This window comes from Pseudomonas sp. FG13, assembly GCF_057809755.1.
Genome location: NZ_JBMDKO010000030.1, coordinates 1 through 56,485 on the forward strand (window position 1 = coordinate 1; position 56,485 = coordinate 56,485).

General features: G+C 61.4%; 57 protein-coding genes (1 of these 57 cut by a window edge). 20 read left to right on the forward strand and 37 right to left on the reverse strand.

Translation table 11 applies throughout. The features are described from left to right. On the forward strand, window positions 1–293 hold a 293-nt coding region (locus ACODTO_RS20765), incomplete at its 5' end, for an OprD family outer membrane porin (RefSeq protein WP_175386815.1). Between the two features lie 330 nt (window positions 294–623). On the opposite strand, the gene pcaC is transcribed toward ACODTO_RS20765, so the two are convergent. The 11 genes from pcaC to pcaR all read right to left on the reverse strand — a co-directional run bounded on the left by pcaC (window position 624) and on the right by pcaR (window position 11,509). Beyond that, entirely contained in the window at window positions 624–1,016 is a 393-nt protein-coding gene (pcaC, locus tag ACODTO_RS20770) for a 4-carboxymuconolactone decarboxylase (protein ID WP_041021408.1), read from the reverse strand. Between the two features lie 10 nt (window positions 1,017–1,026). Beyond that, window positions 1,027–1,827 (reverse strand): 3-oxoadipate enol-lactonase, encoded by an 801-nt coding sequence (pcaD, locus tag ACODTO_RS20775; RefSeq protein WP_139647668.1) that lies wholly within the window; start codon window positions 1,825–1,827, stop codon window positions 1,027–1,029. Window positions 1,828–1,839: 12 nt separating this feature from the next. Continuing rightward, entirely contained in the window at window positions 1,840–3,204 is a 1,365-nt protein-coding gene (locus ACODTO_RS20780; protein ID WP_139647666.1) for a 3-carboxy-cis,cis-muconate cycloisomerase, read from the reverse strand. Between the two features lie 58 nt (window positions 3,205–3,262). After that, window positions 3,263–4,558: an MFS family transporter gene (locus ACODTO_RS20785; protein WP_489106988.1), complete on the reverse strand. Its 1,296-nt coding sequence runs from the start codon at window positions 4,556–4,558 to the stop codon at window positions 3,263–3,265. A 186-nt stretch (window positions 4,559–4,744) separates the two neighbouring features. Then, on the reverse strand, window positions 4,745–5,311 hold the full coding sequence (gene pcaG / locus ACODTO_RS20790) for a protocatechuate 3,4-dioxygenase subunit alpha (RefSeq protein WP_489106989.1): 567 nt from the start codon (window positions 5,309–5,311) through the stop codon (window positions 4,745–4,747). Between the two features lies 1 nt (window position 5,312). Continuing rightward, the gene (pcaH, locus tag ACODTO_RS20795) at window positions 5,313–6,017 is read right to left on the reverse strand and encodes a protocatechuate 3,4-dioxygenase subunit beta (RefSeq protein WP_489106990.1); all 705 of its coding nucleotides are present in this window, start codon (window positions 6,015–6,017) and stop codon (window positions 5,313–5,315) included. Between the two features lie 38 nt (window positions 6,018–6,055). Further along, the gene (gene pcaF / locus ACODTO_RS20800) at window positions 6,056–7,261 is read right to left on the reverse strand and encodes a 3-oxoadipyl-CoA thiolase (RefSeq protein WP_489107000.1); all 1,206 of its coding nucleotides are present in this window, start codon (window positions 7,259–7,261) and stop codon (window positions 6,056–6,058) included. Continuing rightward, complete coding sequence (locus ACODTO_RS20805; protein WP_175386820.1) at window positions 7,258–8,037, reverse strand: CoA-transferase subunit beta; 780 nt, start codon at window positions 8,035–8,037, stop codon at window positions 7,258–7,260. Before ACODTO_RS20805 ends, pcaF begins: the two co-directional genes overlap by 4 nt. Then, window positions 8,034–8,894 carry a CoA transferase subunit A gene (locus ACODTO_RS20810; protein WP_139647657.1) on the reverse strand — a complete coding sequence of 287 codons (861 nt, stop codon included), beginning with the start codon at window positions 8,892–8,894 and terminating at the stop codon, window positions 8,034–8,036. The genes ACODTO_RS20805 and ACODTO_RS20810 overlap by 4 nt, the downstream gene beginning before the upstream one ends. Before the next feature lie 289 nt (window positions 8,895–9,183). Continuing rightward, window positions 9,184–10,530: a 4-hydroxybenzoate transporter PcaK gene (pcaK, locus tag ACODTO_RS20815; protein ID WP_139647655.1), complete on the reverse strand. Its 1,347-nt coding sequence runs from the start codon at window positions 10,528–10,530 to the stop codon at window positions 9,184–9,186. Between the two features lie 136 nt (window positions 10,531–10,666). After that, window positions 10,667–11,509: a pca regulon transcriptional regulator PcaR gene (gene pcaR, locus ACODTO_RS20820; protein ID WP_024780244.1), complete on the reverse strand. Its 843-nt coding sequence runs from the start codon at window positions 11,507–11,509 to the stop codon at window positions 10,667–10,669. 560 nt (window positions 11,510–12,069) lie between these two features. Between pcaR and ACODTO_RS20825 the strand changes: the two genes are divergently transcribed. Both ACODTO_RS20825 and ACODTO_RS20830 read left to right on the forward strand, forming a co-directional pair. Then, the gene (locus tag ACODTO_RS20825; RefSeq protein WP_080686273.1) at window positions 12,070–12,270 is read left to right on the forward strand and encodes a hypothetical protein; all 201 of its coding nucleotides are present in this window, start codon (window positions 12,070–12,072) and stop codon (window positions 12,268–12,270) included. A gap of 355 nt (window positions 12,271–12,625) precedes the next feature. Then, window positions 12,626–14,101, forward strand: a complete 1,476-nt coding sequence (locus ACODTO_RS20830; RefSeq protein ID WP_139647652.1) for an inorganic phosphate transporter — start codon at window positions 12,626–12,628, stop codon at window positions 14,099–14,101. 302 nt (window positions 14,102–14,403) lie between these two features. On the opposite strand, the gene ccoM is transcribed toward ACODTO_RS20830, so the two are convergent. From ccoM to ACODTO_RS20845, 3 genes are all read right to left on the reverse strand, one after another. Continuing rightward, window positions 14,404–14,520, reverse strand: a complete 117-nt coding sequence (gene ccoM, locus ACODTO_RS20835) for a cytochrome c oxidase subunit CcoM (RefSeq protein ID WP_047701837.1) — start codon at window positions 14,518–14,520, stop codon at window positions 14,404–14,406. A gap of 144 nt (window positions 14,521–14,664) precedes the next feature. Continuing rightward, entirely contained in the window at window positions 14,665–14,826 is a 162-nt protein-coding gene (locus tag ACODTO_RS20840) for a hypothetical protein (protein ID WP_175363744.1), read from the reverse strand. A 95-nt stretch (window positions 14,827–14,921) separates the two neighbouring features. After that, window positions 14,922–15,263: an aspartate-semialdehyde dehydrogenase gene (locus ACODTO_RS20845; protein ID WP_139647650.1), complete on the reverse strand. Its 342-nt coding sequence runs from the start codon at window positions 15,261–15,263 to the stop codon at window positions 14,922–14,924. A gap of 247 nt (window positions 15,264–15,510) precedes the next feature. Here ACODTO_RS20845 and rapA point away from each other — a divergent pair, with 247 nt between their 5' ends. Further along, window positions 15,511–18,357, forward strand: coding sequence for an RNA polymerase-associated protein RapA (rapA, locus tag ACODTO_RS20850; RefSeq protein WP_489106991.1), 2,847 nt, complete (start codon window positions 15,511–15,513; stop codon window positions 18,355–18,357). 416 nt (window positions 18,358–18,773) lie between these two features. On the opposite strand, the gene ACODTO_RS20855 is transcribed toward rapA, so the two are convergent. From ACODTO_RS20855 to ACODTO_RS20865, 3 genes are all read right to left on the reverse strand, one after another. Next, window positions 18,774–19,655, reverse strand: coding sequence for an ATPase (locus tag ACODTO_RS20855; protein WP_139647646.1), 882 nt, complete (start codon window positions 19,653–19,655; stop codon window positions 18,774–18,776). 107 nt (window positions 19,656–19,762) lie between these two features. After that, window positions 19,763–20,746, reverse strand: a complete 984-nt coding sequence (locus tag ACODTO_RS20860) for an NAD-dependent epimerase/dehydratase family protein (RefSeq protein ID WP_489106992.1) — start codon at window positions 20,744–20,746, stop codon at window positions 19,763–19,765. Between the two features lie 78 nt (window positions 20,747–20,824). Further along, the gene (locus ACODTO_RS20865; protein WP_489107001.1) at window positions 20,825–21,730 is read right to left on the reverse strand and encodes a LysR family transcriptional regulator ArgP; all 906 of its coding nucleotides are present in this window, start codon (window positions 21,728–21,730) and stop codon (window positions 20,825–20,827) included. Between the two features lie 84 nt (window positions 21,731–21,814). Here ACODTO_RS20865 and ACODTO_RS20870 point away from each other — a divergent pair, with 84 nt between their 5' ends. The 5 genes from ACODTO_RS20870 to ACODTO_RS20890 all read left to right on the forward strand — a co-directional run bounded on the left by ACODTO_RS20870 (window position 21,815) and on the right by ACODTO_RS20890 (window position 27,505). Beyond that, window positions 21,815–22,216 (forward strand): ACT domain-containing protein, encoded by a 402-nt coding sequence (locus ACODTO_RS20870; RefSeq protein ID WP_139647640.1) that lies wholly within the window; start codon window positions 21,815–21,817, stop codon window positions 22,214–22,216. A 5-nt stretch (window positions 22,217–22,221) separates the two neighbouring features. Then, complete coding sequence (locus tag ACODTO_RS20875; protein WP_139647686.1) at window positions 22,222–22,824, forward strand: LysE/ArgO family amino acid transporter; 603 nt, start codon at window positions 22,222–22,224, stop codon at window positions 22,822–22,824. Window positions 22,825–22,998: 174 nt separating this feature from the next. Beyond that, window positions 22,999–23,595, forward strand: a complete 597-nt coding sequence (locus ACODTO_RS20880; protein ID WP_024781210.1) for a superoxide dismutase — start codon at window positions 22,999–23,001, stop codon at window positions 23,593–23,595. A gap of 309 nt (window positions 23,596–23,904) precedes the next feature. Next, window positions 23,905–25,956, forward strand: a complete 2,052-nt coding sequence (locus tag ACODTO_RS20885) for a putative bifunctional diguanylate cyclase/phosphodiesterase (RefSeq protein ID WP_175363749.1) — start codon at window positions 23,905–23,907, stop codon at window positions 25,954–25,956. A 205-nt stretch (window positions 25,957–26,161) separates the two neighbouring features. Further along, on the forward strand, window positions 26,162–27,505 hold the full coding sequence (locus ACODTO_RS20890) for an imelysin family protein (protein WP_139647636.1): 1,344 nt from the start codon (window positions 26,162–26,164) through the stop codon (window positions 27,503–27,505). Window positions 27,506–27,580: 75 nt separating this feature from the next. On the opposite strand, the gene ACODTO_RS20895 is transcribed toward ACODTO_RS20890, so the two are convergent. From ACODTO_RS20895 to ACODTO_RS20910, 4 genes are all read right to left on the reverse strand, one after another. After that, complete coding sequence (locus ACODTO_RS20895; RefSeq protein ID WP_139647634.1) at window positions 27,581–28,822, reverse strand: RNA polymerase sigma factor; 1,242 nt, start codon at window positions 28,820–28,822, stop codon at window positions 27,581–27,583. After that, window positions 28,822–29,298: an SRPBCC family protein gene (locus ACODTO_RS20900; RefSeq protein WP_489106993.1), complete on the reverse strand. Its 477-nt coding sequence runs from the start codon at window positions 29,296–29,298 to the stop codon at window positions 28,822–28,824. The genes ACODTO_RS20895 and ACODTO_RS20900 overlap by 1 nt, the downstream gene beginning before the upstream one ends. A gap of 27 nt (window positions 29,299–29,325) precedes the next feature. Then, entirely contained in the window at window positions 29,326–29,670 is a 345-nt protein-coding gene (locus ACODTO_RS20905) for a YciI family protein (RefSeq protein ID WP_041023844.1), read from the reverse strand. A gap of 67 nt (window positions 29,671–29,737) precedes the next feature. Next, a complete protein-coding gene (locus ACODTO_RS20910; RefSeq protein WP_175386823.1) occupies window positions 29,738–30,172 on the reverse strand; it encodes a YybH family protein in 435 nt (144 codons plus the stop codon). Window positions 30,173–30,312: 140 nt separating this feature from the next. Here ACODTO_RS20910 and ACODTO_RS20915 point away from each other — a divergent pair, with 140 nt between their 5' ends. Then, on the forward strand, window positions 30,313–30,822 hold the full coding sequence (locus ACODTO_RS20915; RefSeq protein ID WP_139647632.1) for a GNAT family N-acetyltransferase: 510 nt from the start codon (window positions 30,313–30,315) through the stop codon (window positions 30,820–30,822). Window positions 30,823–30,852: 30 nt separating this feature from the next. Here the strand turns inward: ACODTO_RS20915 and ACODTO_RS20920 are convergent, their stop codons facing one another. Together ACODTO_RS20920 and ACODTO_RS20925 are read right to left on the reverse strand one after the other, a co-directional pair. Continuing rightward, window positions 30,853–31,338 (reverse strand): GyrI-like domain-containing protein, encoded by a 486-nt coding sequence (locus ACODTO_RS20920; RefSeq protein ID WP_139647631.1) that lies wholly within the window; start codon window positions 31,336–31,338, stop codon window positions 30,853–30,855. A gap of 79 nt (window positions 31,339–31,417) precedes the next feature. Then, window positions 31,418–32,080 (reverse strand): LysE family translocator, encoded by a 663-nt coding sequence (locus ACODTO_RS20925; RefSeq protein ID WP_139647629.1) that lies wholly within the window; start codon window positions 32,078–32,080, stop codon window positions 31,418–31,420. Between the two features lie 197 nt (window positions 32,081–32,277). Between ACODTO_RS20925 and alaC the strand changes: the two genes are divergently transcribed. Then, window positions 32,278–33,495 (forward strand): alanine transaminase, encoded by a 1,218-nt coding sequence (gene alaC, locus ACODTO_RS20930; protein WP_175363754.1) that lies wholly within the window; start codon window positions 32,278–32,280, stop codon window positions 33,493–33,495. A 117-nt stretch (window positions 33,496–33,612) separates the two neighbouring features. Here the strand turns inward: alaC and ACODTO_RS20935 are convergent, their stop codons facing one another. Together ACODTO_RS20935 and ACODTO_RS20940 are read right to left on the reverse strand one after the other, a co-directional pair. Beyond that, window positions 33,613–34,965, reverse strand: coding sequence for a GntP family permease (locus ACODTO_RS20935; RefSeq protein WP_041023850.1), 1,353 nt, complete (start codon window positions 34,963–34,965; stop codon window positions 33,613–33,615). Window positions 34,966–35,057: 92 nt separating this feature from the next. After that, a complete protein-coding gene (locus ACODTO_RS20940) occupies window positions 35,058–35,591 on the reverse strand; it encodes a gluconokinase (RefSeq protein ID WP_139647627.1) in 534 nt (177 codons plus the stop codon). A gap of 214 nt (window positions 35,592–35,805) precedes the next feature. Here ACODTO_RS20940 and gntR point away from each other — a divergent pair, with 214 nt between their 5' ends. From gntR to ACODTO_RS20955, 3 genes are all read left to right on the forward strand, one after another. Next, window positions 35,806–36,837: an HTH-type transcriptional regulator GntR gene (gntR, locus tag ACODTO_RS20945; RefSeq protein WP_139647625.1), complete on the forward strand. Its 1,032-nt coding sequence runs from the start codon at window positions 35,806–35,808 to the stop codon at window positions 36,835–36,837. Between the two features lie 166 nt (window positions 36,838–37,003). After that, a complete protein-coding gene (locus tag ACODTO_RS20950) occupies window positions 37,004–37,558 on the forward strand; it encodes a hypothetical protein (RefSeq protein ID WP_489106994.1) in 555 nt (184 codons plus the stop codon). Between the two features lie 124 nt (window positions 37,559–37,682). Continuing rightward, window positions 37,683–38,105 carry a GNAT family N-acetyltransferase gene (locus tag ACODTO_RS20955; RefSeq protein WP_175363758.1) on the forward strand — a complete coding sequence of 141 codons (423 nt, stop codon included), beginning with the start codon at window positions 37,683–37,685 and terminating at the stop codon, window positions 38,103–38,105. 113 nt (window positions 38,106–38,218) lie between these two features. Here the strand turns inward: ACODTO_RS20955 and def are convergent, their stop codons facing one another. Next, window positions 38,219–38,758 carry a peptide deformylase gene (gene def / locus ACODTO_RS20960; RefSeq protein WP_139647618.1) on the reverse strand — a complete coding sequence of 180 codons (540 nt, stop codon included), beginning with the start codon at window positions 38,756–38,758 and terminating at the stop codon, window positions 38,219–38,221. Further along, complete coding sequence (locus ACODTO_RS20965; RefSeq protein ID WP_139647616.1) at window positions 38,755–39,714, reverse strand: YihY/virulence factor BrkB family protein; 960 nt, start codon at window positions 39,712–39,714, stop codon at window positions 38,755–38,757. Before ACODTO_RS20965 ends, def begins: the two co-directional genes overlap by 4 nt. 236 nt (window positions 39,715–39,950) lie before the next feature. Here ACODTO_RS20965 and ACODTO_RS20970 point away from each other — a divergent pair, with 236 nt between their 5' ends. Continuing rightward, the gene (locus ACODTO_RS20970; protein WP_139647614.1) at window positions 39,951–40,328 is read left to right on the forward strand and encodes a hypothetical protein; all 378 of its coding nucleotides are present in this window, start codon (window positions 39,951–39,953) and stop codon (window positions 40,326–40,328) included. A gap of 201 nt (window positions 40,329–40,529) precedes the next feature. Here ACODTO_RS20970 and fadD1 read toward each other — a convergent pair whose 3' ends face one another. Both fadD1 and fadD2 read right to left on the reverse strand, forming a co-directional pair. Then, window positions 40,530–42,221, reverse strand: coding sequence for a long-chain-fatty-acid--CoA ligase FadD1 (gene fadD1 / locus ACODTO_RS20975; RefSeq protein WP_139647612.1), 1,692 nt, complete (start codon window positions 42,219–42,221; stop codon window positions 40,530–40,532). Window positions 42,222–42,607: 386 nt separating this feature from the next. Beyond that, entirely contained in the window at window positions 42,608–44,296 is a 1,689-nt protein-coding gene (gene fadD2 / locus ACODTO_RS20980; protein ID WP_489106995.1) for a long-chain-fatty-acid--CoA ligase FadD2, read from the reverse strand. Between the two features lie 224 nt (window positions 44,297–44,520). Here fadD2 and ACODTO_RS20985 point away from each other — a divergent pair, with 224 nt between their 5' ends. Both ACODTO_RS20985 and ACODTO_RS20990 read left to right on the forward strand, forming a co-directional pair. After that, on the forward strand, window positions 44,521–45,465 hold the full coding sequence (locus ACODTO_RS20985; RefSeq protein ID WP_489106996.1) for an alpha/beta hydrolase: 945 nt from the start codon (window positions 44,521–44,523) through the stop codon (window positions 45,463–45,465). A 44-nt stretch (window positions 45,466–45,509) separates the two neighbouring features. Then, the gene (locus tag ACODTO_RS20990; protein WP_041023860.1) at window positions 45,510–45,980 is read left to right on the forward strand and encodes a MaoC family dehydratase; all 471 of its coding nucleotides are present in this window, start codon (window positions 45,510–45,512) and stop codon (window positions 45,978–45,980) included. Window positions 45,981–46,107: 127 nt separating this feature from the next. Here ACODTO_RS20990 and ACODTO_RS20995 read toward each other — a convergent pair whose 3' ends face one another. The 4 genes from ACODTO_RS20995 to ACODTO_RS21010 form a co-directional block, all read right to left on the reverse strand. Beyond that, window positions 46,108–46,971, reverse strand: coding sequence for an efflux RND transporter periplasmic adaptor subunit (locus tag ACODTO_RS20995; RefSeq protein ID WP_041023861.1), 864 nt, complete (start codon window positions 46,969–46,971; stop codon window positions 46,108–46,110). Between the two features lie 10 nt (window positions 46,972–46,981). Continuing rightward, the gene (locus ACODTO_RS21000) at window positions 46,982–47,188 is read right to left on the reverse strand and encodes a DUF1656 domain-containing protein (protein WP_024781186.1); all 207 of its coding nucleotides are present in this window, start codon (window positions 47,186–47,188) and stop codon (window positions 46,982–46,984) included. After that, entirely contained in the window at window positions 47,175–49,175 is a 2,001-nt protein-coding gene (locus ACODTO_RS21005) for an FUSC family protein (RefSeq protein WP_489106997.1), read from the reverse strand. Before ACODTO_RS21005 ends, ACODTO_RS21000 begins: the two co-directional genes overlap by 14 nt. A 232-nt stretch (window positions 49,176–49,407) precedes the next feature. Next, window positions 49,408–49,872: a ferritin-like domain-containing protein gene (locus ACODTO_RS21010; RefSeq protein WP_139647602.1), complete on the reverse strand. Its 465-nt coding sequence runs from the start codon at window positions 49,870–49,872 to the stop codon at window positions 49,408–49,410. Between the two features lie 205 nt (window positions 49,873–50,077). Here ACODTO_RS21010 and ACODTO_RS21015 point away from each other — a divergent pair, with 205 nt between their 5' ends. Further along, window positions 50,078–50,314 (forward strand): DUF3820 family protein, encoded by a 237-nt coding sequence (locus ACODTO_RS21015; protein WP_024781183.1) that lies wholly within the window; start codon window positions 50,078–50,080, stop codon window positions 50,312–50,314. Between the two features lie 12 nt (window positions 50,315–50,326). Next, window positions 50,327–51,514, forward strand: coding sequence for an aminotransferase class V-fold PLP-dependent enzyme (locus ACODTO_RS21020; RefSeq protein ID WP_139647601.1), 1,188 nt, complete (start codon window positions 50,327–50,329; stop codon window positions 51,512–51,514). A gap of 278 nt (window positions 51,515–51,792) precedes the next feature. Here ACODTO_RS21020 and ACODTO_RS21025 read toward each other — a convergent pair whose 3' ends face one another. The 3 genes from ACODTO_RS21025 to zwf are packed head-to-tail and all read right to left on the reverse strand — an operon-like array spanning window position 51,793 to window position 54,645. Further along, window positions 51,793–52,458: a bifunctional 4-hydroxy-2-oxoglutarate aldolase/2-dehydro-3-deoxy-phosphogluconate aldolase gene (locus tag ACODTO_RS21025; protein ID WP_024781181.1), complete on the reverse strand. Its 666-nt coding sequence runs from the start codon at window positions 52,456–52,458 to the stop codon at window positions 51,793–51,795. A gap of 17 nt (window positions 52,459–52,475) precedes the next feature. Continuing rightward, a complete protein-coding gene (pgl, locus tag ACODTO_RS21030; protein WP_139647599.1) occupies window positions 52,476–53,189 on the reverse strand; it encodes a 6-phosphogluconolactonase in 714 nt (237 codons plus the stop codon). After that, window positions 53,176–54,645 carry a glucose-6-phosphate dehydrogenase gene (gene zwf / locus ACODTO_RS21035; protein ID WP_139647597.1) on the reverse strand — a complete coding sequence of 490 codons (1,470 nt, stop codon included), beginning with the start codon at window positions 54,643–54,645 and terminating at the stop codon, window positions 53,176–53,178. Before zwf ends, pgl begins: the two co-directional genes overlap by 14 nt. Before the next feature lie 196 nt (window positions 54,646–54,841). On the opposite strand from zwf, the gene ACODTO_RS21040 reads away from it, so the two are divergent. Beyond that, window positions 54,842–55,702, forward strand: a complete 861-nt coding sequence (locus ACODTO_RS21040) for a MurR/RpiR family transcriptional regulator (protein ID WP_171057240.1) — start codon at window positions 54,842–54,844, stop codon at window positions 55,700–55,702. A 131-nt stretch (window positions 55,703–55,833) separates the two neighbouring features. Here the strand turns inward: ACODTO_RS21040 and ACODTO_RS21045 are convergent, their stop codons facing one another. Next, window positions 55,834–56,485, reverse strand: partial view of a D-hexose-6-phosphate mutarotase gene (locus ACODTO_RS21045; RefSeq protein WP_139647595.1) — the 3' portion only. 203 nt of this gene lie beyond the right edge of the window; only the last 652 of its 855 coding nucleotides appear in the window; its start codon lies off the right edge, out of view; the stop codon is at window positions 55,834–55,836.

A 56,485-nucleotide genomic window follows, 5' to 3' on the forward strand; every position in this document is an offset into this window, starting at 1 on the left:
ACAACGCCAAGGAAAAATCCTGGCAAGTGCGCCACGACTTCAACTTCGCCGCCGTTGGCGTGCCGGGCCTGACCCTGATGAACCGCTACATCAGCGGTGACAACGTGCACACCGCCACGGTGGACGACGGCAAGGAATGGGGTCGTGAAAGCGAACTGGCGTACACCGTGCAGAGCGGTGCGTTGAAGAACCTCAATGTGAAATGGCGCAACTCGACGCTGCGGCGGGACTTCAGCACCAACGAGTTCGATGAGAACCGGTTGATTGTCAGCTATCCGATGAGTTTGTTGTAAGGCGGCTGGGGTGGGTCTGTCGTTCAGGTGGCGGCTGACCCACCGCTATCGCGAGCAGGCTCGCTCCCACAGAGGATGTGCGGTGTACGCAGAATCTGAACGCGACGCCAAACCACTGTGGGAGCCGAGCTTGCTCGCGATGGCGGCGGTACATCCAACCTCTATGCAAGCTGACCCACCGCTATCGCGAGCAGGCTCGCTCCCACAGGGGATTTGCGGTGTACGCAGAATCTGCATACTGCACTGAACCACTGTGGGAGCGAGCCTGCTCGCGATGGCGGTGGCACATTCAACATCTTCATCGACTGCCCCACCGGGATTACGATGAGCCTACTCTCGGGACTCGACGCCCAACTCGTCCCACACCGACTCGGCCAGGTGGAACGTGGCGTTGGCGGCAGGAATGCCGCAGTAGATGGCGCTCTGCATGATCACTTCCTTGATCTCGCCACGGCTCACGCCATTGTTGGCCGCGGCGCGCAGGTGTAGCTTGAGCTCTTCGTTGCGGTTCATGCCGATCAGCATGGCGATGGTGATCAGGCTGCGGGTGTGGCGCGGCAGGCCCGGACGGGTCCAGATGTCGCCCCAGGCGTGACGGGTGATCATCTCCTGGAATTCGCTGTTGAATTCGGTCAAAGCATTGAGGCTGCGATCCACATGGGCATCGCCCAGCACCGCGCGGCGGACTTGCATGCCTTCGTCGTAGCGTTGTTTCTCGTCCACAAAAAACTCCTCAGGCGCGACTGGAATCAAGCAGGAAATCCAGCACCCGCTCGCTGAACGCAGCGCCGGCCTGGACGTTGGACAGGTGCGCGGCATGGAACTCGGCATACTGCGCCCCGCTGACCCGCTCCTGGATAAAATGCCCGCCCGACGGCGGCGTCACTGCATCTTCGATACCGGCCACCACCAACAGCGGCACACGGATAGAGGACAATTGATCGCGAAAATCGGCATCGCGCACCGCGGCGCAGTTGGCGGCATACCCCTGGGGCGAGGTGGCGGCGAGCATGTCGGTGATTTTCCTCGCCGTGTCCGGGTTGGCCTGGGCGAATTCAGGGGTGAACCAGCGGGCAATCGAGGCATCGCGCAGCGCCACCATGGCCGCCTTGCCGTCACGCAGCACGGTTTCGATGCGCGGGTTCCACATCGACGGATCACCGATCTTGGCCGCAGTGTTGCACACCACCAACTTGTGCAGTCGCTCGCCGGCATTGATGCCCAGCCATTGGCCGATCAGACCGCCCATGGACAGCCCGCAGAAGTGCACCTTGTCGATGTCCAGCGCGTCGAGCATCGCCAGCACATCGCGGCCCAATTGCTCGATGCTGTAGGGGCCTTCGGTGACCAGCGACTGGCCGTGACCACGGGTGTCGAAACGCAGCACGCGAAAGTGCTCGCTGAACGCCGCGATCTGCTCGTCCCACATGTGCAGGTCGGTGCCCAGGGAGTTGGACAACACCAGCACCGGCGCGTCTGGCCGGCCGTCAAAGCAATAGTTCAGTTCGCCGTCGGCGAGTTTGACGAATCCCACAACAATCTCCTTTCAGGCCTTCAAAGCCAGGTGTTCGGCCACTGCCCGGGCGACCCAGGTCTGGGCCTGGCCGAGGTAATGGGCGGGGTTGAGCAAATGATCGAGTTCGGCAGCAGACAGGTGCGCGCAAACCTGGGATTCGTCTCCCAGCACGTCGCGCAGGTGACGTTGTTCGGCCACGGCACGCTTGCAGCACTGCTCCAGCAGATGGTGCGCGGTGTCCCGTCCGACACGCTGGGCCAGGACGATGCTCACCGCTTCGGCCAGCACCAGGCCCTGGGTCAGTTCGAGGTTGCGGGCCATGCGCGCCGCATCCACCTCCAGCCCTTCGGCCAGCAGCCGCGCCTGTTGCAGGGCGCCGGACACCAGGCAGCAGATTTCCGGCAGGGTTTCCCATTCGGCATGCCAGAGGCCCAGGCTGCGCTCATGCTCCTGGGGCATCGCACTGAACAACGTCGACAACAAGCCAGGCACCCGTGTCGCCGCGCCGATCAGTACCGCCGCGCCCACCGGGTTGCGCTTGTGGGGCATGGTCGACGAACCGCCCTTGCCCGGTGCCGACGGCTCGAACGCTTCGCCGGCCTCGGTCTGCATCAACAGGCTGACGTCGCGGCCAAGCTTGCCCAGGCTGCCGGCGATCAGGCCCAGCACCGAGCCGAACTCCACCAACCGGTCGCGCTGAGTGTGCCAGGGCTGTTCCGGCAGACCCAGTCGCAGCTCGGCGGCCAGGGCTTCGGCGACCGGCAGCGCCTGTTCACCCAATGCGGCGAGCGTTCCGGAAGCACCGCCGAATTGCAGCACCAGCAAGCGCGGCTTGAGCTCCGACAGACGTTGGCGGCTGCGGCTGATCGCGCCCAGCCATCCGGCGATTTTCATGCCCAGGGTCACCGGTGTCGCATGCTGCAGCCAGGTGCGCCCGGCCAACGGCGTGGCGGCGTAGCGCTCGGCTTGTCGGGCAAGGATGGCGGCCAGTTGCGCCAGCTCGCCTTCGATCAGTTCCAGCGCCTGGCGCAGTTGCAAGACCAGGCCACTGTCCATCACGTCCTGGCTGGTGGCCCCCAGGTGCACGTACCGCTCGGCCTCGGCGTGCTCGCTGGCAATGCGTTTGCCCAAGGCCTTGACCAGCGGGATCGCCGAATTGCCGGCACTGGCAATCGCTTCGCCCAAAGCCGAAAAGTCGTACAACTGGGCGTGACAGGCAGCCTCGATGGGAGCCACCGCGTCCTGGGGGATCAGCCCTACCCGCGCCTCGGCCCTGGCCAGTGCCGCCTCGACGTCGAGCATGGCCTGCACCCGGCCCGCATCGCAGAACACCTCGCGCATGTCGCGGGCAGTGAAGTAGGCATCGAACAGCTGATTGCCCGGTCGTTCGCTCATAAACAGTCCTTGGGTGCGCCGGCCTCACGGCCGGTCGCGGTGGAATCAAAGGAGTGGTTCAAAGATCGTGGTGCAAATACGTCGGCTGCTTCGGCAGGCGCAGGCTGAACAGAAACGCCACCACCATCATGACCGTGACGTACCAGTAAAAGGCGTTTTCCATGCCCTGGGCTTTCAGACTCAAGGCAACGTACTCCGCCGAGCCGCCAAAAATCGCATTCGCCACCGCGTAGGCCAACCCTACCCCCAGCGCCCGCACTTCGGGTGGAAACATTTCAGCTTTTACCAGGCCGCTGATGGAGGTGTAGAAGCTGACGATTGCCAGTGCCAGGGTAATCAGGACGAACGCCAGGAACGGGCTGCTGATGCTTTTGAGGGTCAGCAGGATCGGCACCGTACACACAGCCCCCAACGCGCCGAACCAGAGCATGGAATTGCGGCGACCGATCTTGTCCGCCAGCATGCCGAACAAGGGTTGCATGCACATGTAGAGAAACAGTGCGCCGGTCATGATGTAACTGGCGGTCTTGGCATGCAGGCCAGCGGTGTTCACCAGGTATTTCTGCATGTAGGTGGTGAAGGTGTAGAAAATCAGCGAACCGCCGGCGGTGTAGCCCAGCACGGTGATGAACGCGGCCTTGTGGTCACGAAACAGCGCGGCGATGCTGCCGGCGTCCTTGTTCTCACGCATTTCCTTGCTGCTGGTTTCCTTCAGGGAGCGGCGCAGGAACAGGGAAATCAATGCCGCCACGGCGCCGACCACGAAGGGGATCCGCCAGCCATAGGCACGCAGTTCGTCTTCGTTGAGGAACTGTTGCAGGATCACCACCAACGATACGGCCAGCAGTTGCCCGCCGATCAACGTCACGTACTGGAATGAAGCGAAAAAGCCACGCTGGCCCTTGAGGGCGACTTCGCTCATGTAAGTGGCGGTGGTGCCGTATTCGCCCCCCACCGACAAACCTTGCAGCAAGCGGGCGAACAACAGCAACAGCGGCGCCCAGACGCCAATGTCCTTGTAGGTGGGCAGGCAGGCGATGAGCAACGAGCCGAAGCACATCATCAGCACCGAAATCATCATCGAGTTCTTGCGCCCGTGACGGTCCGCCACCCGGCCGAAAATCCAACCGCCGATCGGCCGCATCAGGAATCCGGCGGCGAAGACACCGGCGGTATTGACCAGTTGCACCGTGGGGTTGTCGGAAGGGAAGAAGGCCGGCGCGAAATAGATCGCGCAGAACGCATAGACGTAGAAGTCGAACCATTCGACCAGGTTGCCGGAGGAGGCGCCGACGATGGCGAAGATGCGCTTGCTGCGTTCTTCGCCGGTGTAGTGGCTGGTTAAGGTGGTCATGGGTTATTCACTCTTGGGGAATCGACAAAGTCTAGACACACTTCGTAACAGTCCCGTTCCTCAATTCGCGGTACCTGTGCTGGCGCCATCGCGGGCAAGCCTTGCTCCCACAGAGGCGTGCTCGCCCGGCAAGGAGGCGACACTGTGGGAGCAAAGCTTGCTCGCGATGCAATCTTGAGCACTCACTCAATAATCGAAGAACACCGTCTCGGCATCCGTCCCCTGAAGAATCACATTCCACTGGTACACGCCCGATCCATCGGGTTTGCTCACGATAGTGGCTCGACGCTCTTCAGGGACGCAGGCCAGCAACGGGTCGGCTTCGTTGGCCGGTTCGCCATCGAAGTAGATACGCGTCAGCAGGTGCTTGACCAACCCACGGGCGAATACCAGTACCACCAGGTGCGGTGCCTGGGTCGTGCCGCCCAGGCCCGGCACCGTGCCCGGCTTGATGGTGGTGAACCGAAAACGCCCCTCGGCGTCCACCGGCACCCGGCCGAAACCTTCGAAATTCGGGTCCAGGGGTTTGTCCTGATCATCTTCAGGGTGAGCGTATTTGCCAGCGGCGTTGGCCTGCCAGACTTCCAGCATCGCGTCGTTGACGAACTCGCCGTTACCGTCGATCACCTGCCCGGTGATCGCCACGCGTTGGCCGAGGGTTTCGGCGACGGTCATGTCTTCGCGGTTCAGCCAGGTCAGGCCGATGTGATAGTAAGGGCCAACGGTATGGGACGTGGTGGCGGTAAGCGTCATCTTATTTCTCCATCGGCGTGGCGTCGCGGCCGCGCAAGACGATGTCCCAGCGATAACCGAGGGCGTAGTGAGGGATGGTTTTTTCCAGGTCGAAGCTGGCGATCAGGCGCTCCTTGGCGCTGGTGTCCGGCACGCAGTTGTAGATCGGATCGTAGGCCAGCAGCGGGTCGCCGGGGAAATACATCTGCGTCACCAGGCGCGTCAGGATGCTCGGTCCGAACAACGAGAAATGGATATGCGCCGGGCGCCAGGCATTGTGGTGGTTGCCCCAGGGGTAGGCGCCGGGCTTGATGGTCTGGAACTGGTACCAGCCGTCGGCATCGGTGATGGCGCGACCGGTGCCAGTGAAATTCGGGTCCAGCGGCGCATCGTGTTTGTCGCGGTCGTGGTGATAGCGACCGGCGGCGTTGGCCTGCCAGATCTCCACCAGAATGCCCGGCACGGGATGGCCGTTCTCATCCAGCACACGTCCGTGAATGATGATCCGTTCCCCCAGTGGCTCGCCGGCATGCTGGGCGGTCAGGTCATTGTCCTTCTCCTGGACACGCTCGGCGCCGATGGTCGGGCCGGTGATTTCCGACAGTGAATGAGGCAGGTGCACCAACGGCTTGGACGGCGAGCGCAGGTTGGTGGACTGATACGGCGGGTGCAGGTACTCCGGCTGGGTGCCCGCTTGGGGGCGACGGTAACCAGGCTTGTCAGTCATGAAGCATTCCTCGGTTTTCTTATGAGTAGTACGACGCGTCAGACGCGTTCGATCGCCAATGCCAGGCCCTGGCCGACGCCGACACACATGGTCGCCAAGCCTTTCTTGCCGCCGGTTTTTTCCAGATGATGCAGCGCCGTCAGCACCAGTCGTGCCCCGCTCATCCCCAATGGATGCCCGAGCGCGATGGCGCCGCCGTTCGGGTTGACCTGCGGCGCATCATCGGCCACCCCCAGTTCGCGCAGCACCGCCAGGCCCTGGCTGGCAAACGCTTCATTGAGTTCGATCACATCGAAATCGGCGACCGCCAGGCCCAGGCGCCCGATCAACTTGCGCACCGCCGGCACCGGGCCGATACCCATCACCCGTGGCGCCACGCCGGCACTGGCCATGCCCAGCACTTTGCCGCGGGGGGTCAGGCCGTGTTTTTTCACCGCTGCGGCCGAGGCCAGGATCAGTGCCGCCGCACCGTCGTTCACACCCGAGGCGTTGCCGGCGGTGACGGTCTTGTCCGGCCCGTTGACCGGCTTGAGTTTGTTCAAGGCCTCCAGTGTGGTGTCGGCACGGGGATGCTCGTCCTGCTCGACCACGGTTTCGCCTTTCTTGTGGGCAATGCGCACCGGTACGATTTCTTCGGCGAAAAATCCTGCGGCCTGGGCCGCCGCCGTGCGTTGCTGGCTGCGCAGGGCAAACGCATCCTGATCGGCGCGGGACACCGCGTAATCGTCCGCCACGTTATCGGCGGTCTGCGGCATTGCGTCCACGCCGTACTGGGCTTTCATCAATGGGTTGATGAAGCGCCAGCCAATGGTGGTGTCTTCCAGTTTCATGTTGCGGGAAAACGCCGCATCAGCCTTGCCCATCACGAACGGCGCGCGGGACATCGATTCCACGCCGCCGGCAATGGCCAGTTCCATTTCGCCACTGGCAATGGCGCGGAACGCCGTGCCGATGGCGTCCATGCCCGAAGCGCAGAGACGGTTGAGGGTCACGCCGGGAATGCTCTCCGGCAACCCTGCCAGCAACAGCGCCATGCGCGCCACGTTGCGGTTGTCTTCGCCGGCCTGGTTGGCACAACCGAGGAAGACCTCGTCCACCGCGCTCCAGTCCACCGACGGGTTGCGCTCCATCAATGCCTTGATCGGCACGGCCGCCAGGTCATCGGCACGCACGGCAGACAGTGCGCCGCCAAAGCGGCCGATGGGGGTTCGAATCGCATCACAGATATAGACGTCGCGCATCAGGCTTCTCCCGGTGCCTGGCCGTGGGCCGCAGCCGTGCGAGCTTCCAGGTCGCGCAGTGCGCGCAGCTCCACGTCAGTCGGTTCGGCGGTGGTGTGCACCTGGTCGGCGAAACGGATCGCCCACCCGGTGGCCGCAATGACTTGCTCGCGGGTCACGCCGGGGTGCAGTGAAGTGACCACGAATTCATGGGTACCGGCTTCCGGCTCCATGATGCACAGGTCGGTGATGATACCCACCGGCCCCGCACCTGGCAGGCCCAGGCGCTTGCGCGAATCGCCGCCTTCGCCGTGACCGACCGAGGTGATGAAGTCCAGCTTATCGACGAAGGAGCGCGCCGACTGCTTGAGGATGATCAGCACGCTCTTGGCGGAACCGGCGATTTCCGGTGCACCGCCGGCGCCCGGCAGACGGACTTTTGGCTGATGGTAGTTGCCCACCACCGTGGTGTTGATGTTGCCGAAACGATCGACCTGGGCCGCGCCGAGGAAACCGACGTCGATACGTCCGCCCTGCAGCCAGTAGCGGAAAATCTCACCGGTCGGTACGACGGTATCCGCCGTCTCAGCCAACTCACCGTCGCCAATGGACAGTGGCAACACGCTGGGCTTGGCACCGATCGGGCCGGACTCGTAGATCAGCACGACGTCCGGCGACGAGGTCAACCGCGCCAGGTTGGCCGCTTTCGATGGCAGGCCGATGCCGACGAAGCACACGGCGTTGTTCTTCAACCGACGGGCCGCGGCAACGGTCATCATTTCGTTGGTGGAGTACGTCATTGTTTCGCCTCCGAAGCGGCTGCCAGTTTGGCCTGCAATTCACTGAAATCCCGAGTGCCATGGATGTATTCGTCGATCCACGCGGTAAAGGCCCCACGGTCCCGGGCGATGGCGTCCCACGCCTGGTAGAAACGATTGTCACGCTCGGTGTAGCCATGAGCGTAGGACGGATGAGCACCACCGGGCACATGGCAGACCGCGCTCAGGGCCCAGGTCGGCAGGACGCAGGCATTCATCGGCGCGTTCAGGTCGTCGACGATCTCTTCCACGGTGACGATGCAGCGCTTGGCGGCCAGGGCGGCCTCTTTCTGCACACCGAGGATGCCCCACAACAACACGTTGCCCTTGCGGTCGGCTTTCTGGGCGTGGATCACGGTGACGTCGGGGCGCACCGAAGGCACTGCGGCCAGGACTTCACCGGTAAAGGGGCAGGTCACGCTTTTGATCAGCGGGTTGACCTTCGGCAGGTCGGAACCGGCGTAGGCCCGCAGCACGGCGAATGGCAAGCCGGAAGCGCCGGCGACGTAGGCGTTGGCCAGGTCGGCGTGGCTGTGCTCCTCGATCTCCAGGGGCTGCGGCCACTGTTTTTCCACGGCATCGCGCAGGCGGTGCAGCGAGCCCACGCCCGGGTTGCCACCCCAGGAGAAAATCAATTTGCGAGCACAGCCTGCGCCGATCAGCTGGTCATAGATCAGGTCCGGGGTCATTCGCACCAGGGTCAGGTCTTTCTTGCCCTGGCGAATGATTTCATGACCCGCCGCCGTCGGGATCAAGTGGGTGAAGCCTTCGAGGGCGACGGTATCGCCGTCGTTGACGAATTGCTTCACCGCGTCGTGCAGCGAAAGGATTTCAGCCATGGGCAGGCTCCCGTTTTCCAGTGGACCGATATGAAGAAAAAGGCGCGAGGTTCAGCGCCGGAGTGACTGAAGATTAAGCTGCGGGAAAAAGCCAAACAATCCGATAATCGACTGAGTGTTCGTTTATCGAACGGATTGTTGCTTGGCTATCGATTTACTTGGTCAATGAATTCCGGGTGGGAGCGAGCCTGCTCGCGATGGCGGTGTATCAGGCAATAGAATCGCTACTGATAGATGGCTATCGCGAGCAGGCTCGCTCCCACAGGGGTAAGGCGCTCAGGCCAGCGAGTCAGGTCGCATCCGCATGACTGACCACGCCTTTGATCACCACGGCCGCAGTCGCCAACGCGGCAGGAATGACCAGGGCGGTCAGCACCTGCTCGAAGTTCCAGCCCAGACCCAGCAAAGTCGCCCCCATCCAGGCCCCGAGGATCGCGCCGAAACGACCGATGCCGAGCATCCACGACACCCCCGTGGCCCGGCCCTGGGTCGGGTAGAAACGCGCCGCCAGGGAAGGCATCGCCGATTGCGCGCCGTTGACGCACATGCCGGCCACCAGCACCAAGGTCGCGAGCAACGTGATATGGCCCAGGCTCTGCCCTACTGCGTAGGCAAATATTCCGGCCATCAGGTAGAAAAAGCCGATGACCTTGTGGGGATTGAACCGATCCATCGCCCAGCCCACGCCCACTGCACTCAGGACGCCACCCAACTGGAACAGCGCGCCGATGAAAGCGGCCTGTTCCATGCTTGCGCCGCTGTCGCGCATCAGCGTCGGCAGCCAACTGGTCAACAGGTAAACGATCACCAGCCCCATGAAATAGGTCAGCCACAGCAACAATGTACCGGCGCTGTAGGTACCGGAGAAAATCACCGCGAGGACGTTTCGGGCCTTCACGGTTTTCTGCTCGGGGACACTGAAGCTGGCCGCCTGGGCAATGGTGGCTGGGTCGATCGGTGCCAGGGCCTTGCGTACCTTGTCGGTGCCACGATTGCGCACGAGCAGGTAGCGCGCCGACTCCGGTAGCCAGAACAGCAGCACCACCGCCAGGATCAATGGCAGGATCCCGCCGATCAACAGCAAGCTGTGCCAGCCGAACGTCGGGATCAGTTTGGCCGAGATAAAGCCGCCGCCGGCCATCCCCAGGTTGAATCCGCAGAACATGCTGGTAACCAGCAGGGATTTCTTGCGCTCCGGGGTGTATTCCGACAGCAAGGTGGTGGCATTCGGCATCCCTGCGCCCAACCCCAGGCCCGTCAGGAAGCGCAGCACCAGCAATTGCTCGACATTGGCGCTATAGGCCGACGCCAGGCTGAACGCACCGAACAGCACGACCGCACCGACCAGGACGACCTTTCGCCCGAAGCGGTCAGCCAGCGGACCGGAGCCCAGCGCGCCGAAGACCATGCCGATCAGCGCCGCGCTCATGACCGGGCCGAGGCTGGCGCGATCGATACCCCAATCCTGGGACAGGGCCGGGGCGATGAAGCCCATGGCCGCGGTGTCGAGGCCATCGAGGAAGACAATCAGGAAACAAAGGATCACCACCCGCCACTGATAGCGCGAAATGGGTTGTCCGTTGATGAAGGACTGCACGTCGAGGCAATGGCCTACGGAGGTCTGGGGCTGGTTCATCGTCTGTCTCATTATTATTGTGCCGGGCCCTACATGGGTGGGCCCGATCGCGCCGGATGACGCTGCCGCGACATTAATGAGGCCAGATAAACACCGTCAATTCACCCGAGACGTCTCTGTGCGTTTATCGAACAGCTTAAGCGAACAGTTGCGCGCTCAGGTCCCGGCTGGCCCCCAACAGACTGGGCAGGAACCGCTGCTCCAGTTCACTGCGGCTGACACGTCCGGCATGGGTACTGACATTCAGCGCCGCCACGACCTGGCCGGAAGCGTCATAGACCGGAACGGCAATGGCCCGCAGCCCCTGCTCCAATTCCTGATCGACGATGCACCAGCCCTGCAGTCGCACCTGCTGCAGGCATTCGAGCAGCGCCTCGGGGGTGTGCAATGTCCGGCTGGTCTTGGCCTGCAGGTCGGCGTGGTCGAGGTAGTCACGCAGCGAAGCATCATCCAGGGCCGCCAGGAGAATCCTGCCCATGGAGGTGCAATAGGCCGGCAGGCGTCCACCGACGGACAGGTCCACGGAAATCAGCCGCTGGGTGGTGGCTGACCGGGCGATATAGAGAATGTCGTCACCTTCGAGCGTCGCCATGTTACAGGCCTCGTGCAGCTGTTCGCTCATGCGATCCAGGTACGGCTGGGCAGAAACCGCCAGCGGCGTCGACGACAGGTAGGCGTGGCCGAGGGTCAACACCTTGGGCAACAGCGAATAGGTGCGCCCGTCGGTGGTGGCGTAGCCGAGCTTGATCAACGTGTGCAGGCAGCGTCTGACCGCAGCACGGGGGATTTCGGTGCGATGGCTGATCTGCGCAATGGTCAGGTGCCGCTTGCGCTCCTGGAACGCCTGGACCACGGCCAGTCCGCGGGCCAGGGACGTCATGAAGTCCGGGTCGCCGGTCAGGGCCTGGATCCGTTTGGCCGGCGAGGCGACAATCGGTGGCGCGACTGAAGAGAAGGCGTTGCGCAGTTGGTCGTTCATGTCTGGTACTTCCCCGGCAGTGAGGGTTATTACAAACGGCGGCCAGCGGAACAACAAGGGCTGGCCATCAACACCGTTCGATTATCGAACCCTCGACCGATAATCGCAATCAACGAGACGCCTTCGGAATCGTCCGAGCGCTCAACGAATCCGACAATTAGTTTGAAGAGCGGCGTCAGGCACATTTGACTTTGAACAACGAGGTTGCAATATTGAACTTGTCGCCTTGAACGGCGCGAGGGTATCGGCACGGGTGGTATTGCTTGAAACGTAATTGCCATAAGTTGCACACGCAAATATGGGTACACACAACAATCCGCCCTTTAAATATTTCCCGATAGTGTTCTTCGGGTGGACCGCTATAATGCAACTCAGCGACGGTAAGGCCCATTGGCCTGCTCCGTCCTCAGGTGCCTGAAGCCCCATGGCCGCTTCCCCTGTATCGGCAACAACACGAAGCCCTGATGCTACGTCAGCTGTCAGCTCTGGTGCCGTGGCCGTCTGCGTGGATACATGCAGTGCGTATCACCAGATTCAATTTCACTTTGCTAGGTAATACTGTGACGAAAGACGAACTGCGCGCGGAACTTGAGCGCCAGGAACAACGTTACAAGGAAGTTTACGGTGGGGAAGTCACCACCTACGCCGCACAACCTGAACCGGAACGCAAACCCTGGCGTAAACGCGCCACTGTTCAGGACCAGGCCTTTTCCCAGGAACTTCAGAAAATGGAAAAGGAACTCAGGCCCGAAGAGCGATGACACGCTTTCCTTGAAAACGGTATCCGGTCGCCACCCAGACCGGACACCGCGGCTGGACGCCCGTCATGAGCGGGCCGCCCTCTCCTTCCGCCATGGGCTGGATGAAGCCGTGACTGACCTTCTTTTCAGATATTTCATACAAATTCCTGGCCCCCTGCCCAGCCTTGGCGTCTCTTGCTCGCCTGGCTTTTAACCCCCGGAATCAATGGGTTGCGCAGCCCTTGGAAAACCTGCTCCCGGAGGGTTTCCTACAAATTATTTCGTTGAAGAATGTTACCGATGAGCAGGCAATGCATCGATCAATGAGGTTTTCTGGCATAATCGCGCCCCCTTATGACCGGGTCAGAAAACCTTCATGATCGATTTATTCAGCGGACTGGATGCTTGGGTGCTTGTGAGCCTCTTGCTCGCCCTGGCTTTTGTCCTCGCCTTCGAGTTCATCAACGGCTTTCATGACACCGCTAACGCGGTTGCCACTGTTATCTACACCAAGGCGATGCCGCCGCACCTGGCGGTGTTCTTTTCCGGGGTGTTCAACTTCCTCGGCGTGCTGCTGGGCGGCGTTGGCGTGGCGTATGCCATCGTCCACCTGTTGCCCGTGGAGCTGCTGATCAACGTGAACACAGGACACGGGCTGGCGATGGTATTTTCGCTGCTCGCTGCGGCCATCACCTGGAACCTGGGTACTTGGTACTTCGGTATCCCGGCGTCCAGTTCCCATACGTTGATCGGTTCGATCCTCGGCGTGGGCCTGGCCAACGCGCTGATCAACGATATCCCGTTGGGCGACGGGGTGAACTGGCAGAAGGCGATCGATATCGGCGCCTCCCTGGTGTTCTCCCCCATGGCCGGCTTCCTGGTTGCAGCCCTGGTGCTGATCGGCCTGAAATGGTGGCGTCCGCTGTCGAAGATGCACAAGACACCGGAACAGCGCCGCAAGATCGACGACAAGAAGCACCCTCCGTTCTGGAATCGCCTGGTGCTGGTGATTTCGGCCATGGCCGTCAGCTTCGTCCACGGCTCCAACGACGGCCAGAAAGGCATCGGCCTCATCATGCTGGTACTGATCGGTATCGTGCCCGCGCAGTTCGTACTCGACCTGAGCAGTACCACCTACCAGATCGAGCGCACCCGTGACGCGACCCTGCACCTGAGCCAGTTCTACCAGCGCAACAGCGAATCCCTGGGTGAATACCTGGCGCTGGGCAAAAGCGTGCCGGGCGATCTGCCGGAGAAATTCCGTTGCAACCCGCAGCAGACCGAACCCACCATCAATGCGCTGCTCGACACCCTCAAAGGCGTGGCCGACTACCATTCGCTGCCGTCGGAAAGCCGCATCGAGATTCGTCGCTACCTGCTCTGCCTGGACGACACGGCCAAGAAGGTCGGCAAGCTGCCAAACCTGGCAGCCCGTGAAAAAGACGACCTGAACAAGCTGCGCAAGGACCTGACCGCCACCACCGAATACGCCCCGTTCTGGGTGATCCTGGCCGTCGCCCTGGCGCTGGGCCTGGGCACCATGGTTGGCTGGAAGCGTGTGGTGCTGACCATCGGCGAGAAAATCGGCAAGCAGGGCATGACCTACGCCCAGGGCATGTCGGCGCAGATCACCACCGCGTGCATGATCGGCCTGGCCAACGTCTTCAGCCTGCCGGTATCCACCACCCACGTGCTGTCTTCCGGCGTGGCCGGCACCATGATCGCCAACAAGAGCGGCCTGCAAGGCGGCACGGTACGCAACATCCTGCTGGCCTGGGTGCTGACCCTGCCGGCGACGGTGGCGCTCTCGGCCGGGTTGTTCTGGTTGGCTTCCAAGGCCCTGGGCAGCTGATTCCAGCAGCTCACAAAAAAGGTGCAATCCTTGCGGATCGCACCTTTTTTTATGCCCGGAAAACTGGCCCTGTGGGAGCAAACCTGTGGGAGCAAAGCCTGTGGGAGCAAAGCCTGTGGGAGCAAAGCTTGCTCGCGACGAAGGCACCTCGATTTACAGACCGTGTTTCAATTCATCGCGAGCAAGCTTTGCTCCCACAGGCTCGAACAGGGCTTCGGTGTATGGGCAAGAATCTGGCACAAAAAAAAAGGGCGACCGAAGTCGCCCAAAATGCCTTGCGTGCTCGTTACAGCTGGAAAGACCTACGGTTTTTTGCGCTTATGGGCGTCTTTCCAGATGAATAATCCAAAAACAGCGAAGAATACGAACATGAAGCCGACCGTTAACATTCCGGCAAACACCACATTATCGAAAAACATGATTGGCCTCCTTGGTCCTGCTCCTGTTGTGTTGGAGCCACATTAACCAATCGAACCGGGATGAACATTGACCGGGGTCAATAACGCTCGCGACCGAGCGAAAAGGAGGGAAATAACTGATCCACTGAATGGATCGAGGGGGCGTCAACGCTTCTTCGGTTTGTTCTTCGGCTTTTTCTTGGCCTTGCCCAGGGGCATGGCCTGCTCGAATGCCTGGCGGACTTCATTGAGGCGTTTTTCGTTGAGGTCATGAACGCGCTTGGCGCGCTCAGCGCTCAGGTCAATCAGTTTGTCGTCTTGGCTCATGGCGTGTCGGCATCATGCAGTGAAGTGCGAATGTGCTCATGATGGGGGCTGTTGGCTGCGTTGACCAGCCTGCGTGCGTGGGCAAACATCGGAAATCAGATCTGGATATCGACCCACAGGCCCTGGCGCGCCTCATCGTCAATCAGGGGTTTCACCGGCACGGTGTTGTCGGCGTTGAGTTCGGTCCCCGGTATGGCCAGGTGTTCCTCGGGGTCTTCATCGGCTTCGCGACGACGCCTGTCGCGCTCCTGCTGGCGACGCTGTTCCTCGCGCAGCAACAGCGCAGCCTCTTCCGGATCGCGCTTTTGCAGGTCGATGGTGCTTTCGCTGGAGGTTTGCTGTACCGGGGCCACGGGCGGGATGTCCGGTCGCTGGCGGACTGGATCCTGTTGTGCGGTGATGGGTACGGCGCTCAAAGGGAGCGTGGGTAGCAACATAGAAATCTCCTGTCATCAGGTTATCGGCCGCGGCGCAGGCTGCTTGAACCACTGGTCCGAAACTTGTGACCCGGTTGGCATTAATGCAAGGCAGGCACAAGCCTGTTTGATCGCCAAACCCGCTGAAGTTCCATCGCGCCGGTCGAAGGAACGGCGCTCATAACAGCCCGTTATGTGCGTAATTCCTTTGGTCTACGGGATCATTCCGTTAAGATAATCGGCTTTTTCAAGGCGGGAGTCAGGCAGCATGGCGCAGCAGTATCAACCGGGGCAACGCTGGATCAGTGACAGCGAAGCCGAGCTGGGTTTAGGCACCGTTCTGGCACAGGACGGCCGCTTGTTGACCGTGCTCTACCCGGCCACTGGCGACACCCGCCAGTACGCGCTACGGAATGCGCCTCTTACACGTGTACGGTTTTCACCGGGCGACGTGATCACTCACTTCGAAGGTTGGAAAATGACCGTGCGCGAAGTCGATGATGTCGACGGGCTGCTGGTCTATCACGGCCTCAACGGGCAGAACGAAGTCGTCACCCTGCCGGAAACCCAGCTGTCGAACTTCATCCAGTTCCGCCTGGCCAGCGACCGTCTGTTCGCCGGCCAGATCGACCCGCTGGCCTGGTTCTCCCTGCGTTACCACACTCTGGAACACACCAGCCGCCAGTTGCAGTCCCCGCTCTGGGGCCTGGGTGGTGTTCGGGCCCAGCCCATCGCCCACCAGTTGCACATTGCCCGGGAAGTGGCCGACCGCATTGCACCGCGGGTACTGCTGGCGGACGAAGTGGGGTTGGGCAAGACCATCGAAGCCGGCCTGGTCATCCACCGCCAGCTGTTGTCCGGACGCGCCAGCCGCATATTGATCCTGGTCCCGGAAAACCTTCAGCACCAGTGGCTGGTGGAAATGCGCCGGCGCTTCAACCTGCAAGTCGCCCTGTTCGATGAAGAACGCTTCATCGAAAGCGATGCGAGCAACCCGTTCGAAGACACGCAACTGGCGCTGGTGGCGCTGGAATGGCTGGTGGACGACGAGAAGGCCCAGGACGCGCTGTTCGCCGCCGGCTGGGACCTGATGGTGGTCGACGAAGCCCATCACCTGGTGTGGCACGAAGATCAGGTCAGCCCGCAGTACGCGCTGGTCGAACAGCTTGCCGAGACGATCCCGGGCGTACTGCTGCTGACCGCAACCCCGGAACAGTTGGGCCAGGACAGTCACTTCGCCCGCCTGCGCCTGCTGGACCCGAACCGCTTCCACGATCTCAAGGCCTTCCGCGCCGAGAGCGAAAACTACCGCCCGGTGGCCGAGGCCGTGCAGGAGCTGCTGGACAAGGGCCGCCTCTCGCCCGAAGCCCACAAGACTATCCACGGTTTCCTGGGCAATGAAGGCGAAGCGCTGCTGACCGCCGTCAACGATGGCGACAGCGAAGCCAGCGCCCGTCTGGTTCGCGAGCTGCTGGACCGCCACGGCACTGGCCGCGTGCTGTTTCGCAATACCCGTGCCGCCGTACAGGGCTTCCCGGAACGCAAACTGCACGCCTATCCACTGCCGTGCCCGGACGAATACCTCGAGCTGCCCCTGGGCGATCATGCCGAGCTGTATCCGGAAGTCAGCTTCCAGGCCCAGCCGGACGCCAGCGAAGAAGAACGCTGGTGGAAATTCGACCCACGTGTCGAATGGCTGATCGACCAACTGAAAATGCTCAAGCGCACCAAGGTACTGGTGATCTGTGCTCATGCCGAAACCGCCATGGACCTGGAAGATGCCTTGCGCGTGCGCTCCGGCATCCCGGCCACCGTGTTCCACGAAGGCATGAACATCCTCGAGCGAGACCGTGCCGCTGCGTATTTCGCCGACGAAGAGTTTGGCGCACAAGTGCTGATCTGCTCGGAAATCGGCAGCGAGGGGCGCAACTTCCAGTTCGCTCATCACCTGGTGCTGTTCGACCTGCCCTCTCACCCGGACCTGCTGGAACAGCGGATCGGCCGTCTGGACCGAATCGGGCAAAAGCACACCATCGAGTTGCACGTGCCGTACCTGGAAACCAGTCCACAGGAGCGGCTGTACCAGTGGTACCACGAGGCGTTGAACGCCTTCCTCAACACCTGCCCGACCGGCAACGCCTTGCAGCATCAGTTCGGCCCACGCCTGCTGCCCTTGCTGGACGAGGCCGACGATGGCCAATGGCAAGCGCTGATCGACGAGGCCCGCACCGAACGCGAGCGCCTGGAGACCGAGCTGCACACCGGTCGCGACCGTTTGCTGGAGCTCAACTCTGGCGGCGCCGGTGAAGGCGACGCACTGGTGGAAGCCATTCTTGAACAAGACGATCAGTTCGCCCTGCCGATCTACATGGAAACCCTGTTCGACGCCTTCGGCATCGACAGCGAGGACCATTCGGACAACGCGCTGATTCTCAAGCCAAGCGAAAAAATGCTCGATGCCAGCTTCCCGCTGGGCGACGACGAAGGCGTGACTATCACCTATGACCGCAACCAGGCGCTGTCCCGCGAGGACATGCAATTCATCACCTGGGAACACCCGATGGTGCAAGGCGGCATGGACCTGGTGCTGTCCGGCTCCATGGGCAACACGGCCGTGGCGCTGATCAAGAACAAGGCCCTCAAGCCCGGCACCGTGCTGCTGGAACTGCTTTACGTCAGTGAAGTGGTTGCCCCGCGTGCGCTGCAACTCGGCCGTTACCTGCCACCGGCCGCCCTGCGCTGCCTGCTGGACACCAACGGTAACGATCTGGCGGCCCGGGTTTCGTTCGAGACCTTGAACGACCAGCTCGAGAGCGTACCGCGCGCCAGTGCCAACAAGTTCATCCAGGCCCAGCGTGACCAGCTCACCCCGCGCATCAATGCCGGTGAAGAGAAGATCGCCCCACGGCACGCCGAGCGCGTGGCCGAAGCCCAGCGCCGCCTGGCGGCCGATACTGACGAGGAACTGGCCCGCCTGACCGCGCTGCAAGCCGTCAACCCGACCGTGCGCGACAGCGAACTGATGGCCCTGCGCCAACAGCGCGAACAAGGCCTGGCGATGCTGGAAAAAGCTGCGCTGCGCCTGGAAGCGATCCGGGTGTTGGTGGCGGGCTGATCAGCCCTGGCAACACAAAAAAGGCCCGCAGCGCTGCGTAATGCCAGTCAGTTAAGGATCAAACGGCGCAACGCCTGTGGGAGTAAAGCTTGCTCGCGATAGCGATGGACCCGTCAACATTGTTGCTGACTGACCTACCGCAATCGCGAGCAAGCTTTGCTCCCACAGGTTTGTGGCTTAACTGACTGGCATTACGCAGCGCTGCGGGCCTTTTTTGTGCGCCGAGCCCACCTTTCACAAACATCCCCGAAACGCTGTGGGAGCAGGCTTGCTCGCGATAGCGGTGGGTCAGTCATGGAATATTGGCTGGACTGACGCCATCGCGAGCAGGCTCGCTCCCACAGGGATTGCGGCGTATACAAATGCTGCTTATCCCGCAGGGAACAGCGCCGAACAGCAAGCACCAAAAAAACCCGTCACTGCCCCCGAGCGCTGAGTTGCTGTTGCAGGTTCTGGATCTGCGCTTGCAGCGTATTGATGTTGCGGGTGACCTGGCCGCGGAAGGCATCGAACTCGGCCGTGCCGCCGCCCGAGCGGTTATCCTGCTGGCTCTTGAGCACCATCATCTCCTGCTCCAAGCGTTCGATGGCAGGGTTCTGGTTATTCCTTTTCAGGGCGGTGATGTCGGCACCGATGCTCTTGAGCTGGGCATCGAGCACGCCGCCTTCACCCTGGTTCTTCAGCGTGGTCACTTCAGCCGCCAGCGTCTTGAGCTGGGCTTGGAGCTCCTTATTGGAAGCTTGCAGCTGAGTCGTGGCGTTCTGCTGTTCAGTGGCCTGGGCAATAAGCTGGGCCAGCTCCTTGTCCAGGTCGGCGGATGGACCGAACGTGGCTTGCTGTTGTTTGTACTGCTCTTGCAACTTGCTTTCGAAGAGCCGGGCCTGGTCTTGCAGCTTGTTGTCCAACTGCTTGACCTGCAGCTTCAAGGCTTCACTGTCGCTCATGACATTGGACTGACCGGCCACCACCTTGCCGGAAATGTCCTGCAAGCGTCCCGCCGCGTCCTCACTGATCCGCGCGAAACTTTCCTGGGTCGCCACCAACTGCTGCTCCATCAGGGAAATCTGCTGGAAGCTCCACCAGGCCAGGAAACCGAACGCACACAGCAACGCGCCAACCAGCGCCCACAGCGGCCCAGTGCTGGCCCCCTTGACCCTGGCTGCCGCCACGGGCGTCGGACGCGCTTGCACATGAGGCTGACGGTTGGGCAGGAAGTCATCGTCATCGGGGATGTCGGCACGCATCCGCAGGCTCGGTACATCGTCGAAGTCGTCGTGTTCATCATTACGCGTGGGCATGGATTCAACCTTTGAAAAACCAGTAATGGCTTGATGCGCCGAGTATAACCCCCTCGCCCGCCGCACCGATTGACCCCGAACCCGGCACTCGGTTCATGACGGACCGATCAGCGGGCTTTCCACCAGGTGCAGAACTCATCGAGAGCGGTCCACAGGCTGACCTTCGGATCGTAATCGAGATAATGCCGGGCCCGGCTGATGTCGAGGGTGAAATTTTTGTTCATGACCTGCATCCCCAGGCGCGACAGCGTCGGTTCGGGCCGGCCCGGCCACACCTTGCAGGCCCCTTCGTTCAACGCGGCCATGCTGTAGGCCAGCCCGTAGGAACGGTAACGCCTGACCTGCGGGACGTCCATCTGCCGCATCACATAGTTGACCACGTCCCACAGCGGAATCGGCGCCCCATTGCTGATGTTGTAGGCCTTGCCCAAGGCTGAACCGGTGGCCAGCAGACTGCTGAGCAGCACCTCGTTGAGGTTGTGCACGCTGGTGAAGTCGACCTTGTTCAAACCATTGCCGACAATCGCCAACCGCCCCTTGCGCTGCATGTTCAACAGGCGCGGGAAGATGCTCATGTCGCCAGCACCGGTCACGAAACGCGGTCGCAGCGCCAGCACTTCAAGACCGAACTCCTGGGCGCCGAAGACTTTCTGCTCGGCCAGGTACTTGGTGGCGGCATAGGGATGCCCGAAGCGCTTGGGCACCTGCTCTTCGGTCAGCCCTAAGTGGTCACGACCGTCGAAATAGATCGAGGGTGACGACAAGTGCACCAGGCGCCGGACCTTTTGCTTGAGGCAGGCCTCGACAACGTTTTCCGTGAGCTGGACGTTACCCTGATGAAAATCCTGATAGCGGCCCCACAACCCCACGGAACCGGCGCAGTGCACCACGGCGTCGACGTCCAGGCACAGATCACGGGCCAACAGCGGATCACTCAGATCCCCCGGGACGAATTGCGCACCGCGACGCACCAGGTGCTCCACGCTCTCGCCCCGGCGTCCGTTGACCCGTACATCCAGGCCCTGCTCAAGGGCGAAACGCGCAAAGCGCCCGCCGATGAAGCCGCTTGCGCCGGTAACCAGAATTTTCATGAATGCTCCCAACCCGTGCAGTGGCGGGCATCGAGCCGCCACGGCCAATTAATCTGTACGCCGCTTGCGGCTTGACGCTCATTGCGGTCCCCAAGGCACCAGCCAGCGCTTCGAGCAGTGAATCAATTGATCGGTCAACAACCCGAGCAACCGCCCACCATTACGCCAATGATGCCAGTACAACGGCACATCGATCGGTTTATCTGCCAGCAACTCCACCAACACCCCACGCGCCAGCTGTTCACGCATCTGCAGTTCCGGCACCAGGCCCCAGCCAAGCCCGGCTTCAGCGAGGCGGATGAAACCTTCGGAAGACGGACACAAATGGTGCTCGAAGCCGCCGTCGACGCCGAGGGAAGCGAGGTAGCGGTGCTGCAGGAAGTCATCCGGACCGAACACCAGGGCCGGCGTGCGAGCCAATTGATCGGCGCGCACGCCATTGGGGAAGTGCCGGGCAATGAAGGCAGGGCTCGCCAGCGCACGATAGCGCATGGCGCCCAGCAATACGCTGCGGGCCCCGGCCACCGGGCGCTCGCTGGCGCAGAGACACGCCGCCACTTCGCCGGCGCGCATACGTTTGAGACCGACGGTCTGATCCTCGACCACCAGATCCATCAACAGGTGATGTTCGGCGCAGAAATCGCCCACGGCCGCCGCCCACCAGGTCGCCAGGCTGTCGGCATTCAACGCGATGCGCAGACGTTCGGGCAGCCCATCTTCATCCAGTGCCGGCACCAGGCTTTGCAGATCGCGCTCCAGCAAGCGCACCTGCTGCACATGGTTGAGCAAACGGCGACCGATCTCGGTAGGCGCCGGCGGCGTGGCGCGTACCAACACGGGCTGGCCGACTCGCGCCTCCAACAGCTTGATCCGCTGGGAAACAGCCGATTGCGACAAACCCAGCACCTGGGCCGCACGCTCGAAACCGGCCTGCTCCACCACGGCAGCCAAGGCCGCCAGCAACTTGTAATCGAACATCAGTATTCCTAATGAGCAATCAGCAATATTGGTTTTTCTTATACAGCTTTCGACCGGAAAATGACCAGCATTCACTGGAAGGAGCGAGCCATGTCTGGCGAAACATCATTGAAAACCCTGCTGCGCAGCATGAGCCCGCAGCTCAATCAGGGCGAATACGTGTTCTGTAGCCTGCCCGACGGCCGGGTACCGGCGGACATCATGATCATTGGCAGCTTTCTCGAGCGAGAGGGACTGACGGTGATCCTGGAAAAATCCCAGGCACAGAAAGCCGGGCTGAGCTTCGATTACGTCGCCGCGTGGATCACCCTCAATGTGCACTCGGCCCTGCAGGCCGTAGGCCTGACCGCAGCCTTCGCCACGGCGCTGGGCAATGCCGGCATCAGTTGCAACGTGATCGCCGGTTACTACCACGACCATCTGTTCGTTGGTCACGACGACGCCGGACAGGCCATGACGGTACTCCAGCAATTGGCCGCGAACGGAGAGTAATGTTTATGTGGCAAAGCTATGTGAACGGGCTGTTGGTGGCCCTCGGGCTGATCATGGCCATCGGCGCCCAGAACGCGTTTGTGCTGGCCCAGAGCCTGCGTCGCGAACATCATTTGCCCGTGGCTGCGCTGTGCGTCACCTGCGACGCGCTGCTGGTCATGGCCGGCGTATTCGGGCTGGCTACACTGCTGGCCCAGAGCCCGTTGTTGCTGGCGATTGCCCGCTGGGGGGGCGCGGCGTTCCTGTTCTGGTACGCCAGCGTCGCCTTGCGTCGGGCCTGCTCGACGCAAAGCCTGCAGCAAGGCGAACGCCAGGCCGTGCGCTCACTGCGGGCGGTGTTGCTCAGTGCGCTGGCCGTGACCCTGCTCAATCCCCACGTCTACCTCGACACCGTGCTGCTGATCGGCTCCCTCGGTGCCCAGCAGAGTGTGCCCGGCGCCTATGTCGTGGGCGCCGCCAGCGCCTCGCTGTTGTGGTTCTTCACCCTGGCCATCGGCGCCGCATGGCTGGCCCCCTGGCTGGCTCGCCCGAGCACCTGGCGGATCCTCGACCTGCTGGTGGCGGTGATGATGTTCACCGTGGCGGTGCAGCTGATCGTCATGGGCTGATTATTCGAAACCGCTCTGGAACCTCTATCCCACACAGTTGTTGCGTGGTTATGCCGCACCCCCGGTGCTATGATCCGACCCTGCGCCGCAAAGAGTACAAACTCCCCGGCGCTAGTCCGGCCGCCCGTGATCGGCCTTGCGCTCACCGCAACTGACCTGATTAGGAGAATCACCATGGCTTTCGAATTGCCGCCGCTGCCCTACGCACACGATGCACTGCAGCCGCACATCTCCAAAGAGACTCTGGAATTTCACCACGACAAGCACCACAACACCTACGTCGTGAACCTGAACAACCTGGTGCCTGGCACCGAGTTCGAAGGCAAGACCCTGGAAGAAATCGTCAAGACTTCCTCGGGCGGCATCTTCAACAACGCCGCTCAGGTCTGGAACCACACTTTCTACTGGAACTGCCTGGCGCCTAACGCCGGCGGTCAACCTACCGGCGCACTGGCTGAAGCCATCAACAAGGCCTTCGGTTCGTTCGACAAGTTCAAGGAAGAATTCAGCAAGACTTCCATCGGCACCTTCGGTTCCGGCTGGGGCTGGCTGGTGAAAAAGGCTGACGGCTCCCTGGCCCTGGCCAGCACCATCGGCGCCGGCAACCCGCTGACCAGTGGCGACACCCCGCTGCTGACCTGCGACGTCTGGGAACACGCCTACTACATCGACTACCGCAACCTTCGTCCGAAATACGTCGAAGCGTTCTGGAACCTGGTCAACTGGAAATTCGTGGCCGAGCAGTTCGAAGGCAAGGCGTTCACCGCCTAAGCTTCGATCCGACGCCCGACAAAAGAACCCGGCACCTTGCCGGGTTTTTTTTGCCCGGTATAAATGCTCGCCCTCGTTTTCGCGCGGATGACCTCACGTCCGAATCCCAACAAAAAATCCCTGAAGGCCTCAAGTTACGGGCCTCTGCAACCGACACAATGACCGTAGAGCAATCACTCTGGAAAAACCGCATATCGGCCATGTTCCAGGCAAAATCCCTTGTGTTTGATTGTCCCTTTGACTGACATCACAGGATTGCCAATACTCATGGCAACTTGACGCTACCCGCACGGTACAAGGAATCCCTCTTTGAAGCTGGAACTCAAGAACAGCTTGTCTGTGAAGTTGCTCCGGGTCGTGCTCCTTTCGGCATTGATCGTTGGCATGATTTTGAGCTGCGCTCAGATCGTGTTCGATGCCTACAAAACCAACCGGGCCGTCGCCAGCGATGCCCAGCGCATTCTCGATATGTTTCGCGACCCCTCGACCCAGGCCGTCTACAGCCTCGACCGGGAAATGGGCATGCAAGTGATCGAAGGGCTGTTCCAGGACGAGGCCGTGCGCATGGCCTCCATTGGTCACCCTCACGAAACCATGCTCGCCGAAAAAAGCCGGCCCTTGCAGCATTCCGAAAGCCGCTGGTTGACCGACCTGATCCTGGGCAAGGAACGCACCTTCACCACACAATTGGTCGGCCGTGGCCCCTACAGCGAATATTACGGCGACCTGAGCATCACCCTGGACACCGCCACCTACGGCCAGGGGTTCATCATCAGTTCCGTGATCATTTTCATCTCCGGCATGTTGCGGGCCCTGGCCATGGGCCTGGTGTTGTACCTGGTCTACCACTGGCTGCTGACCAAGCCGCTGTCGCGGATCATCGAGCACCTGACGGAAATCAATCCCGATCGCCCCAGTGCCCACAAGATTCCGCAGCTGCGCGGCCACGAGCAGAACGAACTGGGCCTGTGGATCAACACGGCCAACCAATTGCTCGCCTCCATCGAACGCAATACACACCTGCGCCACGAAGCGGAAAACAGTCTGCTGCGGATGGCCCAGTACGACTTCCTCACCGGCCTGCCCAACCGCCAGCAGCTCCAGCAGCAACTGGACAAGATCCTGGTGGATGCCGGCCGCCTGCAACGCCGGGTAGCGGTGCTGTGCGTGGGTCTGGATGACTTCAAGAGCATCAACGAACAGTTCAGTTACCAGACCGGCGACCAGCTGTTGCTGGCCCTGGCCGATCGGTTGCGGGCCCACAGCGGACGCCTGGGTGCGCTGGCACGGCTGGGAGGCGACCAGTTCGCCCTGGTGCAGGCCGACATCGAGCAACCTTACGAAGCCGCCGAGCTGTCGCAAAGCATCCTCGACGACCTGGAGGCGCCCTTCGCCCTCGACGACCAGGAAATCCGCCTGCGCGCCACCATTGGCATCACGCTGTTCCCCGAAGACGGCGACAGCACCGAGAAGCTGTTGCAGAAAGCCGAGCAGACCATGACCCTGGCCAAGTCCCGCTCGCGCAACCGCTACCAGTTCTACATCGCCAGCGTCGACAGCGAAATGCGCCGCCGTCGGGAGCTGGAGAAAGATTTACGCGAGGCCTTGGTCCGCAACCAATTCACCCTGGTCTACCAACCCCAGATCAGCTATCGCGACTTGCGGGTGGTGGGCACCGAGGCGCTGATTCGCTGGCACCATCCCGAACACGGCTTCGTGCCGCCGGATCTGTTCATTCCACTGGCCGAGCAGAACGGCACCATCATTGCCATCGGCGAATGGGTGCTGGACCAGGCCTGCAAGCAATTGCGCGACTGGCACGACCAGGGTTTCGTCGAAATGCGCATGGCGGTCAACCTGTCCACGGTGCAACTGCACCATGCCGAACTGCCCCGGGTGGTGAACAACCTCCTGCAGATGTACCGGTTGCCGCCTCGCAGCCTGGAACTCGAAGTCACCGAAACCGGCCTGATGGAAGACATCACCACCGCTGCCCAGCACTTGCTGAGCCTGCGCCGTTCCGGCGCGCTGATTGCCATCGACGACTTCGGGACCGGCTATTCGTCCCTGAGTTACCTCAAGAGCCTGCCGCTGGACAAGATCAAGATCGACAAGAGCTTCGTCCAGGACCTGCTCGACGACGAAGACGACGCGACCATTGTCCGCGCCATCATCCAACTGGGTAAAAGCCTCGGCATGCAGGTGATCGCCGAAGGCGTCGAGACAGTCGAACAGGAAGCCTACATCATCGCCGAGGGCTGCCATGAAGGTCAGGGCTACTACTACAGCAAACCCCTGCCAGCACGGGAGCTGGGTGTTTATCTGAAGCAGGCGCAGCGCAGCAAGGCCTCCATTCTCTGACGCTCTAAAGATCGCAGGCTTGGCCAGTTCCTACAGAGAAATTGCATCTTTCTGTAGGAACTGGCCAAGCCTGCGATCCGCGTACATTAAATAAGAAATATTTACAGCCGCAGCTCTTTACACATAATGCAAATCTTTCGCATTATGTCGCAGCTTTGCGCGCCCTTGCGCCAGTCCCATCCATTTTCGAAGCAGGATGTTTGCCATGATTCGTATGCCCCTGGCTACCGCCAGTCTGCTGGCCATCGCCATTTCCCTCGCCGGCTGCGGCGAAGGCAAGGACAAGGCTGCCGCGCCGCAAGCGCCGACGCCTGCCGCCAGCACCGCGGCACCGACCGCCCCTGCTGCCGCCGGCAAGCTCGACGAAGCCGCCGCCAAGGCTGTCGTCGCGCACTATGCCGATATGGTCTATGCCGTCTACAGCGATGCCGAATCTACCGCAAAAACCCTGCAAACCGCCGTCGACGCGTTCCTGGCCAAGCCGAACGCCGACACCCTGAAAGCCGCCCGGGCTGCCTGGGTCGCCGCACGCGTGCCTTACCTGCAGAGCGAAGTGTTCCGTTTCGGCAACACCATCATCGACGACTGGGAAGGTCAGGTGAACGCCTGGCCCCTGGACGAAGGCCTGATCGACTACGTCGACAAATCCTACGAGCATGCGCTGGGCAACCCAGGCGCCACCGCCAACATCATCGCCAACACCGAAGTCCAGGTGGGTGAAGACAAGGTCGACGTGAAGGACATCACCCCGGAAAAACTCGCCAGCCTGAATGAGCTGGGCGGTTCCGAGGCCAACGTCGCCACCGGCTACCACGCCATCGAATTCCTGCTGTGGGGCCAGGACCTCAACGGCACCGGCCCGGGCGCCGGCAACCGCCCGGCTTCCGATTACCTGGAAGGCGCCGGCGCCACTGGCGGCCACAACGACCGTCGTCGTGCCTACCTCAAGTCCGTGACCCAGTTGCTGGTCAGCGACCTGGAAGAAATGGTCGGTAACTGGAAGCCGAACGTGGCCGACAACTACCGCGCCACCCTGGAAGCGGAGCCGGCCGAAAGCGGCCTGCGCAAGATGCTGTTCGGCATGGGCAGCCTGTCCCTCGGTGAACTGGCGGGCGAGCGCATGAAGGTATCCCTGGAAGCCAACTCGCCAGAAGACGAGCAGGACTGCTTCAGCGACAACACCCACAACTCGCACTTCTACGACGCCAAGGGCGTGCGTAACGTGTACCTGGGCGAATACACCCGCGTCGACGGTACCAAGATGACCGGCGCCAGCCTGTCGTCCCTGGTGGCCAAGGCCGACCCGGCCGCGGATACCGCGCTCAAGGCCGACCTGGCCGATACCGAAGCCAAGATCCAGGTCATGGTCGATCACGCCAACAAGGGTGAGCACTACGACCAGTTGATCGCTGCCGGCAACACCGCCGGCAACCAGATCGTCCGCGACGCCATCGCCGCCCTGGTCAAGCAGACCGGTTCGATCGAACAGGCTGCCGGCAAACTGGGCATCAGCGACCTGAACCCGGACAACGCTGATCACGAGTTCTGATCGACGCTGGGCTGACTGAAAAAGGCGACCTCCGGGTCGCCTTTTTCATGGGCAGAAGAACCCGCTCCCACAGGTTTATTGCTTGGCCAACTCCGCCAATCGCCCCTCAAGAAACCGTCGCTCCGGCAGTTGCTGTGTCAATTCAAGCGCACGCCGATAAGCCGCCCTCGCCTCTTCCACTCGCCCCAACTGCCGGCAGAATTCCGCCCGTGCCGAGTGAGCCAGATGATAGTCAAGCAAGTCGCCACGCCCCAGGATCGCCTCGATCAGGCGCAATCCCGCCTCCGGCCCGTCACGTTTGGCCAGAGCGACGGCGCGATTGAGTTCGATCACCGGTGACGGCATGACCCGCAGCAGCACGTCATAAAGCCCGACGATTTGCGGCCAGTCGGTCTCCTGCGCGGTAGGCGCTTCGGCGTGAACAGCGGCAATCGCCGCTTGCAGGCAATAAGGCCCAAACCGGCGGGTATTCAACGCGGCTTCCACCAAACCGCAGCCTTCGGCAATCAGTTGTGCATTCCACAAGGAGCGGTCCTGTTCATCCAGCAGCACCAACTCACCAGTGTCCGAGGTGCGCGCCGTCCGCCGGGATTCGTGCAACAGCATCAGCGCCAACAATCCCATGACCTCGGCTTCAGGCAACAACTCCATCAGCAGCCGTGCAAGGCGAATGGCCTCGCGGGTCAGGTCTTCTCGGGTCAATTCGGCGCCCATCGAAGCCGAGTAACCTTCGTTGAACACCAGGTAGATCACCCGCAGCACACTGTCCAAGCGCTCGGGCAGTTCCGGACGGGACGGGACCTGGTAGGGAATTTTCGCGTCGCGAATCTTCGCCTTGGCCCGCACGATACGCTGGGCGATGGCGGCCGGTGCGGCGAGGAAGGCACGGGCGATTTCCTCGGTGGTCAGGTCGCAGACTTCCCGCAGCGTCAACGGCACCTGGGCATCCGCCGCCAGGGCCGGATGGCAACAGGTGAAAATCAGCCGCAGACGATCGTCTTCCACGTCTTCGTCGCTCCAGTCAGACTGTTCAAGCGCCTCGAGCTGGGCGATCAGCATTGGCTGGGACGCCGCGAAGCGCGCTCGCCTGCGCAAACTGTCGATGGCCTTGAAGCGCCCGGCGGACACCAGCCAGGCCCTAGGGTTGTCCGGCACACCGTCACGTTGCCAACGCTCGACCGCAATGAAGAAGGCTTCGTGCAGGGCTTCCTCCGCCAGGTCGAAATCCCCCAGCAAGCGAATCAGCGTCGCCAGGATCCGCCGCGAGTCTTGCCGATAGACCTGCTCGACCCGCGCCTTGACCACATCGGCCGACATCAGTCGGGCATGCCTTGGGTGACCAACGCTTCGAGCCGGTCCAGGCTCTGGCCCCAGCCGTCATGGAACCCCATGGCCTCGTGGGCCTGCCGGTCCTCTTCGCTCCAGTGCAGGGCTCGGGCGGTGTAGCGGGTTTTTCCGCCCTCCTCTTCAAGCACCACCTCGGCGGTCATGAAGGCCTTGCCAGAGGGCACCCAGCCAGGCACGAACGCATCGGTGAACACCAGCCGCCGGGGGGCGACGATTTCCAGGAACACCCCCATGCTCGGGTATTCGCTGCCGTCAGGCGCACGCATCAGGGTGCGAAACTGACCGCCTACCCACAGGTCCATTTCGCATTCCGGCGTGGTCATGCCGTGGGGCCCCCACCACTGGACCAGCAGGGCAGGCTCGGTCCAGGCTCGGAAGATCTTCTGGCGCGGGGCATCGATCAGCCGACTGATGGACAACTCGAAAGCAGCAGGTGTGAGGTTCATGAATCGAATCCTGTTTGTGATTGTTGTTCAGGGGTTCAATTGGCGCACCGGTCGGACTTCGACACAACCGACCCGGGCCGCCGGGATGTTGCCGGCGACCTGGATGGCCTCGTTCAAGTCCTTGGCGTCGATCAGATAGAAACCCGCCAGTTGTTCCTTGGTCTCGGCGAACGGTCCGTCGGTGATCGACAGCTTGCCGCCGCGCATGCGCACGGTGGTCGCGGTCTGCACCGACTCCAGGGCCTCGGCGGCGATCATCCGCCCGCTGCCCTGGATCGACTCGGCGTAGGCCATGCACTCGGCGTCCTCCGGGCTGTCGGGCGAGCTGTGCAGCGTTTGTTCGTTGCTATACACCAGGCATAAGTACTTCATGGAAAACTCCGGGATCGAACGGATCAACTATGACGGTAGAAGGACGCGGCGGCGAAAAAACCGACGATCAGGGCTGAAGATCGAAGATCGCCGTGCCCGCCATCGGATCGAACGGCGCCGACCAATGTTCATGGACGATCCTCCACTGTCCCGCCACACGTTGGTAGCAGGCCGTCACTCGCATCCAGCACGCCTGTTCTTCGCCCTTGTCGTTGGTGCCACCGCAATAGGCCAGCCAATGGGCGAAAGCGATGCTGTCCGCCACGTTGATCTTGACCTGGTGGAAGTCGAACTTGTGCGGGCCGGGGCACATTTCCATGCAGGCCTGCCAATGGGCGCGATAGGCGACCTTGCCCTTGAATTGCAGGGCCTGGATGGCGTCGAACGAGACGATGTCGTCGGCATAGAGCGCCATGACTTTTTCAACGTCCTTGGCCATGACGGCCTGACGATAGGTATCGATCAGGGCCTGGATTTCGGTTTCGGTGGCTTGGGTGTTCATGGTGATTCTCCACAGTTTTTGTTGAAGACACCCTTTGTCGTTTGGGGAGACGGCGAATCGACATCTCGGATGAAAATAATTCAAGGAAGAAAATTCGCTAGAATTGCGCTCCATCCTGCAGACAAACAACGGACGTGACTGTGACTGCTCAACTTGTCGACTATGAAAATCTGAGCGCTGCCCAGCGCCAACAGGTGGAAGCCATCGAGCTCCTTCCCGAACAGATCCGGTTCTCCGGCGATATCCACGGTGCACTGCACATGTTGCTGTCCCGGCCCTGCCCGGGGGTCAAGGGTTTCGCGTTGCTGGTCGACGGCGCGCCGGTGGCGTTCCTGCTGCTCAAGCGTCCGCCCATGTTGCCCGCCTGGGCCGATGAGCACAGCGCAACCCTGCATGCCCTGCAGGTCGATCGCCGGGCCCAGGGCAAGGGTCACGGCAGGGCCTGCCTGCAAGCACTGCCCGCAGTGGCGCGTGCGGCCTGGCCGGAAATCAGGGGGTTGGAGCTCGCGGTCGATGCCGATAACGAATCGGCTATTGGCCTGTACACCCAAATGGGCTGGATCGACTGTGGCGAAGCCTACAAGGGCCGCATCGGTTATGAGCGGCGGATGGGCTTGATGTTCCAGGGCCCTAGTGGCCTGTGTGGCTAATTTGAGTACTCGAATTAACCGTACAGGCCACTAGCTTTTGAGCGGTATCCAGATCTCCAGAGTTCCTTCGTTGGTCTTGGGGTTGAAGTCTTCGCTGTAGCGCTCGAACTCCGGAGCGTCCGCCGCTTCGTGACCCGATTGGGGCAACCAGACATTCCAGATGTAGTGAAAGGTGTCCTGCAGGCTCTTCAATGGCCCATGGTGTTCGAACACCGCATAGTGAGCGGGCTGGATTTCGATCCAGCGGTACTGTTCCGGCAGATCGTCGAGTCGACTGATCTCCACCCCGGCGATGTATTCGAATCCGCCGTTCCCGTCCGGGTTGCAACACACACCGTAGGTAACTTCGCTTTTCTGCCCTGGCACGTTACCGAGCCAGGGCAGAAACTTTTCCCAGAGCAGGGGGATACCCTGGGCGGTTTCCTGGGTAAAACGGCCGCCAAAACCGGCGATAAGATGAAAGTTTCCGTGTTCGAAGCGTGGCTCGGCTGTGTAATCGCGTTGGGGCTTTTCCATGCGTCAACACTCCGCAAAACATGAGGTCGGGTTTGGCAGTATAGAAGCCAAACCATGAATGCCAGGGCCGTTTCGCTTATCAGGCCGCGGGAACCAACGTCGCTACAGAGGCCCCTACAAACTCGTTGTAGCCAGAAACGATCACGTAAACAGCGAAATAACAGAAGATCGCAGCGGATGCCCAATAGGAATAACGCAGCAATTTATCCCCCAATAATTTTCCGCCCTGGGTGGCAGCCAGGCACAGGCCTGCACTCCACAGCAGCCCGGCGCAGAGGAAACCACCGAGGAAAAGTATCGAGCTGAGCACAGTGCCACCCCCTGAGCGGGCGATGAGCGTACCGCCCACGGCCGCGAACCAGAGGATGGCACTGGGCGACGACATGGCCAGGAAGATCCCACGCAGAAATTCCTGGCCAGAGGAGTTGCCCCGCGCCTCACCCGCCTGTTCCAGCACTGCGCCGTGATAAATCGCCGAATGGACCATTTTCGCCGCGAAATACAGCAACAGCACCGAACCGCCGATCCACAGTACCCAGCGCACCGCTTCGTACTGCAGCAACACCGTCATGCCGGCCAGGGCCAGCACCGCATAGACCAAGTCGCCCACGCAGGTGCCCAGGCCCAGGGCAAAACCCTGGAAATAACCACGTTGCATGGCAAGCGTGATCATCGCGATATTGGCGACGCCAATGTCCAGGCACAGGGAGAGACTCAGCAAAAAACCGCTGGAAAATTCCATCATCATTCCGTTCGGGTTGGGTATGGCGAATTGAGCAGTCCGCACGCATTCCACGGACGGGTCGACAGTGTCGTCGAAAATAGTTGTGGGCCGCCACTGGACAAGCGGCCATGGCGGCCATTATCTTGCGCCGCAGGCCACCGCAGTGGCCAACGTCGCTCGGACGGTTCCGGGCGCTCACGTATCTCGAGGCAACAATGGCCGAACAAGGTTCGCCGCGCCGCTTTGCGCGCATCGATCGACTCCCCCCTTACGTATTCAATATCACTGCCGAGCTGAAGATGGCTGCGCGTCGGCGCGGCGAAGACATCATCGACTTGAGCATGGGTAACCCCGACGGCGCCACGCCCCCACACATCGTGGAAAAACTGGTCACCGTCGCCCAGCGTGAAGACACCCATGGATACTCCACCTCCAAAGGCATCCCGCGCCTGCGCCGCGCCATTTCGCGCTGGTACAAGGACCGCTACGAGGTGGACATCGACCCTGAAAGCGAAGCCATCGTCACCATCGGCTCCAAGGAAGGCCTGGCCCACCTGATGCTGGCGACCCTGGACCAGGGCGACACGGTACTGGTGCCCAACCCCAGCTACCCGATCCATATTTACGGCGCAGTGATCGCCGGCGCCCAGGTGCGCTCGGTGCCGCTGATACCGGGCGTGGATTTCTTCGACGAACTGGAGCGGGCCATTCGCGGTTCGATTCCCAAGCCGAAGATGATGATCCTGGGCTTCCCGTCCAACCCCACCGCCCAGTGCGTGGAACTGGATTTCTTCGAACGGGTCATCGCCCTGGCCAAGCAGTACGATGTGCTGGTGATCCACGACCTGGCCTACGCCGACATCGTCTACGACGGCTGGAAAGCGCCATCGATCATGCAGGTGCCCGGCGCAAAAGACATTGCGGTGGAGTTCTTCACTCTGTCCAAGAGTTACAACATGGCCGGCTGGCGCATTGGCTTCATGGTCGGCAACCCGGAACTGGTCAGCGCCCTGGCACGGATCAAGAGCTACCACGACTACGGCACCTTCACGCCCTTGCAGGTGGCCGCCATCGCCGCGCTGGAAGGCGACCAACAATGCGTGCGCGACATCGCCGAGCAGTACCGCCAGCGCCGCAATGTGCTGGTCAAGGGCCTGCATGAACTGGGTTGGATGGTGGAGAACCCCAAGGCGTCGATGTACGTCTGGGCCAAGATTCCCGAGGCCTATGCCCACCTGGGCTCGCTGGAGTTTGCCAAGAAGCTGCTGGCCGAAGCCAAGGTCTGCGTCTCACCGGGCGTGGGCTTCGGCGAATATGGGGATGATCATGTGCGCTTTGCGCTGATCGAGAACCAGGACCGGATCCGCCAGGCCGTGCGTGGGATCCGGGCAATGTTCCGGGCGGATGGGTTGGTCGGCAAGACCAACACCTGATACAAGCCCAATGTGGGAGCGAGCCTGCTCGCGATAGCGGTGGGTCAGTTGCATGGATGCTTCTGACATACCGCCATCGCGAGCAGGCTCGCTCCCACAGTTGTTTGTGCTGGGCCTTCAGACCACCAGCGACAGCAACAGGATGAAGCCCAACCCCACCACCGACAGGATGGTTTCCATCGCCGTCCAGGTCTTGAAGGTTTCGGCCACGGTCATGTTGAAGTACTGCTTGACCAGCCAGAAGCCCGCATCATTGACGTGAGACAGAATCAACGAACCGGCGCCGGTGGCTAGCACCAGTAGCTCACGGTTCACACCTGGAATCATCCCTACCACCGGAACCACGATGCCTGCGCCAGTGATGGTGGCGACGGTGGCCGAGCCGGTGGCGATACGAATCACCGCTGCGACCAGCCAGGCCAGCAGGATCGGCGAAATCTGCGCACTCACGGCCATATGGCCGATCACGTCACCCACGCCGCTGGTCACCAGCATCTGCTTGAAGCCACCACCGGCACCGATGATCAGGATGATCGCGGCAGTCGGTGCCAGGCTCGCGTCGAGCAACTTCAGGATCTGGTTGGAACCGATGCCCTGGCGATGGCCGAAGGTGTACAGCGACAGCAGCAAGGCCAGCAGCAGTGCCGAGATCGGGTGACCGATCAGGTCCATGAAGGTGCGGAAGATGTTGCCGTCCGGCAGCACCACGTCGGCAAAGGTCTTGAGCAGCATCAGGAACACTGGCAGCAGCACGGTGACCAGGGTGATGCCGAAGCTCGGCAGTTCCTTGGCCTCGGGCTCACGGGCCAATTGATCGACCAGCTCCTGATTGGCGTGGCCAGGGATGTGCTTGGCGATGAACGTACCGAAAATCGGACCGGCAATGATGGCGGTCGGCAAGGCTACGATCAGGCCATAGAGAATGGTCTTGCCGATGTCGGCACCGAACACGCCGATGGCCAGCAGCGGGCCCGGGTGTGGCGGCACCAGGCCGTGCACCGCGGACAGGCCGGCGAGCAGCGGGATACCGATCTTGATGATCGACACGCCGGTGCGGCGCGCCACGATGAACACCAGCGGGATCAGCAGCACGAAACCGATTTCGAAGAACAGCGGGATCCCCACCAGGAACGCGGCGAACATCATGGCCCACTGCACCTTGTCCTTGCCGAAGGCGCGGATCAAGGTCTGGGCGATCTGATCCGCCCCGCCCGACTCGGCCATCATCTTACCGAGCATGGTGCCCAGGGCCAGGATGATCCCGACAAAGCCCAGCACGCCGCCGAAACCATCCTGGAAGGCCTTGATGATGGTGCCGATCGGCATGCCCGACGTCAGGCCGAGAAACGCGGCCGCGATGGTCAGGGCAATGAACGGGTGGAATTTGAACTGGGTGATGAGGAGGATGAGTCCGATCACCGTGACCACTGCATCGAGCAGTAGGAACGTCTCGTGGGACATGCCAAACATGAGGGGTGTCTCCTGATTTGTTGTTGTTATTGAAGCAGTTATTTGTAAGCCGTCGGGACAGCGCTATCTTTCTGACGCAAAAATGATCGAGTTCAACTGGCCAGCTTCAAACCGTGTTCCAACCACCAGGTGTAAGCCTGGCGAGCCAGCTCATCGACGCCGTGGCTGGACGCATCCAGGGCCAGGACCAGAGGTTCGCCGACGGGGGATTCAAGGGTGGCGAACTGACTGTCGATCAACGTCGACGGCATGAAATGGCCGGGGCGATGGGACACACGGTCGGCCGCCACTTCGGGCGTCAGTTCCAGGAACACGAAACCCAGGCCAGGCAAGGCGCTGCGCAGACGCTCGCGATAACTGTGCTTGAGGGCCGAGCAGGTCAACACCGGACGCTCGCCCTTGGCGTCGATGCGGCGCAACTCATCGCACAGGCTGTCTAGCCAGCCGGCACGGTCGTCGTCGTTCAGGGGAATACCGGCGCTCATCTTCTGGATGTTGGCCGCGGGGTGGAATGTGTCGCCTTCGATGGCGGTGGCGCCGCTCAGTTGGCACAGGGCCTGGCTGACGCAAGTCTTGCCGCAACCGGCAACGCCCATGATGACCAGGGCGGTGATGGGATTGTTCATGTAACACCTCAGCGCGCAGACAGCGCTACCTTTGCCAGTTATGACACCGCAGCAAAAGCAGAAGTTGCCGACGCCTTCTTGTCATTTTTGTGGTTGCAGCATTTTCGTTCACGACACCAACGGATGGGATTCAGGCAAACCCCACTCGCGCATTTGCAGCCGCGTCGAGACAGCGCTACCTTAGTGCCTTGATTTTTGTTTGGCAAGCCACCTGATGACCGTCCCCAAGAACGATAAGAATACCCGCACCACCGGTCGCCCTACGCTCAACGAAGTCGCACGCCTGGCCGGTGTCAGCCCCATCACCGCCTCCCGTGCCTTGCGCGGCGTCAGCACCGTGGCCACCGACCTGGTGGAAAAGGTCCGACAGGCGGCTCAGGCACTCAATTATGTCGTCAATCCCGCCGCCCGCGCCCTGGCTTCGGCCCAGAGCCATTCGGTGGTGGTGTTGGTGCCGTCGCTGTCCAACCTGCTGTTCATCGACACCCTGGAAGCCATTCACCGTGTCTTGAGGCCCAAGGGCTTCGAAGTGGTGATCGGCAACTATCACTACTCCCGGGATGAAGAAGAAGACCTGCTGCGCAACTACATGGCCTATCAGCCCCGTGGCTTGCTGCTGACAGGTTTCGACCGCACTGAAAGCGCCCGCCGCATGATCGAGGCCAGCAACATTCCGTGTGTCTACATGATGGAACTGGACCCCGGGGCGGGGCTCAACTGCGTCGGCTTTTCCCAGCTCAAGGCCGGCGAGACGGCGGCCGAACACCTGATCTCCCGCGGTCGCAAACGCCTGGCCTACATCGGCGCACAACTGGACCAGCGCACCTTGTTGCGCGGCGAAGGTTTTCGCCGGGCCCTGCAGAAGGCCGGGCTGTACGACCCGGACTTGGAGCTGCTGACACCGCGCCCGTCATCGGTGGGCCTGGGCGGCGAACTGTTCCTGCAACTGCTGGCCAGCCACCCGGATGTCGATGGGATTTTCTTCGGCAACGACGACCTCGCCCATGGCGCCCTGTTCGAAGCCTTGCGCTGTGGCATCAGGATTCCCGAACAGATCTCGGTCCTCGGCTTCAACGACCTGCCCGCCTCGGCCCACATGGTGCCGCGCCTGAGCAGCATCAGCACGCCACGGGAAGCCATCGGCCGCCGTGCCGCCGAACAGATGCTGACGTTGATGGCAGGCAACCGCATCGCCCAACCCGTGGTGGACATGGGGTTCGAGCTCAAGATTCGCGAAAGTACCTGACCCCTCCCCCTCGCCGCGCCGAGGCGGTCGATCCCTGCCGGTCAACGGCAAGGGCTGGCCGCTTCGCCTCGCCCACCGCCCTGCATCCCTCGAAACACGGGGCACCCGGCGTCGGCATGGGAATTGCTCCTGCCCATCGCTCAGCCATTACCTACAGGTGCCCATCATGTTGGTCAGTGCCAAACAACAAGCGATGATTCTGCCGCTCAAGCGTCCGGGCGAGGACCCGACCGCCGACGCCGCCAGCGGCCTGCAAAGCGCCGCGCTACAGGCGTTGCGCGATAACGTGCAGGCCCAGGCGAGCCAGGGCAATGCCCAGGTGCGGGAGTCCGTCACCCAACAGGCTACGCAACAGGTCAACGCGGCCACGGCCATCAGCGACAATGTCGATGAGGCGTTCGCCAAGACCCGCGTGCAGTTGCAGACCACCGCTGCCCAGGATGCCCCGGCGCACCAGACCGACAGTTCGGCACTGAAGGACTTCAAGGACTACATGAGCAAGACGCCTGAAGAGCGTCTGCGTGACGCCATTCTCGCCGAGATGGGCATCAGCGAAGAAGAATACGAGGCGATGCCACCCGAGAAGCAACTGGCGGTCGGCCAGGAAATTGCCCAGCGCATGCAGGACAAGTCCGCAATGGCGCAGGTGGAAAAGACCCAGGAACAGCGCGACACGGGCGATAAGGATCCGGCCGCGGCGATGCTCCTCACGTCCCTCTGAGCCCGCCGGCGGCCAGCAGATGAGCCGCCGGAGTGCAAAACCTGTGGGAGCAAGCTTTGCTCCCACAGGTTTATCGAAACGTGTTCCCTTATAATCTGCCCTCCTCCCCCTCCACGACGTTGCCATGTCCGAAATCCGTTATGTGCTGCTCGATGAACCGCTGTGGCCGCTGATGAACAAGTTCTACCGCGCCCATCAATCCTCGATGAAAGCCGTGCGTGACGCGCAGCTGTGGGTGGCGAGGCAGGATGACATCGTCGCCGCCCTCTGCTTGCGATCAGTGGCGGGCGGGCACTGGTTGACGGGGTTGTTTGTCGACCCGGCACACCGTGGGCAAGGTGTCGCGGCACGCTTGATCAGCGAAGCGGTGAAAGCCGTGGACGCACCGGTTTGGCTGTTCTGCCACCCGGAATTGCGCGGGTTCTATGAACGGCACGGCTTCACGTTCGAGCCCGCCCTGCCCTATGCGATGGCCGAGCGCCTGAGCCGGTATGCCCGCAGCAAGCCGATGATTGCGATGGGGTTGGAGCCGGGAAGCCGGTCCTGATGCCCTGTGGGAGCGAGCCTGCTCGCGAAGGCGGCAGGACATTCCACAACGATGCAAGCTGACCCACCGCTATCGCGAGCAGGCTCGCTCCCACAAGTGATTGAGGTGAAGGTTCAGTCGTCGGCCGTCGGGTCCAGATCCGGGAACATCACTTCGGTAAACCCGAACTTGCTGAAGTCAGTGATCCGCGACGGGTACAAGCGCCCGATCAGGTGGTCGCATTCATGCTGCACCACCCGTGCATGAAAGCCCGAGGCTGTCCGCACGATCGGCTCGCCCTTGGGATCGAAGCCTTCGTAACGGATGTGCTGAAAGCGATCGACCGCCCCCCGCAGGCCGGGCACCGACAGGCAACCTTCGAAACCTTCTTCCAGCAACGGGCTCAGCGGCGTGATCAGCGGGTTGATCAGGATGGTCTGGGGCACTGCCTCCGCATCGGGGTAACGCTCGCTGTGGTCGAAGCCGAAAATCACCAGTTGCAGGTCCACCCCGATCTGCGGCGCCGCCAGGCCGACGCCGCCGACGCTTTCCATGGTCTGGAACATGTCGTCGATCAATTGCCACAGCTCTGGGGTGTCGAACATCTGCGGCGGGACCGGTGGAGCGATTCGCAGCAGGCGCGCATCGCCCATCTTGAGGATTTCTCGAATCATGGTCGGGCTTCTTCTGCGTTCGGATCGGCGTCCGGTTTGATGGAGTGGTCGCGCGCCAGTCCCGAGACATGGTGCTTCCAGTGCTCGCCGGGCACCTTCTCACCAGGCTCCTTGCCTTCGGCGGACATGTGTTCGATCACCGCGTTCATCTCCGCGCCCAGCAACAGCACCGCCGCCGAGATATAGAAGTACAGCAGCAACACGATGATCGCGCCGATACTGCCATACATGGCGTTGTAGTTGGCAAAGGTCTTGACGTAAAAAGCGAAGCCCAGGGAGGCGATGATCCAGACCACCACGGCCAGCACCGAGCCCGGCGTGATGAAGCGAAACTCTTGCTTCACGTCCGGCATCACGTAGTAGATCAATGCCACCGCCACCATCAACAGGATCACGATCACCGGCCAACGCACGATCGTCCAGAGCGTGACGATGAATTCCTCCAACCCGACCTGGGCCGCAATCCACTCCATCACCTGCGGACCGAGGACCATCAGAGCCGCCGCGATGAGCAGCATGCCGGCGATGCCGACCGTATAGAAAATCGACAGCGGAAAGCGCTTCCAGGCCGGACGTCCCTCGACCACATCGTAGGCGGCGTTCATGGCGCTCATCATCAGCCGCACCCCGGCCGAGGCGGTCCACAACGCAACCACGATACCCACCGACAACAGCCCGCCCTTGGATTGCTGGAGTTGGTCGATCACCGGGTTGACCTGCTCCAGCGCCTGGGGCGGCAGCACCAGCTCCGACTGCAGGCGCAGCCACGAGAAGAAATCCGGCAGATGCAGGAAGCCGATCAGCGCGATCAGAAAGAGGATGAAAGGAAACAGGGAAAACAGCATCTGGTAGGCCAGTGCCGAGGCGTAGGTCGACATCTCGTCGTCGAGAAACTCGGTCACCGTACGCATCATCACGCGATGCAAAGGCAAGCCTTTCATGTCCGGAAATATCATGAGCGTCTCCTTTCGCCGCAAAAAAGGGGTCGCGTGGCGACTCAAGGGGCGTTTTTTACCTCAAAGTAGCCTGTTTGGCGACTTTGGGACAATCTCATCCCGACGCAGAATTGACCAATGCCCCACAGCGCAAGTTTCATTCTTCGCACCGGCAGGGCTTTATGTTTGCCCGGCAACCGTCGAGAATGCCGCATGTATTCAGGCCCGGCCCGAAGCTTTAATCCCGTAGGAACGTTATGAAACTCGATAAGAAGCAGGCCATCGCCCGCAGAAACCAGGAACTGGGCGGCGCCGTCCTGGGCGTCAACAACTGCCATTTCAGCGAATTGAACCGCAACCGCAACATCTTCTGGTTCAACATCCCGGTGACCCGCCTGGCTGTCGGCCAGTACGAATGGATTCATCTGCTCCTGCACACTCCGGCCACCGACGAATTGCTGCACCTGAAAGTGCCGACCGTGTTCCTGCGGGAAAAAATGGAAGGCCTGGAAGTGCGCAACCAAGGCAAGCGCAAGGCGGCCTTGAGCCTGGAGCTGAGCGCCGACAGGGATTCGTACCTGCAAGACCTGCGACCGGGAGGCACCAACCTGGATTTTGCGCAGTTCAGGCTGTAACCCCGACCGCCGACGTATGTAGCTTGGGGATTATGTGGGAGCAAGGCTTGCCCGCGATGAAGGCACCACGACGCCAAGCAGACCGAATCAACTTCATCGCGGGCAAGCCTTGCTCCCACAGTTCACTCCCACACGGCGTCGCTTCAAGTAGCCACCCAACAAAAAGCCCCGCTTCGGCGGGGCTTTTTGTTTACACGCAATTCACTTCTTCACACCCAACTTCCTGAGCTCTTCATCCCGCAACTCACGTCGCAGGATCTTGCCCACATTGGTGGTCGGCAACGCATCGCGGAACTCGACCGCCTTGGGCACCTTGTAGCCGGTGACGTTGGCGCGCATGTGCTCCATCACTTGCTCCTTGGTCAGCGTGGCTCCGGGTCGCACGACGATGAAGATCTTGATCGCCTCGCCGGACTTCTCGTCCGGTACACCGATGGCGGCGCATTGCAGCACGCCCGGCAGGGTCGCCAGCACGTCTTCCAGCTCGTTGGGGTACACGTTGAAGCCGGAGATCAGGATCATGTCCTTCTTGCGGTCGACAATGCGCATGTAGCCGTCCGGCTGGATCAGCGCGATGTCACCGGTCTTGAGCCAGCCTTCGCTGTCGAGGATTTCGTCGGTGGCCTCCTGGCGCTGCCAGTAGCCCTTCATCACCTGCGGACCTTTGACGCACAGCTCGCCGACTTCGCCCAGAGGCAGTTCGACGCCTGCGTCATTGATGACCTTGCACAGCGTCGATGGCACCGGAATGCCGATGGTGCCGACCTGGATGTTCTGGATCGGGTTGACCGTGGCCACCGGACTGGTTTCAGTCATGCCATAGCCTTCGCAGATCGGGCAACCGGTGACCGCTTTCCAGCGCTCGGCAGCGGCCAGTTGCAGGGCCATGCCGCCAGACAAGGTGACTTTCAACGCGGAGAAATCCAGCTTGCGGAAACCTTCGTTGTTGCACAGTGCCACGAACAGGGTATTGAGGCCGACGAAACCGCTGAACTTCCACTTCGACAGTTCCTTGACCATCGCCGGAAGGTCGCGCGGGTTGCTGATCAGGATGTTGTGGTTGCCGATCAGCATCATTGCCATGCAATGGAAGGTGAATGCATAGATGTGGTACAGCGGCAGCGGCGTGATCAGCACTTCGCAACCTTCATTGAGGTTGGAACCCATCAGCGCCTTGCACTGCAGCATGTTCGCCACCAGGTTGCGGTGGCTCAGCATCGCCCCCTTGGCCACGCCGGTGGTGCCACCGGTGTACTGCAACACGGCCACGTCATCGCTGCCCGGGTTGGCTTCGGTCACTGGCCGGCCATGGCCCTTGCTCAGCACGTCGTTGAACTTGACGGCCTTGGGCAGGTGATACGCCGGGACCATCTTCTTGACGTACTTGATCACGCTGTTGATCAGCAGCCGCTTGAGCGGCGGCAACAGGTCGGCCACCTCGGTGACGATGACGTGCTTGACGCCTGTCTTCGGCACCACGGTCTCGGCCAGGTGCGCCATGTTCGCCAGGCACACCAGTGCCTTGGCGCCGGAATCGTTGAACTGGTGCTCCATCTCCCGCGCGGTGTACAGCGGGTTGGTATTGACCACGATGAGGCCGGCGCGAATGGCCCCGAACACTGCCACCGGGTATTGCAGAACGTTAGGCAATTGCACGGCGATTCGATCGCCCGGCTGCAAATCGGTATGCTGTTGCAGATACGCGGCAAAGGCACCGGACAATTCGTACAGTTCACCGTAGGTGATTGTCTTGCCGAGGTTGCTGAATGCCGGCTTGTCGGCGAAGCGTTGGCAGGACTGCTTCAACACCGCCTGAATATTCGGATACTCGTCTGGATTGATGTCGGCAGCAATCCCAGCTGGGTACTTATCCTTCCAAAAGTCTTCGATCATGGAAGCCCACTCCTCAGCAACGCGAATTCTCACCGCATTTGATGCGATTATTATTGGTGTGTTTGTTGGTGAATCTGGCTTGGATGAAGGCCGAGAAGTCACAAAAGCGCGCCGAGAGTAGCAGCTTTGCCAAGGGTCGACTAGAGCCAAAAGTGGCCGACACGGTCACTAATCCGACTCAAGAATATGCAATGGTCATTTTTAGAGTAAAAATTCTACGAACTGTAGGAACGTTCTGAATCCGGCCTTCTTTTTTGTTTAAACCCCAGAAGCCCATGTGGGAGCGAGCCTGCTCGCGATAGCGGTGTGTCAGCCAATATTCCCATGACTGATCCACCGCTATCGCGAGCAGGCTCGCTCCCACAAGGGTATGTGCTTGGTCTACATCACGCGATATCGCGCAGCTCCCGGCGCAGGATCTTGCCCACCGGCGTCATCGGCAGCGACTCTCGCAACACGATGTGCTTGGGAATCTTGTAGCCGGTGAAGTTCTCCTTGCAGTAGGCCTTGAGTTCTTCGAGGCTGACGCCCGCCTCCCGCGCAACCACGAACAGTTTCACCGCCTCCCCGGAGCGGTCGTCCGGCACACCGATCACCGCGCAATTGGCGACCTTCGGGTGGGCCATCACCACGTCTTCGATTTCGTTGGGGTACACGTTGAAACCCGAGACGATGATCATGTCCTTCTTGCGATCGACGATCCGCACGAAACCGTCCGGGTCGATCACCGCGATGTCACCGGACTTGAACCAGCCTTCGCTGTCCAGCACTTCGGCGGTGGCTTCAGGCTTGTTCCAGTAGCCTTTCATGATCTGTGGGCCCTTGATGCACAGCTCGCCACGCTCGCCCAGGGGCTGCTCGACGCCATCATCGTTGATCACTTTCATCAGCGTGCCCGGCACTGGCATCCCCACCGTGCCCAGCCGGGATTTACCGCCATAAGGATTGGCGCTCGCCACCGGCGAGGTTTCGGTCAGCCCATACCCTTCGGTAATGCCGCAACCGGTGATCTGTTGCCAGCGCTCGGCGGTGGCCTTGATCAACGCGGTGCCGCCGGAATTGGTGACCTTGAGGTGGGAAAAGTCCAGGGTCTTGAAATCCGGATGGTCCATCAGCGCCACGAACAACGTGTTGAGCCCCAGCAATAACGAGAAACGCCAGTTCTTCAGCTCCTTGATGAAGCCCGCGATGTCCCGTGGATTGGTGATCAGCACGTTGTGGTTGCCGGTCACCATCATGCACATGCAGTTCGCCGTGAAAGCGTAGATATGGTACAGCGGCAGCGGCGCGATCATGACCTCCTGGCCTTCGCGCAGCAGCGGCTGGCCGTCATCGCCGAGCTGTCCCAGGCAGGCCCGGGCCTGCTGCATGTTGGCCACCAGGTTGCCGTGGGTCAGCATCGCGCCCTTTGCCAACCCGGTGGTGCCGCCGGTGTATTGCAACACCGCGATGTCGTCGAGGCTGACCTTCAGTGGCTTGATGGCCTGGCCACGCCCCAGGCGCAAGGAGCTCTTGAAGGAAATGGCCTGGGGCAGCGAATACGCCGGGACCATCTTCTTGACCTTGTTCACCACGGTGTTGACCAGCCAGCCCTTGGCGGTGGGCATCAGGTCGCCCATTTTCGCTTCGATCAGGTACTGCAGGTCCGTGTCGGGCATCACTTCCTGGACCTTGCTTCCGAACAGGTTCATGTACACCAGCGCCCGGGCACCGGAATCCTTGAACTGGTGGCGCATTTCCCGCGGGGTGTACAGCGGGTTGGTGTTGACCACGATCAATCCGGCGCGCAAGGCACCGAAGACGGCAATCGGATATTGCAGGACATTGGGCATCTGCACCGCGATACGGTCACCGGGAACCAGATCGGTATGGCTTTGCAGGTAACCGGCAAAGGCTGCGCTATGGCGCTCGAGCTCGGCATACGTGAGGGTCACGCCCATATTGCTGAACGCCGGGCGGTCGGCGAATTTCTTGCAGGAACGCTCGAACACCTCGATGACCGACTTATAGGCCCCGAGGTCGACATCCAGGGGCACGCCGGCCGGGCGTTTGTCATTCCAGAAATCAGGCTGCATTGTTTTTATCCTCTTTACCTGAACCTATCCCGGGCCGCTTCTTTACGACTCGCAGAAGCGGAGCTCTTGGGACACTAGCAGCTCTGGCCAATCAGGCAAATACGGCAATTTGTGTCATAGATTGTGTGAATCTTGCCGCCTACGTGTGGCCTGATCAGGCGAGACGCAACGGATGCGCTATACAATGGAGCAACATTGCGCATGCTCCCCTGTAAAGGATCGTCATGACTCATCAAACGTTCTGGCTGACCGCAACCGATCACAGCCGCCTGTTCGTCAATCAGTGGTTGCCGCAAACCACGCCTCGGGCGGTGATCTTGCTGGCCCACGGCATGGCCGAACACAGCGGCCGCTATCAGCGCCTGGCCCAGGCCCTGTGCGACGAAGGCTACGGTGTTTACGCTGCGGATCTGCGCGGCCATGGCAAGACCGGCGAGGGGGCGCTCCTCGGCCATTATGCCGACGAGGATGGCTGGGCGAAGGTGGTCGGCGACCTGGCCAGCCTCAACCATCACATCGGCCAGCAACATCCCGACACGCCAATCGTGCTGCTGGGCCACAGCATGGGCAGCTACATCGCCCAGGCGTACCTGCTGCATCACAGCGCAAGCCTGCATGGGGCGATTCTCAGCGGTTCCAATTTCCAACCGGTGGCGCTGTATCGCACCGCCCGCCTGATTGCCCGCTTCGAACGCTGGCGCCAGGGTGCCACCGGGCGTAGCGCCTTGATCGAATGGCTGTCGTTCGGCAGTTTCAATCAGAAATTCAAACCAACCCGCACGCCCTTCGACTGGCTCAGCCGCGACCCGGTCGAAGTGGACAAGTACGTCCACGACCCACTGTGCGGCTTTCGCTGCAGCAATCAGCTGTGGGTCGACCTGCTCGGTGGCTTGCAGCAAATCAGCAAAGCGTCCAATCTCGCCCAGATCGATCCGGACCTGCCGTTGCTGGTCATTGGCGGCGAATGTGATCCGGTAAGCGACGGCAAGCGTCTCAAGGATCTGGCCGACGTCCTGCGCGCCGCCGGCAGCCAGCACCTGCAATTGACGATTTACCCACAGGCCCGGCACGAATTGTTCAACGAAACCAACCGCGATGAAGTGACGGCCGATGTGCTGGCCTGGATTGCCCAGGCCCTGAACCACAAGCGCCCGCCACGAAGCGAGTAGCTTGCCAGCGCTTTTTCCCTTACCCGCCACAGGATCAGAAACAGATGACCCAGGTTACCAACACCCCTTACGAAGCCCTCGAAGTCGGCCAGACCGCCAGCTATAGCAAATCCGTCGAAGAGCGTGATATCCAGCTGTTCGCCGCCATGTCGGGCGATCACAACCCCGTGCACCTGGACGCCGAATTCGCCGCGGCGAGCATGTTCAAGGAGCGCATCGCCCATGGCATGTTCAGCGGTGCGCTGATCAGCGCCGCGGTGGCGTGCGAGCTGCCTGGGCCCGGCACCATCTATATCGGCCAGCAGATGAGCTTCCAGAAACCGGTAAAGATCGGCGATACCCTGACCGTACGCCTGGAGATCCTGGAAAAGCTGCCGAAGTTTCGCGTACGCATCGCCACCCGCGTGTTCAACCAGCGCGATGAGCTGGTGGTGGATGGCGAAGCCGAGATCCTCGCGCCGCGCAAACAGCAGACCGTGACCTTGCCGACGCTGCCGGCGATCAGCATCGGCTGATTATCGCAAGGGAATTCATCCCTTCTGTGGGAGCAAGGCTTGCCCGCGATCAGGGCACCTCGATTTCAAGGTAGACCGCATTCACTTCATCGCGGGCAAGCCTTGCTCCCACAGGTCCTGCGACAAGTTATTGATCGTGCTCCTGCACCTGCACACTCGCCGTCATCCCCGCACTCAGGTTCACCCCTTCCGGCACCTTGTCCAGCTTGATCCGCACCGGTATCCGCTGGGCCAGGCGCACCCAGTTGAAGGTCGGTTCAACTTCCGCCAGCAACTGCGCGTCCGGGTTGGTATTGCGATCGGTAATGCCACGGCTGACGCTTTCGACGTGACCTTCCAGGGCATGACCGGCGCTCATCAGCCAGACCTTGACCGGATCGCCCACGCGGATCCTCGGCAGTTTGGTTTCTTCGAAATAGGCCTGCACATAAAACGTCGAATCGTCGATCAATGCCATGACCGGCTGCCCGGCGTTGACGTAATTGCCTTCGGCCAGCCGCAGGTTGGTGATGTGACCGCTACGAGGCGCCAAGACCTGGCTGCGAGCCAGGTTGAGCTCGGCGACCTTGGCCTCGGCCTGGGCTTCGCGCAGCTCGCCCCGGGCGATGCCGGCGTTGATCTGGGCATTTTCCCGCAGCTCGGCACTGATGGCCTGGGGCCCCAGGGCGGCACGGCGACTGGCTTCATGCTCGCGCAGGCTCAGTTGCTGCTGGCGGGTCTGAACCACTGCCCTGGCCTTCTCCACGGCGGCTTCGAAGCGTTCGCGGTCGATGCTCAGTAACAGATCGCCGGCCTTGACCTGCTGGTTATCCACCGCCTTGAGTTCACGCACCCAGCCCGACACGTCGGGGGCGATCACCACCACGTCGGCGCGAATCCGCGCATCCCGGGTCCAGGGCGTGAGCATGTAGTACTGCCACAGGTGAAACCCGGCGAAAATCGCCAATGCCACCACGCCCAGCGTAATGGCGACACGTACGGAGGTACGCATGTTCAACTCCTTATAACGGCCCGAGGACCAGGGTAATCACTGTCAGGACACAGACATACAGGGCGCAGTCGAACAAGGCTTCGTGCCAGATCCAACGCCCGGCCGGCACCAGGCTGAGCAACAGGCGCAATGCACCGGTCACCAGCAAGGCCAGCACCACATAAATCAGGAACGGGCTGAGCAACACCCCGCCAATCGACCATTCACGCAAGCCCATGGCTGTGCTCCCGTCGTTCCGGTTCGTGCTGGCGACACCAGGCGCGCCAGCTGCTCTGCAATTGCACCACCGCGCCCTGCGCCAACTTCAGCGCATCGCCGGGGGGCTCTGTCGACAACACCTTCAGGAACTCGGCGCTGGCCGGGGCCAACGCATCGGCCTGCTCACCGGACGGGCCGCGTTCGAGCACCTGCTCCAGCGCTTCGAAATAGCGCCGTTGCGCCCGGCTGTCGGACACCTGGGCGACGGCCAGGCTCAGACGCAGGTGCAACAGCTCATCGCCGATATCCAGGCCGAGCAATCCATCATCCCAACGGCTGCGCGACGGGACCGGCAGCTCGGGGTAATGCCGCGCCAGCTGCAACAGCCGATCGGCCATGCGTCCGCCGAACCAGCTCTCGGCGCCACTCAAGTTGCGCCGGGTCAGGCGCACCAGGTCATCCAGGGTCGCAGCCAGCAGGCGACGGCCGTGCCAGGCCGGATCGCGCAAAATCAGCAGATTGAATGCCAATACCGCCGCCCCCACGCCGATCATCATCGCCTGAGCGCTATTGAAGAATGTCGCCACGTCGTACTTCATGGCGTTGAGCGGTGATATCAGCACCACAAAATGCAAGCAGAACGACGTGGCCGTGGCAAAGATCGGCGGCTTGGCCATGCCCAGCGCACCGAAGAACAACGGCACGCCCATGGCCATGCAAAGCATGGCGAAGCTGCTCCACTGCGGCAGCAGGATCTCGCCGACCACGAACGCCGTCGGCACGGCCAAGAGGATGCCCCGCAGGAAACTCATGCCGATCTGCGCACCGTTTTCGCGGCTGGCAAACAGGCTGCACACGACACACGTCAACACCAACGCGCCGCTGGCGGCGGGCCAGGCCGTTGCCAGCCAGAAGCAGGAAACCGCCAGAAATGCCAAGGCGCTACGGGCACCGAATACCATGGCCAGGGACACGTCGCGATGGGGCGTCAAGGTCCGCGGCGGATCCGATGCCTCCCTGCCCTCTCGCACCGCCGCCAGCGCCGCGCAAGCGGCCAGCGCGGTGTCGAGCAACAAGGCGAAACGTGCCAGGCAGTAACTTTGCGCCGAGCTGATCGAGGGATCGTGAGAGGCGTCCAGCACCCGTGGTCGCAAGGCTTGCAGCGTCGCCGTGTCGGCATCGAGGGCTTGCTGAACCTCGTTCATCCAGGGTTGGAGGGCCTCGGCTTCTGCGGGTTCGAGTTGCTTCCATTGCCGACGCACCGAACGGGCAACGCGCAGCAGCATCAGCAATTTCTGGCTCAAGCCGCTGATGGCCCGGGCGCGCTGGCGACCCAGGCTGCCTTCGAACCAGGCATGTTCGCGCTGGGCATCCACCGCGACGATCCTGCCAAGAATCTCCAGCAAGCCCTTGCGTGCCTGGGCGTCGCCGGCCAGGGTGGCACGGGCCGCCTGCATGCCGCTCTGCCAGGCGGCATGGGCCTGGCCCGCCAGCTGTCGCTCGACCCGTAACGGCCAGAGCAAGGCACTGGCGGCCGTGGCACAGACAATCCCCAGACTGATTTCGGTGCAGCGCGCCACTGCCTGATCGAACACCCCCAGAGGGTGGGAAATGGCCGGCAAGGCGATGATCGCCACTGTGTACCCGGCCAACACGAACGAATAGGACCAGGCACTTCGCAGCAACGTCGAACAGGCCGTGCACAGCCCCAGCCACAAGGCCAGCGCCAACAGGAACAACCAGGGGGTCTGTGCGAACAACCCCATGAAGACCACCGACATGACGGTCCCCACCAGGGTACCGAGCAGCCGCGCCAATCCCTTTTGCACCACCATCCCCGACAGCGGCTGCGCCACGATGAACGCGGTCATCAACGCCCACGACGGCTGCTCCAACCCCCAGCGCAGTGCCAGCCATAGCGCCAGCCCACCACCGAGTACGGTCTTGATGGCGAACTGCACAGCGAGGCGGTCGGGGGCGAACAAGGCCTGGAAGGTAATGGGCACTCAGGAAACTCTTTCAGGGGTTGCAGTAACGATAGTTGCAAAGAGGGGTGATGGGGCAAGCGCAATTATTAGCTAGCTACCTATTTGAGTCCAGAGCCGATTACCCGTGGATTTGACAAGACACTTTTTCCGAATCTGTGGCGATCAATCCCTTGCCACAAATGTGCTTGCCGATAAGTCGCACAAAAAAAACGCCAGACAAGGCTGGCGTTTTTTCGATCAAGCGCGTGTATCAGCTGGCGCGTGCCTGGTTACGCAGCGCCTTGACCTGATCATGGTTGCGTTGCACGCCATGGTACTGGCGTTCAACCAGATCGCGGATGCCGACCAGATTGTGCTTGGTGATCTTCTCCATGGCTTCCCTATAGGCCTTCAGCGCATGGTCTTCGCCGCGCTCGGCTTCGTTGAGCACCGCTTCCTCATCCTTGCCGGTGAACATCGACTTCACATCCACCCAGCGGCGGTGCAGGTCACCGGAGACACTGGTGGAGGTTTCCGGATCACCACCCAACGAGCGAACGGCCGCCTGCAGTTCGGATGCAGCCGTGGCACAATCGACGGAACGTTGCACGAACAGAGCCTTGAGCTGTGGATGCTTGATGTCTTCAGCGCAGGTCTTGAACCCTTCCTGACCATCCTTGCTGGTCTGGATCAGGTCGTTCAGGACGGCGATGGCTTCTTTGTTCATATCAGTCATTTTTCAATTCCTTTGCTGGTGAATACAAAACCTGCAGGGAATATTGCATCGGGCATGCCAGCTCCGACCTACAAAAATAAACCTTAAAAATCAATAAGTTAATTAAACAGACAAAATCTGTATCCGCGTTATTTGCATGATCTGTCATTTGGCCTGCATGCAGAATGCCTGTATTTTCAAACCTGTTTGATTCAAGACATTTGCCATGAACCCGGAAACCCTCGAACTGCTGGTCACGCGCCAGATGCCTTTTGGTAAATACAAAGGCCGAATCCTGGCCGACCTGCCCGGTCAATACCTGAACTGGTTCGCCCGCGAAGGTTTTCCCCACGGTGAGTTGGGCGGTTTGCTGGCGTTGATGCAGGAAATCGACCACAACGGTCTGTCCGACCTGCTCGATCCCCTGCGCGTCAAGCACGGCAAACCCAAGCCCCGCCCCTGATTGAGTCCTCACATGCCCGAGAATACCCTGCGTGCCCACGATGAAGCTTTCTGGCAGACCTTTGTCGACCGCTACGACGTCGCCCCCGATGAACCGCTGAACCTGGAGAACGGCTACTTCGGACGCATGTCGCGGACGGTGGTCGAGGAGTACCAGCGCAACATCGATTTCATCAACCGCAGCAACTCGGTGTACGTGCGCCAGCATTTCGACCATGACCAGGGCGAGGCCATTCGCCGCCAAGTCGCGGAGTTGATCAAGGCGCCTGCGCAAACCGTGGCGCTGACCCGCAGTGCCGTGGACGCCCTGCAATCGTTGATTCGCAACTACAACGGCCTGAAACCTGGCGACCAGGTGCTGATCTGTGACTTGGAATATCAGTCGGTCAAGAACGCGATGCGCTGGCTGGCCCGCCAGCGTGGCGTGGAGCTGATCGAACTGGTCCACCAGCATCCGGCCAGTTTCGAGAGCCTGGTGGGGACTTACCGGGAAGCGTTCATTCGCTACCCGCGCTTGAAACTGATGACGCTGACTTACGTCAACCACCTCACCGGGCTGGTGATGCCGGTAAAGGCCATTGCCGAAGCGGCTCGGGAGTTCGATGTCGACATCATCCTCGACGGCGCCCACGCCCTGGGCCAGATCGATTTTGACCTGGCCAAAATGGGTATCCCGTTCGCCGGATTCAATCTGCAGAAATGGATCGGCGGGCCCCTGGCCCTGGGCTTCCTGTACATCGCCCCGAAACGCCTGGCCGACATCGATCCGGACATGGACGACAGTCATTACCCGGCCAACGACATCCGCTCACGCACGCCCCACAGTACCCCGAATATTCCGGCCCAACTGACCCTGCCCCTGGTGTTCGAAGAACACCGCGCCCTGGGCGGCGCCCTGGCCAAAGGTGCGCGTCTCTGCTACTTGCGCGACCTGTGGGTCAGCGCGGTGCGCGATCTGCCGGGTATCGAAGTCATGACCCCGGATGATCGGCGACTCTACTGCGGCATCACCTCGATGCGCTTTACCGCCCAGGCGGATCAGCAGGCGATGGCCGATCGATTGCTCCACGACTATGGGATCTTCACCGTGGTACGCCAGACCAGCGTCGGGCCTTGTATCCGTATCACGCCGGGACTGATCACTCTGGCGAGTGATATCGAGCGGCTTACCCGGGCCTTGATCGAGCTGAGCCGCACATAGCCTGCATAGCCCCCTGTGGCAAGGGGGATTATCTGTGGCGAGGGGATTTAGCGAAACGTCGCACCGCCCCGCTGGGCTGTGCAACAGCCCCCCAAAAAATGGGGCCGCTGCGCGACCCAGCGGGGATAAATCCCCTCGCCACAGATAAATCCCCTCGCCACAGAATAGGTGCTCTCAACACCAATCAGTGTTAGGCCAAAAACCAGGCAAAAAAAAACGGCGCGCCGACCAAGCGCACCGTAAAGCCGTAGAACACCCAACGAAGTTTGGTAAAACAATCAGTCCAGCAGCGCCAGTGCCTCGGCGGTGCATTCCTGGATGCGGGCCCAGTCGCCGTTCTTGATCCACTCCGGATCGAGCATCCAGCTACCGCCCACGCACATCACGTTTTTCAACGCCATGTAGCTCTTGATATTGGCCGGGCCGACGCCGCCGGTCGGGCAGAATTTCACTTCGCCGAACGGGCCGCCCAGGGCCTTGATGGCGGCGACACCGCCACTGACTTCCGCCGGGAACAATTTGAAGCGGCGATAGCCCAGGCCGTAGCCTTCCATGATGCCGGACGCGTTGCTGATGCCCGGTAGCAACGGGATCGGGCTGTCGACACTGGCTTCGAGCAGGTCACGAGTGATGCCCGGGGTCACGATGAATTGCGAACCGGCCGCCTCGGCAGCCGCCAGCATCTGGCGGTCGAGCACCGTACCGGCACCGGTCACCAGCTCCGGACGTTGCTCGCGCAATACCTGAATGGCCTTGAGGCCGAACTGGGAACGCAAGGTCACTTCCAGCGCCGTCAGGCCACCGGCCGCCAGGGCATCAGCCAGCGGCAGGATGTCCTGTTCGCGAGCGATGGTGATGACCGGCAGGATCCGCGCCTTGGCGCACAGGTCATCGATCAGGGTAACTTTGTCCGCCATGGAAACGGTCGGGGGTAGAGTTGTCATAGCGGCTGATCCTTGGTTCATGGGCACCAGTAAATCTCTAACGTAGGTTGCAAAAACGCACGGATCGGCATTTCGGCGACGTTGTCACCGGCCACCGCAGCGTTCAGGGTGGTCAATTTCGATTGACCGGAAATCGACAGCACTTTGTGCTTCGCCGAGGCCAGCAAGGCGCGGCTCATGGTCAGGCGCTGGTGCGGCACGGTCGGCGCCAGCATTGGCCAGCAACGACGAGCGCCCTGGGTGTCCAAGGCTGCGGCCAGGTTCGGGCTGTCGGGGAACAACGAAGCGGTGTGTCCGTCATCACCCATGCCCAATACCAGCACATCGATGGGCGGCAGCTCGGCCAGCAGGCGATCCGCCTGCTCGGCGGCGGCCTCCAGATTGGCACTGGCGCTGTAGAGGCTCAGGAACTGGGCCTTGGCCGCCGCGCCTTGCAACAGGTAACGCTTGAGCAGGCCGGCATTGCTGTCGGCATGTTCAACCGGTACCCAGCGCTCGTCCGCCAGGCTCACCACCACCTTCGACCAATCCAGTGCCTGCTTGGCCAGGCTCTGGAAAAACGCCACCGGGCTGCGACCGCCGGACACCACCAGGACCGCCGTACCGCGCGCGTCGATCGCCGCGCGCAGTTGCTCGGCCACTTTCAATGCCAGGCCTTCAGCCAACAGCACCGGGCTCTTGAATGCCTGGGCGCTGACGCCCTGGGGCAGTTTCACTTCAGATATCGCCATACCACGACCTCCCATCCCGCGTGATCAGTGCGATGGAGCTCATCGGCCCCCAGGACCCGGCCGCGTACGGCTTGGGCGCATCACCGGACTTCTTCCATCCGGCAATCAACTGGTCACACCACGTCCACGCGGCTTCGATTTCATCTTTACGGACAAACAGGTTCTGATTGCCGTTCATGACTTCCAGCAACAACCGCTCATAGGCATCGGGAATCCGCGCGCTACGCCAGGTGTCGGAAAAGTTGAGTTGCAAAGGACCGCTGCGCAATTGCATGCCCTTGTCCAGGCCTTGCTCCTTGGTCATCACCCGCAGGGAAATCCCCTCGTCCGGTTGCAGGCGGATGATCAGTTTGTTGCTGATCTGCAAGCGCTGCTCGGGAGCGAAGATGTAGTGGGACGGTTCCTTGAAGTGAATGACGATCTGCGACAGCTTCTGCGGCATGCGCTTGCCGGTGCGCAGGTAGAACGGAACCCCGGCCCAGCGCCAGTTGCGAATGTCGGCGCGCAGGGCGACGAAGGTTTCGGTGTCGCTCTGGGTGTTGGAATTGGGCTCTTCCAGGTAGCCCGGTACCGCCTTGCCCTCGCTGTGGCCGGCGATGTACTGGCCGCGCACCACTTGGGTGGTCAGGCCTTCGGGGCTGATCGGCGCCAATGCCTTGAGCACCTTGACCTTCTCGTCACGGATACTGTCGGCGGACAGTTCGGCCGGCGGGTCCATGGCAATCAGGCAGAGCAGCTGCAACAGGTGATTCTGGATCATGTCCCGCAGCTGTCCGGCCTTGTCGAAATAGCCCCAGCGGCCTTCGATGCCGACCTTTTCGGCCACGGTGATTTCCACATGGGAAATGTAATGCTGGTTCCACTGGGTTTCGAACAGGCTGTTGGCGAACCGCAGCGCGATCAGGTTCTGAACCGTCTCTTTGCCCAGGTAGTGGTCGATACGATAGGTGCGGTTCTCCGGGAAGAACTGGGCCACGGCGTCGTTGACCTTGCGCGAGGATTCCAGGTCCGAGCCGATGGGTTTCTCCAACACGACACGGGTGTTTTCGCTCAAGCCGACCTTCGCCAGGTTCTCGCAGATCGATCCGTATACCGCCGCTGGTGTGGCGAAATAGGCAATGACCTGCTGGGCCGCACCAATCTGTTCGGCCAGGGCGACATAATCGTCGGCCTTGAGGAAATCCACATGCAGGTAAGTCAGCCGCGCCATGAAGCGCTCGAACACGGTTTCGTTCAGGTCCTTGTCACCCACGTAGCGGCGCAGTTCCGTGGCGATGAACGCCAGGTGCTGCTGCTCGCTGCCGGGTTCACGGGCCAGCGCAATGATTCGCGTGTCCTCGTGCAACAGACCGGCACCATCGAGTTGATACAGGGCGGGAAACAGCTTGCGCAAGGCCAGATCGCCCAGCGCGCCGAACAAGGCAAAGGTGCACGGTTCAACCGTTATCGAAGGCATGATGTTTGTTCTTTTATCAAGTTAGGCTACAAATACCTTTTTTCAAGGCATCACTCAAGGAAAAATGTAGTAATAACCACAACATTTTCCGAAAATACCGATTCCGAGTGGTGGTCCGTCGGAGCCATCAGTAGGATAGGCCACCGCAAAGGGTCGTATCAAAGACCCGTCTTTCTAGGAATCCTCTATGGACCGCGTGCGAAATTTACTGGAGCAGATCCAGAGTCGCCTTGAAGACCTGAACAAGGCAGAACGCAAGGTGGCCGAGGTGATCCTGCTCAACCCACAGCAGGCCACCCGTTTCAGCATCGCCGCCCTCGCCCAGGCTGCGTCGGTCAGCGAGCCTACGGTCAACCGTTTCTGCCGTTCGTTCGGCGTCAGCGGCTACCCGGAGCTCAAGCTGCAACTGGCCCAGAGCCTGGCCAGCGGCGCCGCTTATGTCAGCCGTGCGGTAGAGGCCGACGACAACCCCGAAGCCTACACCCAGAAAATCTTTGGCAGTGCCATTGCTTCGTTGGACAGTGCCTGCCAGGCACTTGATCCAAATTTGATCAGCCGTGCCGTGGACCTGCTGATCCAGGCCCGACAGATCCACTTCTTCGGCCTCGGTGCCTCGGCCCCGGTGGCGCTGGACGCCCAGCACAAGTTTTTCCGCTTCAACCTGGCAGTGACCGCCCATGCCGACGTGCTGATGCAGCGCATGATCGCGTCGGTGGCCCACACCGGTGAGCTGTTCGTGATCATTTCCTACACCGGCCGCACCCGCGAATTGGTGGAGGTGGCCCGCATCGCCCGGGAAAACGGCGCTTCGGTATTGGGCCTCACCGCTGAAAACTCTCCCCTGGCCAAGGCCAGTACCCTGAGCCTGAATATTCCACTCCCCGAAGACACCGACATCTACATGCCGATGACCTCGCGGATCATCCAGCTCACCGTGCTGGATGTGCTCGCCACTGGGATGACCCTGCGTCGGGGCGTGGATTTCCAGCCGCACCTGCGCAAGATCAAGGAAAGCCTGAATGCCAGCCGGTATCCGGTGGGGGATGAGTTCAACTGATTCGGCTCAGGAGCTTTGGCGTCCGTTAGTCAGTCTTCGCGAGCAAGCCCGCTCCCACATTTGAAATGCATTTCACCGTGTGGAAGCGGGCTTGCTCGCGAAGAGGCCAACAGCAACGCCGAGTACCTGGACTATGCCCCCACCCGCGCCTGCAGACTCAGGTGCGCCCGCTCCCCTGGCGCCAGGCACAGGCTGTCGGTGCCGCCGCTGGCCGCTTCGACGCAGACAAACTCACTGACTTCATCCCAGCTCACCCCCAGCAACGGCCGGGTACCGGGATGCCACACCACTGTGTCGGCGCTATCGCCGGTATCGATGCACAGCGCTCGCTGCCAGGCGTGGTCCTTGAGCTGCAATTCGCCTTCGTGCTGGAACACCCGCTGGCAGCCGCCTTCGACCCGCAACTCGCCTTCCTGCTGGCACACCGCACGGTTCAGATGGTCGTAACCTTGCGCGCCTTCAAGCCCAGACAGCGCTACCTCACCGACGTCACCAATACGCCAATAGGCATGCAAAGCCTGGCTCAACTGGCACGGCAGGCTGTCTTGATGCTCGGTGCTCAAGCGTAGCTCCATGCGTTCGCCAAGGTCCGCGTGCAAGTCCACCTGCCAGTCGCACAACTGCAATTGCCAATGCAAATGCACGCCATCGTCGTCGCTGCGGCTGTCCAGCAACTTCCAGTCGATCAGCCGCGCCCAACCATGGGACGGCCAGGCGTTTTCGCTCGGATGACGGCCATACCACGGCCAGCACACCGGCACCCCACCCCGTATCGCCCCGACC

Coding starts and splice junctions, on each gene's coding strand:
- ACODTO_RS20845 (WP_139647650.1), bottom strand. CDS start 15,263: ATGTTGCTACCCACGCTCCCTTTGAGCGCCGTACCCATCACCGCACAA.
- ACODTO_RS20955 (WP_175363758.1), top strand. CDS start 37,683: ATGTCCGAAATCCGTTATGTGCTGCTCGATGAACCGCTGTGGCCGCTG.
- ACODTO_RS20785 (WP_489106988.1), bottom strand. CDS start 4,558: ATGACCACCTTAACCAGCCACTACACCGGCGAAGAACGCAGCAAGCGC.
- fadD1 (WP_139647612.1), bottom strand. CDS start 42,221: ATGATCGAAGACTTTTGGAAGGATAAGTACCCAGCTGGGATTGCTGCC.
- pcaK (WP_139647655.1), bottom strand. CDS start 10,530: ATGAACCAGCCCCAGACCTCCGTAGGCCATTGCCTCGACGTGCAGTCC.
- ACODTO_RS20900 (WP_489106993.1), bottom strand. CDS start 29,298: ATGAACCTCACACCTGCTGCTTTCGAGTTGTCCATCAGTCGGCTGATC.
- ACODTO_RS20855 (WP_139647646.1), bottom strand. CDS start 19,655: ATGCCCACGCGTAATGATGAACACGACGACTTCGACGATGTACCGAGC.
- pgl (WP_139647599.1), bottom strand. CDS start 53,189: ATGGCGATATCTGAAGTGAAACTGCCCCAGGGCGTCAGCGCCCAGGCA.
- ACODTO_RS20940 (WP_139647627.1), bottom strand. CDS start 35,591: ATGAACAATCCCATCACCGCCCTGGTCATCATGGGCGTTGCCGGTTGC.
- ACODTO_RS20780 (WP_139647666.1), bottom strand. CDS start 3,204: ATGAGCGAACGACCGGGCAATCAGCTGTTCGATGCCTACTTCACTGCC.
- ACODTO_RS20925 (WP_139647629.1), bottom strand. CDS start 32,080: ATGGAATTTTCCAGCGGTTTTTTGCTGAGTCTCTCCCTGTGCCTGGAC.
- ACODTO_RS20910 (WP_175386823.1), bottom strand. CDS start 30,172: ATGAACACCCAAGCCACCGAAACCGAAATCCAGGCCCTGATCGATACC.
- ACODTO_RS20920 (WP_139647631.1), bottom strand. CDS start 31,338: ATGGAAAAGCCCCAACGCGATTACACAGCCGAGCCACGCTTCGAACAC.
- ACODTO_RS20895 (WP_139647634.1), bottom strand. CDS start 28,822: ATGTCGGCCGATGTGGTCAAGGCGCGGGTCGAGCAGGTCTATCGGCAA.
- fadD2 (WP_489106995.1), bottom strand. CDS start 44,296: ATGCAGCCTGATTTCTGGAATGACAAACGCCCGGCCGGCGTGCCCCTG.
- ACODTO_RS20805 (WP_175386820.1), bottom strand. CDS start 8,037: ATGACGTACTCCACCAACGAAATGATGACCGTTGCCGCGGCCCGTCGG.
- ACODTO_RS20875 (WP_139647686.1), top strand. CDS start 22,222: ATGTGGCAAAGCTATGTGAACGGGCTGTTGGTGGCCCTCGGGCTGATC.
- ACODTO_RS20950 (WP_489106994.1), top strand. CDS start 37,004: ATGTTGGTCAGTGCCAAACAACAAGCGATGATTCTGCCGCTCAAGCGT.
- ACODTO_RS20830 (WP_139647652.1), top strand. CDS start 12,626: ATGATCGATTTATTCAGCGGACTGGATGCTTGGGTGCTTGTGAGCCTC.
- ACODTO_RS20985 (WP_489106996.1), top strand. CDS start 44,521: ATGACTCATCAAACGTTCTGGCTGACCGCAACCGATCACAGCCGCCTG.
- pcaR (WP_024780244.1), bottom strand. CDS start 11,509: ATGAACGACCAACTGCGCAACGCCTTCTCTTCAGTCGCGCCACCGATT.
- ACODTO_RS21010 (WP_139647602.1), bottom strand. CDS start 49,872: ATGACTGATATGAACAAAGAAGCCATCGCCGTCCTGAACGACCTGATC.
- pcaH (WP_489106990.1), bottom strand. CDS start 6,017: ATGACTGACAAGCCTGGTTACCGTCGCCCCCAAGCGGGCACCCAGCCG.
- ACODTO_RS21020 (WP_139647601.1), top strand. CDS start 50,327: ATGCCCGAGAATACCCTGCGTGCCCACGATGAAGCTTTCTGGCAGACC.
- ACODTO_RS20880 (WP_024781210.1), top strand. CDS start 22,999: ATGGCTTTCGAATTGCCGCCGCTGCCCTACGCACACGATGCACTGCAG.
- ACODTO_RS20995 (WP_041023861.1), bottom strand. CDS start 46,971: ATGCGTACCTCCGTACGTGTCGCCATTACGCTGGGCGTGGTGGCATTG.
- def (WP_139647618.1), bottom strand. CDS start 38,758: ATGATTCGAGAAATCCTCAAGATGGGCGATGCGCGCCTGCTGCGAATC.
- ACODTO_RS20810 (WP_139647657.1), bottom strand. CDS start 8,894: ATGGCTGAAATCCTTTCGCTGCACGACGCGGTGAAGCAATTCGTCAAC.
- pcaG (WP_489106989.1), bottom strand. CDS start 5,311: ATGACGCTTACCGCCACCACGTCCCATACCGTTGGCCCTTACTATCAC.
- ACODTO_RS20905 (WP_041023844.1), bottom strand. CDS start 29,670: ATGAAGTACTTATGCCTGGTGTATAGCAACGAACAAACGCTGCACAGC.
- alaC (WP_175363754.1), top strand. CDS start 32,278: ATGGCCGAACAAGGTTCGCCGCGCCGCTTTGCGCGCATCGATCGACTC.
- ACODTO_RS20970 (WP_139647614.1), top strand. CDS start 39,951: ATGAAACTCGATAAGAAGCAGGCCATCGCCCGCAGAAACCAGGAACTG.
- ACODTO_RS20935 (WP_041023850.1), bottom strand. CDS start 34,965: ATGTTTGGCATGTCCCACGAGACGTTCCTACTGCTCGATGCAGTGGTC.
- ACODTO_RS20890 (WP_139647636.1), top strand. CDS start 26,162: ATGATTCGTATGCCCCTGGCTACCGCCAGTCTGCTGGCCATCGCCATT.
- ACODTO_RS21000 (WP_024781186.1), bottom strand. CDS start 47,188: ATGGGCTTGCGTGAATGGTCGATTGGCGGGGTGTTGCTCAGCCCGTTC.
- ACODTO_RS20965 (WP_139647616.1), bottom strand. CDS start 39,714: ATGATATTTCCGGACATGAAAGGCTTGCCTTTGCATCGCGTGATGATG.
- ACODTO_RS20840 (WP_175363744.1), bottom strand. CDS start 14,826: ATGAGCCAAGACGACAAACTGATTGACCTGAGCGCTGAGCGCGCCAAG.
- ACODTO_RS20860 (WP_489106992.1), bottom strand. CDS start 20,746: ATGAAAATTCTGGTTACCGGCGCAAGCGGCTTCATCGGCGGGCGCTTT.
- ccoM (WP_047701837.1), bottom strand. CDS start 14,520: ATGTTTTTCGATAATGTGGTGTTTGCCGGAATGTTAACGGTCGGCTTC.
- ACODTO_RS21015 (WP_024781183.1), top strand. CDS start 50,078: ATGAACCCGGAAACCCTCGAACTGCTGGTCACGCGCCAGATGCCTTTT.
- ACODTO_RS20870 (WP_139647640.1), top strand. CDS start 21,815: ATGTCTGGCGAAACATCATTGAAAACCCTGCTGCGCAGCATGAGCCCG.
- gntR (WP_139647625.1), top strand. CDS start 35,806: ATGACCGTCCCCAAGAACGATAAGAATACCCGCACCACCGGTCGCCCT.
- rapA (WP_489106991.1), top strand. CDS start 15,511: ATGGCGCAGCAGTATCAACCGGGGCAACGCTGGATCAGTGACAGCGAA.
- zwf (WP_139647597.1), bottom strand. CDS start 54,645: ATGCCTTCGATAACGGTTGAACCGTGCACCTTTGCCTTGTTCGGCGCG.
- ACODTO_RS21025 (WP_024781181.1), bottom strand. CDS start 52,458: ATGACAACTCTACCCCCGACCGTTTCCATGGCGGACAAAGTTACCCTG.
- ACODTO_RS20990 (WP_041023860.1), top strand. CDS start 45,510: ATGACCCAGGTTACCAACACCCCTTACGAAGCCCTCGAAGTCGGCCAG.